The following is a 57,671-nucleotide window of genomic DNA, read 5'->3' as shown; positions in this document are numbered from 1 at the left end:
GAACGTCAGCTGCCAGTCTTTCAGGTATTCAGACATTTCTGAGACTGAGTTTTGGTTGGTGTAATCGCCGCCATGCATAATGAAAAGCGGGCGGATTTTCGCAACCAGCTTGTTCCCTGCACGGCGATTTGTCCAACCTGTTCGGGTATCGCCGCCAGCAATCGCAACAAAAGGTGAATTGTCTGTTGGCGCAGTTCTAAACCACAAACGGTCGCCACAGCCCGCATCGTCACACACACGATAGTAAACAGGGGAATTGGCCGGCAAACTGCTAAGCTGCACAAAACTGTTTTTCAGTGAGCCACCAAACGTGTGGCTAAAGGTGACATTGGCTTTTTTCCACTGTTGCTCATCGGTTGTGAAGCCATATTTCACATGATGGTTTGCACTGGATGTGGGAGTGAACCCAACCGTCGCTTTGGAAGAAGGCGAAGCATCCCACACCAAACGGTGATATTGGCTACCTGCGAAGCTTTGACAAGCCATGGCAGAAAGACCAATCAGAATACTCGTTCTGAGGTAATTCATTTTGATAGTCCTTTATTATTCATTATTTCTTGAAGTGATTGACGATAATGTCATCTGCGAGGTATGCCCCTCGCGGTGCCAGTCAGCGACCAGCACCACAAAGGCAGCATTGCGATAAGGCAAAGGCTGTGCCTTGCCTTCAAATAAATTCACCGCCAGCGCTCCATGCTTTAGGTGTCGGAAATGGCGTTCCAGCGATTGCTGTGCGTTTTGTGTCCAGTAGTCGCTGTTCTTAATGCGAGGGAAAAAGTCCGTTGCGATTTGTGCCTGATGAGGGCGATCGTTGTATTCGAGTAACGCGATAAGCTCTTGCTCTGTCGGTAAGCGCCAGTGGTGAATACCACACAAGCCCGCCTTGTTGGTACGAGTAATCAAAGCATCCGTGTCACAACGTCCATTCTTATAAAAGCAGTCCCCTTTGTTGGCATCCCCAAATTCGCCGTTGTACCAGGAATACGTCCAGTCAGCATCGTGGATGGATTCATCATCCGTTTTGACTTCCCATAACAGGTCTTGCTCGGTATCGGCTACACATGCCCACGGTCCTTGCCATGGTTTGAGAGCGTCTCCAGATTTTGTGATTTTCACGTATCGGGGATGATCGAGCTGAACGGGCAGCGCATTAACAGCAAAGTAACTGTAAACCCCGGCAGCACAGACCATAAGCAGAGTGAAAAACAGGCGAGTTTTCATTTACAGATACTCCAGCTGAAAAGGTCGATGGTGGCGCGTGTGAGCGACCTGAGAGTGGTCAAATGCCGATACCCAGATGCAGGTGCCATTTTCCAGCGCCACGTCATGCTGAGAGCCGGTGTTGTGCTGACGGGACACTTCCAGAGTCCAGTAACCGTCTTTCCATATCCCGCGAGCTCGTACATTGGCTCTGTCGCCTTCAAACTGGTTGGAACGGTATAAGACGGAAGGAAGCTCTGTGCCTTCCGAGTAAGTGTCTAGGCTTGATTTGTAAGGCTGGCTGCCAAACCAGGCCAGAGGCTTGGTGATGTCTGACTCAGCTTTGGGTAATCGCTTTGGCGTGATTTGGTTGGGGGAATACCACTTCCAGTTCATCTTGTATCCGCCACTGTCTTTGCCATCAGGTAAATATCCGGCGGTATATCTACGTTGACCAAACCGAGTGTTGCTGGGTGCACCAAAGAAATTATCGTCTGCCTGAAACATGTCGTTGGTTCTGACTGCCTTCCAGTGCCACAGGTCGCGAATCTTATTGTCCATGCTCGCGTGATAACCCTTGCCATGCCAGTTTTCAGGTTTTCCTTTAATGGGCTTTCTTCCAAGGTAGGCGGTTCCGTCTGCCCCGAATCCACATGTGCTGGAAATCATCACCGCAAACTTATCTTCGTAATAGACGGTTTCGTCAAACTCATGAAAACCGTTCTGGCGAACAACCCATTTTCCATCTTGCTTAAATAATGGAAGGTGAGCGAGGCTCTTAGTTTCGTCTTTCCAGTGAAACAGAAAGTAAGTTTCATACTCGTTTGCGGCGGCTTTGATGGACACAGTGGTTGCGCCATTTTCGAAATTGGCACCGCCTGTAGTTTTTACCGAAACGTAGGGAATGTCGCTCCAGAACACCTCGTCGGGCTTACCGTTGATTTCAATTAAGGTCTCGGAGCTAAGGCGGTGAACCTGCAGTGGCATCTGGCTGCTGGTGGTCATAAATGCCCAGCCAGCTCCGGCGGTTGTCAGTGTCAGTAACAGAGTAAAAGAGAGCCTTGCCTGCTTGAGAGTGCGAAAGGGGAGAACAAGTTTTAAAACAGACGCACCATACTGAATGATATAAACCAGGCTATGCAATATCAGAAAAACCAACATGCCAATCGCCGACCAAAAATGCCATGTCTGTAGGTTCAACCAATCAGATTGCCACCAGTAAAGTCCGCCAGTTATTAACGCCGAGGTTGTCACCCCATAACCAAAATACTGAACCCACAAGTGGTAGGAAGAAGTGGGTTTGGTTGCCCGTTTTTTCCGCAATGCAAGATACACCACATACCCAAATACAGCGGCAAATAAGATCACTCCACTCAGGTAATGAAGATCGTGCATTTGCCCTTCAGGCAGCAGTGGCGATAACCAGTAAAGGGAGCGATTCGAGACAAGATGAATACGAAGCCCGGTGAGCAAGTTCACTAGAGCAGAAATCGAAACGATAAGATGGAGCAACACAAAGTTGAAACGCTGAGGGTTCATGTTTTTGTTCTAAGCAACTAACCAATAAAATTATTAAGGAAAGATGGTAGAAGCTATTGAACCAATTGCTATTTAAGCAATGTTAAAAAACTGTGACTTACAAAAGTGGTTCTATTTTTTTATGCAACGAATTGAGTTTTTCAAAGAATGTATGTCACAGCTAACGAGAAAAAAAGGGTTATGCTCTTTTCCCGCTAATAACAGCTTCAACATTAAGCTTTGTTGTAAGGGTATGTTTTTGTTGCGTTTTAATATCTCGGTCGCAAATTACATGACTTTTACGTTAAACAGGCACCTGCGAAAGGTGCCAACCAACTAGTCACTGATCTTAACTGTAGAAGCCCTCTTAGGTTTACTTTTGTGTTTCCAGTCTTCCCAGTGTCGCCAGTCCGCTTCGAACTTAATGAAAACACGCCCTTTTTTGTCGAATTCGAGACCGGCATTTTCCAGTGTTTTGAAAGGTACAACACCAGTAAACATCCAGGCATTATTTAGTGCTTTCACTTTGCAGGCAGAAACGCGAAGTGTTGGTAATGAAGGGTAACGCTTTACCCATTGTTGCCACGCAAATAAAGATTCATTGTAAAACCACACAAAGGTGCCTTCACGCACACCAACGATGTGTCCGGGTGTTCTGGCTAATCTGGCTTTATCTTTTAGTTTCATCGCATCCTCTTACGGCACATATGACCGAATAACAGCAAGTTAATCTTGATGCCAACTGGATGGAGGAGAGGGTATTTTTTAAGTGCGATTATTTAATGTTTTTCTGAAGTTATCGCTACTTGATACCTATACGTTTTTACGGTTATTAAATCGCATTCGGTTTTGTGAACAATGAAGTTGTTAAATATGAGACTTGGCGTGTATAAACTGGGTAATGGTTCGAACACCGTGTTTTTTGCTGAACACGGCTAAAATGGCGAAAAAATTCAGCCAATTTTCCAAGTTTAGCCAGTGATTACGGAAATATGACAGTGCTACCTTTGTTCCAAATATTGCTTGCTTAAGAGTGAGAGATTTCTGGGTATAAATTTCTAAAAATAAAAGTAATTTAGCCAATCTCACTGTGAAAGTAAGACTCGTCGGTGTAATCAGTAAAAAATGCCACTAATTTTCCCTCTGGAACTGCCTGCAAATCTTGAGTATCAAAATCTGATATCACTCGAAGTTTTTTATGTAATGAACCGAATACGCAAGAATGAAAAGGTGTTCTAAATGTATATATGAGTTCGTTTAACCTAACTGGTTGTTCTGAAAAGCCATTAAGGGTATAGCTGGAGGAGAGAAATCGATTGCTTTGCTGTTGGCTATTCGAAAAAACATGAACAACGTAAGTTGAGCTACAAAAATAATAAAGGCTTAATATGAAAGTGGTGTACAACACTCAGGAAGATCCGGTTCAGGACATTATTTTCACCGATGAACAGGGGTGGTCTTACTCTTCGTTTGATGGCATTACCTTCAAAGGTGTTTATCAACCCATTTTTGACAGACAAAACAACATACATGCCTATGAAGGTCTGGTTCGTATTACCGATCAAAATGGGGATGTGGTGTCCCCCGATGACTATCTGAAACCCATACGAGGCGATTTGAAAAAGCTGATGCTTTTTTTTCTGATTACAGGAAAAATTCATTTTCAGAATTTCTCTCGTTTTTATCTGCCCGAACAGTCCATTTTTATTAACGCTCCACCCTGTGTTTTCAACACGCTGGGTAATTCTCTGGGCGCGATTGAGCAACTGTTGATACGCTTACAGGCTCTTGGTGTACCCAAGGAAAACGTCGTTTACGAAATCATGGAAGACAACAATACCGAGATGTCGTTAATGGCACAGGGTATCGCTAATTTGAAAGAAGTCGATATTCGAGTCGCACTGGACGATTTTGGCTCTATGGGGTGTGACATGGCGCGAGTACGTCGGCATGATGTGAACATTGTGAAAATCGACAAAGCGATGGTTCAGAATTTTGTGTCTACTCGGTCACAGATATGGGAAGTACTTGATTACTGTCAATCCAGAAACATCACGACCATCGCTGAGGGAATAGAGACGCAGGAACAACTCGCGATCATGAAAGAGTGGGGGGTGGACTATTTTCAAGGTTACTTGCTTGGAAAGCCAATTTCTGCACAAAATATACTAGGTGTTCAGAGTCAACAGGGAAGTAATGAATGAAGCCGATTTTGTTTGTACTGAAAATGCCATTTATGGATGAAGGGCAAAGCTGGATATGCTCGCACTGCGCCATGATTGAAGGTGCACTTCAGGCAAATCCTCACTGGGAGCAGCACACGGACGTTCGCAGAATAGCATTTCCCAAGCCCAGGAATGAAGTAATTGAATTAATAGGTGAGAACAATCAGTGGCTACCTGTACTCATTCTGGAAGGTAACAATACCCTTACGCATCCTGTTGAAATTATAAATTATTTGGCAGATGCGTTCGGTGGTGCTAAAGTGCACCCCTAGCCAAAAAATCTTCATTCTGTAACACTTCCTGTTTAACCACTTTGGACTTATGGTTGATCTGCAATTGATAATCATTATCATGTGCTCCATCTTTACTACTATAAGGTGTGGTTATGGCATCTCATACCGAAGGAACCATGGAGTTCTCGCTAGAGGACGCGCAATGGCAAGGTATCACTCTTACTCCCGCTGCGGCTAAGCGAATCCTGCAACTTTCGACGGACGGAAAGGCAATTCATTTGTCTGTTAAAGCGTCGGGTTGTACAGGTTATGCTTACGTCCTTGATCAAATCGAAGCTCCAGAGGAAGGCGATCTGTCTTTCGAATCCAATGGCGCAACAATCTACGTCGCCCTTTCTGCGATGCCATTCCTTGATGGCACCGAAGTGGACTATGTCCGCGAAGGGCTTAATCAGACCTTTACCTATAAAAATCCTAACGTCAAAGCCGAGTGTGGCTGCGGTGAGAGCTTTGGTATTTAGCAAATGACTGCAATTGAAATTCAGCCTGAAGTCCAAGAGGCAATGAATAAGGAAGGATACAAAGAAGGGTTCTACACCCAGCTTGACAACGACACCTTAGAAAAAGGCATTAACGAAGACGTCGTACGTGCGATTTCTGCCAAGAGAAATGAACCGGAATGGATGCTTGAATTCCGGCTTGAAGCTTATCGATTATGGAAAGAGATGGAAGAGCCACACTGGCTCAAAGCGGAATACCCGTCTCTGGATTACCAAGGCTACAGTTACTACTCCGCGCCAAGCTGCGGTAAATGTGAAGGCAATGACCTGGAGTCCGATGGCTCTAATGAATTCCTGACCAAAGAAGTAGAAGATGCGTTTGACCAACTGGGTGTGCCTGTTCGTGAAGGTGCGGAAGTCGCGGTTGATGCGATTTTCGACTCGGTTTCTGTGACAACGACCTATCGTGATGAACTGAAAGAGCAAGGCATTATCTTCTGCTCGTTCAGCGAAGCCATTCATGAATACCCAGACTTGGTACGTAAGTACCTGGGGACTGTGGTTCCACCAAAAGACAATTTCTTTGCTGCGCTTAATGCCGCAGTAGCGTCTGACGGTTCATTTGTATACGTGCCTCCGGGCGTACGTTGTCCGCGCGAATTATCTACCTACTTCCGAATCAACCAGGCAAAAACGGGTCAGTTTGAGCGTACGATTCTGGTTGCCGATGAAGGTGCTTTTGTCAGCTACATTGAAGGGTGTTCTGCACCTGTGCGTGACACATACCAGCTTCACGCTGCTGTGGTTGAAGTGATTGTTCACAAAGATGCCGAAGTGAAGTACTCAACAGTACAGAACTGGTTCTCGGGCGTAGAAGGCTCGAAAGGCGGTATCCTGAACTTTGTAACTAAGCGTGCCGTTTGTGAAGGTGCAAACAGCAAAATGTCCTGGACGCAGTCTGAAACAGGCTCTGCGATTACCTGGAAATACCCAAGTGTAATCCTCAAAGGCGATAACTCTGTCGGTGAGTTCTTCTCGGTTGCTCTGACGAATGGCGATCAGAAAGCCGACACAGGTACCAAGATGATTCACATCGGTAAAAACACCAAGTCGACCATCATTTCTAAAGGTATCTCAGCAGGTAAGAGTGAAAACAGCTACCGTGGCTTAGTAAAAGTTCTGCCAAGTGCCGAAGGTGCCCGTAACTTTACACAGTGTGACTCCATGCTAATTGGTGCAGACTGTGGCGCGCACACCTTCCCTTACGTAGAAGTGAAAAACTCTACAGCTCAGGTAGAGCACGAAGCGACCACTTCCCGAATCGGTGAAGATCAGCTCTTCTATTGTGTGCAGCGAGGCATCAGCGAAGACGACGCTATCTCAATGATCGTTAACGGATTCTGTAAAGACGTATTCTCAGAGCTGCCACTCGAATTTGCGATTGAAGCGCAAAAACTCCTTTCCATCAGTTTAGAACACAGCGTGGGCTAACCCAGTATGCTAGAAATTAAAGATTTAAAAGCCAGTGTTGAGGACAACCAAATCCTTAACGGTATTAACCTTTCCATCAAACCGGGCGAAGTTCACGCCATTATGGGACCAAACGGTTCAGGCAAAAGTACGCTTTCTGCCACACTTGCGGGTAAAGAAGACTACGAAGTGACCGACGGCGAAGTTCTGTTCAAAGGCAAAGACCTTGTTGAACTAGATCCTGATGAAAGAGCGGGCGAAGGCGTATTCCTAGCATTCCAGTACCCGGTAGAAATTCCGGGCGTAAGCAACAAGCTGTTTCTGAAAACCGCGCTGAATGGCATTCGTGAATACCGCGGCGAGCCAGAACTGGATCGTTTTGATTTTGAAGACCTGCTTGAAGAGAAAGCAGACCTTCTGAAAATGCCCGTTGATCTGCTCAATCGTTCTGTGAACGAAGGCTTCTCTGGTGGTGAGAAAAAACGTAACGACATTCTGCAAATGGCAGTTCTGGAGCCGGAACTTTGCATTTTAGATGAAACGGATTCAGGTCTGGATATCGATGCTCTGAAAGCGGTGTCTGACGGTGTGAATGCCCTTCGTGATGGCAACCGTTCATTCATCGTAGTTACGCACTACCAGCGTATTCTGGATTACATTAAGCCTGATTTTGTACACGTACTGTACAAAGGCAAGATCGTGAAATCGGGCGATCACACGTTGGCGAAAGAGTTAGAGGACAAAGGTTATGGTTGGATTATCGGAGAAGAGTAGAGACGTCGCACTGACGCGTCTGCGCTCTCTGGCTGGCCATTCAAGCTGGCAGGAAAACAGCTGGCAATCTTTGGCTCTTTGGGGAATCCCAACGGCTAAGCACGAAGATTGGAAATACACGCCACTGGATGGATTTCTAAGCCTCGATTACCGCGAGCCTAGAAAAAACAACATCGACAGCATTTCATTCGAAAGCATCAGCATGAGCTTTGATTGCTATCGTCTGGTGTTTTTTGATGGAAAGTTCAATCCAGAGCTGTCTGATGACATTCCAAACACCACGGTAACCGAGCTGAACGCGCTGGACGACGTTCAACAGCAGCAACTGGCGCATACCATCAGCCAAGAAGCGTTCTCTGCTCTGACGGACGCTACAGCGACCGCTGGTATTTACATCCACATCGCGAACAACACGCAATTGGATAAGCCTATTTATCTTTTCCACCTGAATTCTGGTGGGGACGGTGAACTGGTTAGCTACCGCCACCATGTAGAATTGAGCCGTCTTGCAGAGTGCCATATTTACGAACACCATGTGTCTCTCAACCAAGGTGGTGGAGTGACTTGTGCGCGTTTGACGGCGAACGTGAGCGACGGTGCAAGCTTTGAACACATCAAATTGATCGAAGAAGGTTCTCTACAGCATCATTTCGGTCACAACGACATCACGCTATACCGTGACAGCCGCGCGACCAGCCATACGTTCCTTCTGGAAGGCAAGCTGATCCGACACAACACCAGTAGCGTACTGAAAGCCGAAGGTGGCGAGATCGAAATGAACAGTCTGAACCTGCCGAAACAGGATCAGGTGTTTGATACCCGTACTTTCCTTCGTCATAAATCCGCACACTGCAATAGCCATCAAACACACAAAGTGATCGGCAAAGACAATGGTGTGGGCGTATTCAACGGCATGATTTACGTCGACAAAGGTGCCATCAAAACAGACGGTCAAATGGACAACCATAACCTTCTTTTGAGCGAAAAAGCGCAGGTTAACAGTAAACCCCAGTTGGAAATTTACGCCGATGACGTAAAATGCAGCCACGGTGCTACAACGGGTCAAATAGACCAGAATCAGGTTTTCTACCTGCAGGCTCGTGGTATTCCGAAAGCTAAGGCAGAAAAAATGATCACCTTTGCGTTTGCAGGTGAGCTGACTGATGCCATTGAACATGAAGAAGTTCGCAAACACATCATTCGTCGTATTGAACAAAAACTGGACCTGTAATGAGCACTGAAATAAACCAAGATACCAACCCATGGCGCAAAGACTTCCCGACACTAAATCAGGAAATCGACGGTAAACCATTGGTGTATCTTGATTCAGCTGCCAGTGCTCAGACTCCGACCAGCGTTATCGACCGCATGACAAGCTTCTACCGCGATGAATACGCCTCGGTGCATCGCGGGGTTCATCAGCTAAGTGCTGCGGCAACCGATAACATGGAGCAGGTTCGTGACAAAGTTTGCACCTTTCTGGGGGCAGACACTCGCGATGAAATCGTATTTACCAAAGGCACCACGGAAGCCATAAACCTGGTTGCCAACGGTTACCTGCGTCCGCTGCTTCAAGAACGAGGCGACAAGCCAAGCGAAATCGTGATCTCTAATCTGGAGCATCACGCTAACATCGTGCCCTGGCAGATGCTGGCGGAGCAGTTCAACCTGACCGTGAAAGTCTGGGAAGCCGACGAAAATGGCGAATTGGATATTCAAGCGCTAGAACCTCTGTTGTCTGAAAAGACGGTACTTGTGGCGGTGGCTCACATCTCCAACGTGCTGGGTGCTCGTACTCCGATTGAATCTGTGACTCAACTGGCGAATGAACGCGGTATTCCTGTGTTGCTGGATGGTGCTCAGGCGGTGATGCACGAAACGGTAGATGTGAAGTCGCTGAACTGCGATTTTTACGTGTTCTCCGCACACAAACTGTACGGTCCAACGGGGATTGGTGTTCTGTATGGTAAGAAGTCTCTCCTAGATGCCATGAGCCCCTGGGAAGGTGGCGGCGCAATGATCGACAAGGTCTGCCTGCCGACCGGCACTACATTCAACCAAGCGCCGTGGAAATTCGAAGCCGGCACACCAAACATTGCTGGAATTCTTGGGTTGGGTGCTGCGATTGATTACGTACAAGAAGCTGGTCTGGATACGATTGCTCAATATGAGAACCAGTTGATGGATTATGCACTGACGCAACTCTCAACTATTGATAATATTGAGGTTTATGGCAAACCAAGCCATCGAGCTGGCGTAATACCATTCAATCTTGGTGAACATCACGCGTATGACGTAGGAACGTTTCTGGACCGATACGGCATTGCGGTTCGCACAGGGCACCACTGCGCGATGCCCCTGATTAGCTCGTTGGATCAATCGGCAGTTTGTCGTGCTTCTATTGCCCTCTATACCACCCGTGAAGACATTGACGCTTTGGTGGCAGGGCTGAAACGAATCAATATGTTGTTAGGATAAAAGATGACACCAGAAAAACTGGTCAAAAACTTCAACCGCTGTCAGGACTGGGAAGAAAAGTATCTATACATTATCGAATTGGGAGAGCGTTTAGCGCCTATCTCCGATGATAAGCGAATCGATGATTACCTAATCAAAGGCTGTCAGAGCCAGGTTTGGTTGGATCAGGTTCAGGATGACCAAGGTGTTTTCCATTTTTCAGGCGACAGTGATGCCGCCATTGTAAAAGGGCTAATCGCAGTAACAGTGATTGCCTTTGACGGGAAAACAGCCAAAGAGATTCTGGATTTCGATATTAACCAATGGTTCGAAGAGCTAGAGCTACATAAACACATCACTCCCACCCGTTCTCAAGGCTTGTCAGCCATGGTGGCAAGCATTCAGAAAACCGCGGAAATTTATTCCTAACCGTTTCCAAGCACAAGAGGTTTCCTTATCCCTCTTGTGCTTGATATTTCGACCTTTCTTCCCAGCCCTTTCTTACAAGCTCCTACCCTATCCTCATCAAAACTGAAGACCTATTTTTTGCGACCTAAAAGCACGTTTATTTCATTAACGGCATTTTTACCGTAATGGTGTCTCATTTTTGATACTGAGTTTTTAATTTATCGACTATTGATAAACAAACTGCATGGCTGAGTTTAATGACCCTAATTGACGCTTTTTTACCCCCCATATACCTTCATGCCCATCAAATTGAATAAGGGCAGAACAGTGAAATTTATTGGTAAAAATACCTTTAAACATATACCTACAGCGCTTCTTGTAGTAGTGGCATTGTCGGGATGTAACGGAGGAGGAGATTCTGGCAATACCTCGTCGAATGTTAAGCCTGCTCCTACGCCGGGTGGCGGCTCGGTGATACCTGACCCCGTTAAGCCGAGCAATGTGCAAAAAGCGTTTACGCATACAACAGCTCTAATGAACAACGGAATGCCATCCAGATTCTCGATTTCCGGATCGAAATTTACTCACCCTCAACCAAATATGGGTAATGGCGCGGCATTCAGACCTGAAGTTGTGGTGTCTGAAAAACCTAATGGTGGGTACGTGGTTGCCTGGCGAGACTACAGTTCTCAAACGGGGGAAGGTGGCGTTGTTTTCACTGAGTTTGATGATGACCACAATGCCATTAGTAACTATCGATTTAGCCCCGAGTTGAAATTTGGTCAATCATACGTTTCCCGTGATTTTCGAATAACTCAGGCGGTTTATGGCTCTCCTCTGAAACCTATGCCCAAAAGGCAGGATGTGGTCACCGATAGAAAGGGACGAACCTGGACAATTCAGGGAGGTGTTTTTGGAGGACGTCATCAGGCGTCGACTCTGACCAGTCGAAACCTTCACTTTTCTGGTTGCTCGCTTTTTTATCATCGAGATGACGTCGCGTCTGCGAAAAAAGCGCTTAATGATCTAAAAAATAAAATAGCATCGGAAAGCAAAGCGACTATCTTGTCCAAACAAAATGCTCTCTACAATACGTTTAAAAATCAGCTTAAAACGCAACATGCACGAGAGGTTTATCAGGATTATTTAAAAGAGCTTGAAACCAAGTCCGAGAGTGAGCTGAAACGTCATTACGAAGCTGAAATCCATCAAGTGATTCAGGGAATAGAAAGCGGAGTCGTGAAAGCGTCGGATCCTAATCGATATGTAGAAGCGCGAGCCCTGCAAATCAAAGGCGGAACATGGGTCACCTACGACACAGAAGGCTATGTAAAATGCGAACAGTATTACGGGCTATTTCAGAAGCGTGAATCTAAATCCATCAAAGGAAAGCTCTCCAAACTGGTTGGGTTTACCGTTTTGGACAATGGCAACTACGCGTTCGCATATTCTTACGGAATTCGGGGTATGGGTGCAGCGTTTTTCAATGACGCACCAAGAGAAAAAACGGTCATTCGCATCATTCAACCAGATGGCACGTTAGTTAGAGAGAAGGTCATCTTTGGCGCGGACAAACCAAGTCAGCACAAAAGTAGATACAACTCGATGGCTTTGAGCACAGCTCGAATGGCGAGTGGTGATGGTTATATTGCACTGCACACTTCAACCCAGTTTAACTACCCAGGGCAGGGGGAGCACCAGTCAGGCTGGGTAGGTATTTTTGACAGTAATCTGAATCAGCTCAATGGCGATCACACCACTACGCTAAGTTTCCATAATATGGATCACCGGATGATTTACGATGCGTCTGAAAAGCAGTTTGTTGCGCTTTGGACATCCGATGGCGGTGGTGGGTTAACTGTCGGTGCTTACAAACCCGGAAAACTGGAAAGCAGCGGTAAGCCTTCAAAAGAAACGCCTGCCACCTCGCTGTTCAAGCCGGAGCAAAAACCTGCGAGTTCGACGACGAATTTCACTTATACCCAGTTAGGGCAGACCGTAGCTATAGGAAGTGGTGAGTATGCGAGTATTTTTACCGCTGCACTTAAAACCAAGACCATCTCGTCCAACTACAACCTCTTTTTCTACAAAGGGAAAATTGACGGAAAGCCAGTACCAGACACGGATTTGGTCCAGTACACGCATTTTACTGATGCAGGAACAGGCAATACAGGGAAAACCATGAATGGTACTAACATTGTAAACCCTAAGATGTTTCCGGTTGGTGAGAACCTTGTGGTTATTTACCAGAAAGTCTTGAAAGACAGACGCGAAGTCGATACCACTTATTCCATGGTCATTGATAAATCCGGTAAGGTGTTGCAGTCCGCTGCTCCATTGATTGACAACAATAATCAGCCTGTCCATATCCCACGAGGTGCTGAACCTCAGGTATTGAAAAATGGAGATATCGTCTGGGCTGTTGGAAGAACATCTTCGGCACCAGAGCTCAATGTTTACGCCATTTCTGGCAGTTATAAATAAGCTAGGTTTCACGGCTAACACAACGTAAATATGGCTGTGAAAGTAATTCCTAACTACCTCGGTCTAATAAATACCTGTTCCTTCTGGGGCAGGTATTTTCTTATCTACATCTTCTCATCAAACCGTTTTAAGACAGTAATCCTCAAAATTCTGAGCACGCTCTGATCGTGTTCCGGGTTTTCTGTCTATAAACAAATCAGATGAGAACCGACAGCGAGGTAAACATCATGTTGAATTGGCAAAGTGTGATTGAGTTCGCCAGCAATGGGAACCTGAAACCTGATCGCGTCATTCACAAATCTGAAGCTGAATGGCGTGCACAACTGAGCGACGAGGAATATCGAATTACTCGCCAGAAAGGCACTGAAAGGGCATTCAGTAGTGACTCGTGCAGCTTGTTTGAGCCGGGTATCTACCATTGCGTGTGTTGTGACACACCGCTGTTTGATGCGGATGTGAAGTTTGAATCTGGATCTGGGTGGCCTTCGTTTACGCAGCCTGTTCGGGCTAATGCGATTGCATACCATATGGATGAATCTCATGGCATGCGCAGGATTGAAACCACCTGTAACACCTGTGAGGCGCATTTAGGGCATGTATTCCCAGATGGGCCACCCCCTAGCGGGCTTCGTTACTGTATGAACGCTGTCGCGCTGAAGAAATCCGAATAGGAGGTCAACATGACTTTATCATTAGCCACAATGGGTGGCGGTTGTTTCTGGTGCACTGAAGCGTTTTTTCAACAGGTGCGTGGTGTTAAGTCTGTGGTCAGTGGTTACAGCGGTGGCCGCACCAAAAATCCAGCCTATCGGGAAGTGTGTAATGGTACGACTGGGCATGCGGAAGTGGTTCAGATTGAATTTGATGACAGCGAGATAAGTTTTGCTGACTTAGTGGAGATTCATCTGACGACGCACAACCCGACAACACCCGACAGGCAGGGCGCGGATCGTGGTACTCAGTATCGGAGCATTATTCTCGGGCACGACGAATCTCAATTGAACGTCGCCAAAGAGGTGATAGAGAAGTTAAAGCCTGAGTTTTCCGATCCCATTGTGACCGAAGTAAAGCCCTTTGAGGTGTTCTATAAAGCAGAAGGGAAGCACCAAAACTATTACCGAGCGAATCCGGAAGGTCGATATTGCCAGATGGTGATTTCGCCTAAGCTGGACAAGTTTCGTGTTACGCATAGCGATAAACTGTCCTGAACTAAGCGCCCAACCTCGGGCGCTTTTTTTGTTTAAAAGTGGATTGTTAGACCTTACGAAACCATTAACGAAAGAAGTTTCTGCATGTTGTCTAAGTCGGCATGCTCGCCCTGTTCTTCCGGAATAAACTCCGCGCCCAGCTTTCTGGCAGTTTCTTCAGCGGCAACGAAGGGCACCATGGTATCCACTTTGCTGTGTTGAAGTGCAATAGGGGCTGTAATGTTTTCAAATTCCTCGCAGGTCATTGATGCCTGGAAATGGATTTCCTGACCAAGTGCAAAACCACCGTGAGCCATGGTGAATTGATACATTTCACTTTCAAGCAATTCCGGTGATACCTCTGGGAACAGCATGTCGTGGAGTTGGTTGCCAACAGAAATACGGTCGCTGTTTCTTGCAAGCTCGTATAACTCTTCCAAAGTCGGTGGGTAAAGTTTCAGTATGTCCGGGTCGCACACTAAGGGCAGCCCGCTAAAAATCCATACTTTAGAAACCCGACCATCCAGTGCCGCCAACTGATAAGCATGGGGCGCGCCCGCAGAAATACCAAACAACTCACACTGAGTTATTTCAAGGTGATCCAGTAACTGCTGATAGAGTTTTGCGATGTCTCGATAGTGTTCAAATTCAACGGAGGAAGCATTACCGTAACCCGGGCGGGTAACGCTGATAAGTCTTCGATTATGAGAGCTAAAAAACTCCCCCAGTTGGTCCAGCTTTGCGCCGCCCAACAATCCATGAAAAGCAACGACTACAGGGTGGGATTTGTCTCCATAGTCGCCATATTCGATGTGGTGGCGACCATCGTAGCAATAAAGTGAAGTACTCATTGTCCTAATCCTTTATTGAGCCAAATCGCTGGTATCAACGCTCGCTTTTCAGTAAGCCATAAATGGCGTGATCAACAATTCGGCCGTTGAGATTTTCATTGCGTCTTATTATGCCTTCCAGCTTCATTCCAAGCCTTTCCGCGACCGCACGGCTTGGTTTGTTTTCTTCAGCCGCATGTAGCTGAACCTTTTCCAGTTGATAGTCGTCGAAGGCGATGTCGATAAGGGTCTGACATACTCGTGTCACGATGCCATTTCCCTGCGCCGATTCGGCGATCCAGTATCCCAGTTTGGCTTTACTCAAGTTGTTATCTATGTTGAAAACAGAGGCGTTTCCGACCAGTTCACCTTGAAATAGAATGGCACAGCTCAGCGACTCACCTTCTGCGTAGCTCTTTAATGAAGAGCGAACGAAGTTGAGGAAATCTTCTTCTGAGTCACAATGTGGTGGCCACGCCAGCCATTTTGAAAGGTACTCCAAGTTTTCATTGCGTAGCCTGAGATAATTAGCCGCAAACGAGGGTTGCACCAGTGCTAGCTGAATGTCCTTATCTATCTCTTTTGTAAACATATACTCAACTCAAAATCCTTCTTTTCAGACAAGGTATCGAATCTTTATAGGAAAGACAATGCACTTCAAATGGTATTAATTTTATTGAGTTTTTCTGAGAGCAAAGGGGAATCAAATTCGAACTCGGTATCGGCAACCGCGCCTTCCAAATCCACTTGAAAGGTTGCACCTGAAAGAGGGAGTTGCTGAAAATCTGACTCGCCCATTTCGTAGCTTGCCGTGGTGACGGCGAGCTTGTCATTACTGATAAAAGTACATCGGGTTGCGTGTTTAACGGGAAGTTGGATTCGCTGGAAAGGCTGACCTGTGTGGCGATAGGTTGAGATAAGACCCGCGTCCCAGTGGCAGATATAGAGCGTGCCATTGGCATCCACTTTTAAACCATCAGGCATGCCGTCTTCATCAGGTAATTTCACGATAATTTTTTTGTTCAGTACTTGTGTCCAGCTTGAATCCATTTGGTACTGATACACTTCGCGCTTAAACATATTACTGACGTAGGCAAGGTGTCGCTTTTTATCGAAAGCGATACCATTGGCGACCGAAAACCCTGTGTCTATTTTGGAAAGGCTTAGCGTCTTCCTGCTGAGGATAAATAGCTCTCCGTCGGGTGACTCCAGCTCTTCGCTGTTCATGGTTCCAACCCACAGATCGCCCGCTGGGCTGGCAACGCCATCGTTAGGTCGCAAAGTTGGAAAGTGCTCTACCGGGTTGGCGATAAATTGATGGAATTGAAAATCCTCATCCATTGCGTAGATGCCGATTTTGGTCACCACTAGCCAACCCGAAGGCTTCAGTTTTGCCAATGCGGTAACGGGCAGATCTACGTGGAATTGTGTGGTCTGTTTACTCTTTAGATTGAATCGATAAATAGAATCGGATTCCGCATCAACCCACAGAATGCATTGGTCAATGCACACAGGTGACTCACCGATGATGCATCGGGTATCGTCCAGAATAGAATAATTCATGGTTAATTATACCTTTAGAAAAAAGGCACCAGAACTCTGGTGCCTAATAGAGAAGGGATGATCAGTTAGAAAGGCGCAGTCGGGCTGCTGCCCAGTCTGCATGGTCGTGACCAATCCCATCACCAGCACCTGTCACTTTTAAGGTGAGTGACGTTGCTGTTGAAGGAATGGCGATGGTTACCTGGTCTGCACTGCCTCCGCCCGTCAGAGTCGAACTCTGGAACATTTGAGTGCCGTCGATTTCTACTTTGAAAATGACCGAGCCCCGATTACCAACTTCATCGTCTACCCCAATGACGGCACTGAATTGGTTATAGGTGCCCGCACTGAACTGATAGGTCACCACAGATTCAGCGTGAACGCCCAGTCCTTTTTCGAAGGTTTGACCATCTATGGTGATGGTGTTGCCATCCGCACTGCCTTGTTCTCCATTGGAGCGGTTTTTCTCAATCGGTCCCCATCCATTGGTTGAAGAGGATTCTGGCAGATCACTCAGGTAAACGTAGCGGGAAGGATTAGTCAGAGCTATTTGAGTTCGGAACAGGCTGCCGTCACCGGGATCTTCCGGATGTTGCCAGTTAGTTCCGCCATCAGGGTCATACGCAAATCCGATTCCTGAGGTTGGTCCGCTGCCTCCTTTACCGTTACTGATGCGCAGCTCGAAGCTATGCCACCCGGGGTTCAGGTTTAGGTTTTCGGTGGAAACGACATCTCTCCAGTGCTCACTTCTCAGCACCAGAACGCCATCTATCCAGAGACGGGTTTTATCGTCGATATGTTCTCTGAAAGAGATATTGCCGTCGGCATCGTAGATGTATCCGGTGTATATTTCGGTTGTATTTCCAGCAATGCTGTCTTCAGTTTCGCTCAAATCGATAGTCATGCTGGTTCTCGGGTTAACATCACTCACGTTGATATTCCCGGAAACCGTGCCGTAGTAGAGACCGATAACAGAAGGTGACTCCACTTTTTCCCGTAACTTAGCGTCTGCCCAGTCAGCATGATCGTGACCCACTCCGTTTCCGCCATCTTTGACCACCAGTTTCAGTTCTCCATGGTTGTCATTGATGGGCAAAATGACAGCTTGAGTTGCGCTGCTTCCGGTGAGTACGCCACTCTGGTAACTCAGCACGTCATCCAGATAAATTTCAAAGGTGACTGAGCCTCGGTTACCCACTTCGTCGTCCACACCTATTGAAGCGGTGAACTGGTCATAATCCTTCTGAGATAAGTCATAGGTAATTTCAGAATGAGCATGGACCCCTAGACCCTTCTGATAGGTTTTCCCGGCAAGACGGATAGTGGAGCCATCTCCTGAACCGGATTCGCCATTACTCTGATCCTTTTCGATTGGTCCCCAACCGTTGTCAGAGCTGGTTTCGGTCAGATCGCTCAGATAGTCGTACTTTGGTGGTGCGGGAGGCTCAGGCACCAGAATAGGCGGACCACCGTATTCAATTTGCTGAAGATAAGCGACAATTTTCGCTCGTTCAGCTGAGTCGGATACCGTGTGCTGGCTTCCAATCTGGAGTGCCTCATCCAGCGTTGCGGCTTGCCCGTTGTGGTAATACGGAGCGGAATCCCAGAGTCCAATCAAGGTTGGCGTTTCAAAGCCCACCCCTGCCAGTGGCTGGGAAATCCCTTGCCCCGAAGATGTCTGAATAGTGCCCACATCATGACGTTGGAAGTCTGTGAGGTAGCCTCCGCTATGACACGAAGCACAACCTTTGTCTTTGAAAAGCTCTCTACCCGCTAGCGCTTCTTTCGTCATACCCCCTCTTTCGGGTCGATATGGACTTTTAGGGAATTGATTTAAGCTGGTAACGTAAAAGGACAGGTTATCCAGATCTTCACTCAGACCCATTTTAGGCTGACCGAGTGGATCTTCGACGTCGCTAAACAAGCTGTCATCAATAAATCCTCGACCACCAAAGGCAGAGCGGATGTCATTCTCGAAGTCATGAATTTCATCGAAGTTGGCCGTCCAGTGAACCCGTCCATGCCCCAATCCTGTTCGCCCAACCAAAGGAATGGTGTTGCGCAGCCCTTCTCCGCGATCTGTGAAGTCCCACACTCGTGCATCAGAGTCACCGCCGGTGTGACAACTTGCGCAGGAAAGATAACCATCCTGAGTCATTCTGGCATCGGCGGCGTTGTGGAAAATCTGTTTCCCTGCCAGCACTCTGGGGTGCAGAGATTCGTTGGCGACAGTCGTGGTTTCTGCGACTCGGGTGATGTCGCCCAGATGACTTTCAAAGTTGCTGACATCGTAAACCACCACCGAACGAGACAAGAACCCATGAACAAACAGGTGATTGCCGGATTTAACCAGTCCAACTGGCGCTTTTCCGCTGTCTGCCAGTTCATTGACCCGACTCAGGTTGTACGCGTCACGTATTTCAACGCTGTTTTGCCCTTCAATGACGATGTACGCGTAGTCACCCAAATCACTGAACTGAATCGCTTTAGGCTGCGCTCGGTTATCAATATCGAGCTGAGCGCTGGTTAACTCTTGGTTAGTGTTCAAATCGATCTGAGAAACGATGGCCCGGATTGTGGTTTCGAAGGTCAATGCTTTGTCTTTACTGCCTTCATTGAACTCCCCTCGATCGACGTTGGCTTTGTTTGACGGTATCCAGGCTTTACCCCCATCTGGAGAAATGGTGATGGCATTCAGGTAATTCGGTATCCCCCGGCTGCGGTCTGGTCCGTCGATGGTGCTGGTGTCTTTTGCCAACTGAATCACTTGCCCAACCGACATCCCATTGAGGTTAACTTCTACCACTTCGGCATGGCTCTGCGGAGAGATAAAGCGCGTGATGTAAGCCGTATCGGAGTCGCTGTTGATGGCAATGCCTCTGGCAGAGTGACCCACCACCACTTCATCCTGAACTGCTCCGGTGGATGGGTTGAGTTTGAGCAATTTGCCGCTGGCGAGAAGCGTAACAAAGGCTGCACTTCCGTCAGGCGCAAATGCGACACCATAAGGCTGGGAAGCTCGCGGCAGATCAATGTCCCGCACTTTACTGCCCTGAGCGGTGAGCACAGTGATGGAGTCGTCGCTCTGGTTGGTCACCCAAATGTGCCCATTAGGTGCGATGTCCAGCGTTCTTGGTCTGTCACCGACAGGGGCTTCCCACACTTTGCTAAACGGGCTGTTTGCTGAAATAGCGGTGACGGTGTCGTTATCCTCGTTAACCACATACACCTGATTTCCGGACTGACTGATCGTAGAAGCGGTGACCGGAGGTGTAGACGTTGGTGGATGGTAAGCGGTGACACGCCTGGTGTTAGAGGAGCTGAAGTTAGACTCCCGAACAGTCACAACAGGTTGCCAGTGACCGGGAGAGGTGTAGGTATGGCTAACAGCAGACTGGGTAGAAAATGCCGTTGGTGAACTGCCGTCGCCAAAATCCCAGGAATACTCCAGTGTTCCGTTTCCTATGGCGTTGGCACTGGCGCTTAGGGTAATGCTTTGCCCGACCTCTGTAGACGACGGAGCAGAAATGGTCAGGTTGTGTGACTGAACATTTCCCGTTGAAAACAGGTACTGCTGTTGTGGCATCGCGTTACCTGCAAAGTCTTCAATACCATCAAGGGTGACCACATACGTCTGGTTGGTATCCAGGTTCTGACTCGGGCTAAAGTGAACAAAACCCAGATTGACACTGTATGTACCGCTTAGAGGAGTATTGTCACCGAACTTAGTGACTTTGAATGAGTTGCTGTTGACCGACTCCATCAAAACGCTGTCAGACAGCGATATTCCGATTCGGCTGGTTACAGGTACATGAGACTGTTCGCTGGCGGGCAGGGCACGAGTTAACGTAGGCGGCGTGGTGTCTTTGTCGGATTGCCATGCGATAAGCCCGCTACCGCTACCATGATCGTTACCCACCCAGACCATGTTCCCGAAAGCGAACACTTGTCCGTGGTCTGTGTCAGACCCAGTCGCATTTAGAGACCCCTTACCTAAACTTGAAATGTTATTGATATCAGAGACGTCTAACACCGAGATATCGTCCTGATTTCCCAGCATTAAGCGGTTGTCCTGAAGGTTACAGTAAAGGTTTACAAACCCGCTTTCAGAATCGCTCAACAGCGTGAATGGATTGGTGGTGGTGTCATAGATTCGGAGCTTGTCGCCCGCGCTTCTCGCACCAAAAAAGGCTCGTTTCCCATCCCAGCAAGAGGCGTAATAGGTTTCTGGAAGGCTAGAAAGGGTTTTGGTCAGAACCGGGTTTTCCGGATCATCAATATTCAGAATCGAGAACCCGCTGCGGTTATTCATGCTGGACAGATAAAGCTCATTCCCGAGTGCGAATATCGGTCCCACAGTAAAGCCACCCAGTTGATTGGTTGGCACGGTTTTCACCACGTGTGGGTTATCAACATCCGAAGTATCTACAATGGTTAGCCCTGCGTTCCCTCGCGCGACGTAAAGGTAAGGTGCCTGCCAGAAAAGTTGCCAGGACACATTGTTGTAATCGCCAAAGTTAACGCCGGATATCGCAAGTTTACTTCGCTGAACCGGGTTGTTTACGTTACTCCAGTCCCAGATTTCAATGCCTCGTCCGGTTTGTATCGCGATAAGGTGGTTTTCACTCAATCCAAAAGAGTGAGGTTCACGAAAATCGCGAGTTCTCAGACCATCTCCGGTGCGGTTGGCGTTGGAGGTATCAGGTTCGTAAATTTGCTTTACTAAGCTGATACTGCGTGGATTGGATACATCGAGGGCGATCCATCCCCCCGGCGCCTGACCACTATCAGGGGCGAAAATGCCGACCATATAGCCGTTGAGCATGGTCATCACATTCACACCAAAGTGCTTTCTTCCGGGATAGTCGGGTGGGAGGATATTGGTGGTATCGTCAACAGAAGGGGTGGATACCTGGGTGAAAACTTCACCAGAAGAAAACTGGACGTTTCCAAGCCCCGGTCCTTGTGCGGCCAAAGCCCCTCCTGAAAATAGAAAGAAGGTGCTCAACGCGGCAAAAAGCGCATTGGCACATTTCGTTATAAGCCGTCTGGATTGTGTTTCCCTACGACCAGAACTCGAAGGTTTCATAACTCGAATTCCTCATTCCTGTATTGAATTCAGTGGCTTTTTAACTCGGGTACAGAACCTAGAGTTAAAAACCACGCCAGTGTAAAAAGGTGTAACGACCCACTTTGTTGTTCTGATTTTTATTGTTTTGCAGGTTCTGTTACTGAGTAATGCTAAGGCTCCTTATTGCCTTGTGGAGAGGTACCAAAATGGTTGATCCAATCCGACACTTGCAGATAGCGGTCGTAACGTTTTTTTAGCGTCGCCTGATGAGTAGGTTCAGGCGTAAACACCTGCACCGGGCTTCGCATCGCTTTAACTGCCTCTTCAAAACTTAAAAATTGCCCCGTAGCATGCGCTGCAGCCATAGCCACACCCTTGGCACCTGCTTCGTTGCATTGAGTAATGTGAATATCGATATTGAGTACATCAGCAAATAGCTGGCACCAGAACTGGCTTCTTGCTCCGCCACCGGAAAGCAGAGCTTTGGTAAACCCTATGTTGGCTGTGCGGAGTTTATTTACATGTTCCAGATGCCCGAAAACAATGCCTTCATAGACGGCGTAGAGCAGGTGGGTTTTTTTATGCCAGCCAGCCAGATCAAAGAAATTGCCTCGGGCTGCTCCGCTATCGCCAGAACCGTATAGATAGGGGTGAAACAAGGGAAGGGTTTCGCTGATTTCGACGCTTTCCACAAGCTGATTGCAAAGCTCAAAAATGCTTTCACCAGCGCTTAGCTGCGCCTTCTCAAACTGGAAAAATTCCTGCACAAACCACTCCAGATTTGAAGCTGAGGTGGCGCTGCTCTCAATCGCCAGATATCGGTTGTCTGGAAACAGACAGGTCATAAAGAGCCGTTTATCCGGGATTTTGTTGGTGACAACCTGATTGATGCTCCAGGTGCCGGTCACAATAGACGCATCATTTTCATCCCAGACACCTGCGCCCAGCGCACTGGCGATAACATCTATCATGCCTGCAATAACCGGTGTTCCAGCATCCAATCCCGATTCTTCTGCCGCCTGAGTAGACAGCTTTCCGATGATCTCGTCACTGTGGACTGGTGTAGGGATGGCTTCGGTGATTTCCTGGATATCCAAGAGCGTTAGGAGCTCTTTGCTCACCTGATGGCGAGGAAAATCAAACAGTCCAGATGCACTGAGGTCGCTGTAATCTGTGTACCTCTCTCCTGTCAGGCAGAAGTTGAGGTAGTCTTTGCAGAAAAACACAGTGCCAGTCTGGTGATAGGTTTCAGGCTGGTTTTGCTTGAGCCAGCTCAGCAACGTTGCGGTTTGCGATGCCCACACACCCTGTCGGTTTAACTCTCGGATTTCTGCTATTTTGTCGCCCGACTGAATGTCTGCCACCAGATCCGTTGCCCGGCTGTCGAGGGATTGAATACCAAGCAACGGCTGGTGGCGTTTATCCAGTAAATAAGCGCCATTACCGTGACCACTAACGCCTATTGCGATGATTTGGTCGCCACTGATTCTTGTTTCCTTGAGTACCTGCCATATAACCTCACAGCACTGCTGCCATAGCCTGCTCATATCCAGCTCGGTATGTCCGGGATGAGGGAAAAGCGTTTCGATAGTGCTGGCATGTGAAGCCAGCTCGACCCCTTCCATATCCAGAAGCGCGGCTTTTATGGCGGTGTTTCCGCAATCTAATCCAAGGATGTAGCGACCCATATTTTGTTCCTGCTAGCGTTGATAAATGGCCAGAGCGTCATTAACCGAAGCGTTATCGTGGATCATCGCCATTAATGCTTCGACCACCTTTGCAGGGTTGGGGTGTTGGTAGATGTTGCGTCCGTAAACCATGCCAAGCGCTCCCTGATCCAGCAGCGCACGGGCTTTGGAAAAGACGCTCTCAATGTCTTCTTTGCCACCGCCGCGAACCAGAACCGGGCATCGGGCCGCCTCGACCACTTTGTAGAAGTCGTTCGCATCGCTGGTGGGGTCGGCTTTGATGATGTCTGCGCCCAGCTCTCTTGCTACCCGAACCAGAGTCACAATTTTCTCGCAGTCGCCGTCCACCATGTATCCGCCATTGCCCGAGTTAGGCTGCATCACCAAAGGTTCAATCATCAATGGCATGCCGTATTTTTCGCAGTCGAGCTTGACCTTACTGATGTTTTCAATGCACTGGCGAAACAGGTCTGGTTCATCTGGCAACATGAATAAGTTGACTACGACACATGCCGCGTCCATCTGAACGGCCTGCAATACAGGATCCTGATGGTTTTGCAGCAGTGCCCACATCACACGGTGACGTTCGGCATTGTAGGGGTTGCCAAGATCTATCCTCATCACCAGCGCTGGCTTGTCTTTACCCTCGATGTTCTGAAGCAGGTCTGACTGTCCATAAGTCATCTGAATGGCGTCTGGTCTGGCATCGGCGAGCTGTTTTACAACCGAAGCCATGTCTTCAAGACCGTCCAGAAAGGTTGGTTCATTACAGACTCCGTGATCGATGGCCACGTCCAGACATCGACCGTGGTTCATCAATCGTTTCAGTCTTACTTTTTTGCTCATATACATAATGCGTTCCTTGCAAGTTGAGGATAAGTGTCGGTTAACGCCTTAGCTGGCGTTAGCTGTAATCCGTTGTAAAAGTTGAGGCTGTCTATTGTAGCTTGATGCATCTGCATCTTGGTCTGGTCATCCCAGTCCAGCGTGTCTGCCATCAAGGTGATGATCTCGCAAAGAGATACATCTGAAATAAGCCCTTCGATAGCGATGGAAGTGCGCCTCTGAATTAAATCGAGTGGGTGGTGAACGTATTCGTTCTCTATTAAGTAGATCAGCTCTTGTTCTGTGTACTGAGGCAGAGTCGATAGCGCCTTTTCCGGCGATGTCATGGTGCTTAACATGGCTTCGCATTCTGTGCCATAGCGTGTAAGAAGACGTTCCACCATAGGTCGAGAGGTAAACGGCTGCGCGCTTAATCGGTCAAGATAATCAGAGTGTTCCTGCGCACTTTCAGGAAAGTTTTTTCCGCCGCCGATGCGAAGCGACTGAGTGGAGCGAAGGCGCGGCTTTCCTAAGCTTTCTAGCACCTTATCTGTGACCTGTTCTGCAAATGCCCGAAAGGTCGTCCACTTCCCTCCCACCAGTGAGTAGCTGGTGAGTTTGCCATCAACGAGCTTATCTTCTCGTATCTGGTGGCTTCGGGGGATTTGCCCTGCGGTTGCCTTGCTTGCAGTCCCCAAAGGGCGTATGCCGCTGAACTGATACAAAATATCCGAAGGCTCAATTGAGATGCTGGGGAAGATAAAAGAGACCGACTCGATAATGTAAGCCACTTCCTCTGGCGTGCAGTAGATACTGTCTGGCTCCGAAACCGGTATGTCGGTTGACCCGATCAACACTTTTCCGAGATATGGAAACATGATGCAAACCCGGTTTTCCTGATTCTCGTAATAGACCATGTCTCCTTTGAGCGCTGCCAATAGCTCTGGGTGGTCAACAATAATGTGTGACCCTTTGGTATTACTCAGGTAGGAGGTAGGGTGACCTCCCTGCTGGTTCACCTTGTCTATCCACGCCCCTGTGGCGTTAATAAGTTGGGTGGTGGTCACGCAAATCTGGTGACTGCTGATGGTGTCCGTTAACTGAATTTCGCCGTCTGGCAAAAGTTGGGCATGAACGTAATTCAATGCATGGGTGTTGCCTTGTAGAGCATTGGCTTCTTTGACCAGCTCTATGGCAAGCCGCTCTGGAGCGCTAATCCAGGCATCGTAATAATTGGCGCAGTATTTCACTTCTTGGGAAAACTGTGGCCAGCGAATTTCCGTAGCTTTATGGCTTAACATGCGATGAGGTGGCAACACCTGATCGTGGCTAGTAAACAGGTCATAAAGCCCCAAACCTAACTTCACAATCAGTGCTCCACGTTCTGAAGTAGGGCGCTCGAGCCCTAAAAATCGCAACGCCGCCGAGGTAATGCCTTTGAAAATGGAGGTTAACGGAATATGAGTTCTCAGCGGATGAACACAGTGCGGAGCGTTCTCCAGCAGCCGATTGCGCTCATACAAAGACTCTTTGACCAAATCGAATTCCGCATTTTCCAGATAGCGAAGCCCACCGTGAATCATTCTTGAAGGCGCGGCGCTGGCTTTACTGCAAAAATCGTCTTTTTCGACCAACAGAACCTTGAGCCCCTGCAAAGCAAGATCCCGATAGGTAGCGATGCCGTTGATACCGCCGCCTATGACTACGGCATCAAAGTGCGCTTTGTTCTCAATAGATTCCAGTGGGCGACGGTTTACCTTCATGCTCCCCCCTACGCGCTCTGATGGATGTCAGACAGGTGACGATTCACCGCAGAAGCAATCAGTGAAATGACGCCTTCAGAGAGTGTCAGTTCTCCGGCTCTGGCGTTTTCCTGCGCTTGTTTCGGGTTGCGTGCGCCGCAGAGGGCGTAGGTAATCCCGGGCTGGGACAAAGTCCATGCAATCACCAACTGAGCAACAGAAACACCATGGTCATCGGCAACGGGACCAATTTGCTGGCAGAAGTTTTGAACAAGCTGGCGGTTTTCCTGTGAAAACCAAGGATCCGATATCCTTTGATCATCACCACTGAACTGTGTCTGGGCAGAGACTTTTCCAGAAAGCAGCCCTAATGCGAGAGATGAATAGCTAAGGCAGGAAACCTGAGAGTTTCGAGCATGCGGCAGTAAGCTCTGCTCCAGTGAACGATCGATCATGTTATAGCGTTCCTGAATGGCGTCGACCGGACCGTATTTTTGGTATTCCTGAAGCTGTTCAAGAGAAGCGTTGCTGATCCCGATAGCGCCAATACGCCCCTCTTTTTTGAGCGCTAGTAGCGTGCTCATGGTTTCCTCAATGGCGGTGGTATCGTCCTGCCAGTGGGTTATGTAGAGATCGATGTAATCGGTTTTTAGCCGGCGCAGGCTTTGCTCAAGCTCGTAGCGAATAGATTCTGCACCTAAATAGCGGTGAACCTGCTGTCCTTCCTCTTCAAAAAAGTGGTTGCCCTGTTGAGTGTGCCAGACTAAGCCGCATTTGGTGGCGAGCACCACTTCTTCGCGTCTGCCTGAAATGGCTTCTCCAACCAGTTCCTCTGAGCGACCCAATCCATAAGCAGGAGCGGTATCAATCAGAGTGACACCGGCATCCAGTGCCGCGCGTATAGCATCAACCGACTGCTTTTCATCGGTGCCTCCCCACATCCAGCCACCCATGGCCCAGGTACCCAACCCGATCACTGATGTGTCGATGTCGGTTGTTCCGAGTGTTCTTGTCTGCATTTTTTAATCCTTTAAATCATGTGTTCCAGCACTTGTTTGGCGGTGTTTTCATCGGAGATTAATGTATTGATGAAATTGCCATTCAGTGCGGCGAGAATCGGCACAACCTTGCTTTCACTGGCTGCAATACCAATTCTCATCGGGACATTTCTTAGCTCTTCCAGAGTGAGCCCAACCAGCTTTTCGTTCAGCCTGTCCATGCATGACGCGCCCTTAACATTGATAAGGTGAGCCAGCATTTCGCCTTCACACAGGTTTGCCCGTATCTGGGCGCACTCCTCTTCCGACATGTTTCTTCTGAGGTCGAAGTAGCTTTCAGAACCGGTCGCCAGTGCACCAACACCAACCAATGCAATGTCGGCGTTTCTGGCCAGGTCGAGCACTTCCTTGCAGGTTTGCATTCCCATCAGTACATCCCGATCTTCTCTGGTATCGGCAAAAAGAGGGGCGTGAAGCTGGTAAGATTTTCCTCCCAGCTTTTCTGCCAGCGAGTAAGCGAGGTGATTCACATCGGTGAAATACTTCCCCTGAACCCCTCCGGTGGCGGGCACAACCGTGACCTTGTAGCTGCGAGTTGGCTTAATGACTTCCACCAGTGTGGATATGGCTTTACCCCCACTGACGCAAATCACGTCGCCATCGCGCAGGCGGTTGAGCAGAAGTTCGGCAGCCGTTTCTGCCACAAACTTGAAATTCACACTTGGGTCGGTACTCACCGAGGCACTGAGTGTGGCGTCCAGCAGGTTGGTTTTTTCCACCAACTGGCGCTCGTATTCTGCGACATCGGCGTGTTCGATGTTCAGGTTGATTTCCACCAAGCCATCTTCCCGTGCGCTGCGGATAATGCGGTTGACCTTCGCAGCAGACAGAGAAAGGTATTTCGAGATGTCTGCCTGACTTTTGTTTTCAAGGTAATGGAGTATCAAAACCTTACGCACCAGCCAGTCCGCTTCGCGTTTAGCCTGTACCGATTTGATGTTTGAGACGCTAGCCATCTGTTCCTCCTTAGCTCGGTTTCTTGTTAAGGATGTGGTCGACGGCAACGGCAAACAGCAGGATCAAGCCTTTGATGAAGTCCTGCCAGTAGACAGAAACATTTAGCAGAATCAGAGAGCTTGAGACCACGCTGAGCAGCGCGATGCCGAGAATGGCCCCCAGTACCGAACCCTGACCGCCGTTAAAGCTGGCTCCACCAATGACAGCTGCCGCGATGATGTTCAGTTCCAGCCCGACTCCGAAGTTAGGGGTTGCCGCACCAAACTTAGACATGTAGATGATGCCTCCAAGCCCGCAAAGTGCAGAGCAGAGCACGGTAACCCAAAGCTTGACCTTGTTGGTGCGAATGCCCGAATACTCTGCCGCTTTTTCATTGCTTCCGGTGTAGAAGACTTTGCGAAACGCCGTTGCATTGCGGAGCAGGTAATCGGATATGGCGACCACGACTAAAAAGATAATGATTGAGAAGGGAACCCCATACAGCGTGCCCTGACCAATGAACTTAAACTCAGGGGGAAGGGTAAACAGCGAAATGGGGGTGCCCTGTGTAATGATCATGCTGGCACCACGCGCAAGCCCCATGAATGCGAGGGTGACAATAAAGTGGTGTAACCCGATTCGGGTCACGCATAGCCCCATCAGATAACCGATTCCCCCCGACATCACTATCGACGTCAGGCTGGCTAACCAAGGGTTAACGCCGAGAATAAAAAGCTTGGCTGCAAACACCATTGCCAGGCACATAACCGCACCTACCGACAAGTCAATGCCTCCGACAATGATCAACATGGTCATACCCACAACCACTATGCCCTCAACTGAGAACGACAGCAGCATGGCTTTCATGTTGGCCCAAGTTAGAAAATAAGGTGATGCAAAGCTCATGGTGACAAACAGCGCCACGATGATCAGAATTAAGGTAAATTCGCGCATGTTCTTTGTTCGTGAGAACAGGTTTCTGACTGCGCTTTTTGATTGAGATTCCATGCCTTTATTGGCTGTTAAATTGTTGTCCATACTTTTTCTCCGCACCTGGGCGGGCCTCATATTAGCAAGCAGCAACGTGCTGTTGAGTAACGCCCGATGCCAGACGCATGATGTTCTCTTCTGAAATTTGACTGGCGGTAAGCACACCCGCGTTTCGCGATTCGCACATCACCATGATGCGGTCGCTAAGACCAATGACTTCAGGGAGTTCTGAAGAGATGACAATGATGGCGACCCCTTCATTGGCGAGTCTGCGAATCATCTTGTGGATTTCGGACTTAGCGCCAACATCGATGCCACGGGTCGGTTCATCCATAATGATGACCTTGGGTTTCACCGACAGGCTTTTGGCAATCGCGACTTTCTGCTGGTTGCCACCACTGAGCGAGGAAACCGGCGCTGACATACCACTGGATTTGAGATTCAGTTCGTTGGTCAGCCGCGTGGCCTGTTCGTCTTCAAGGTGATGCTGGATAAAACCGCGTCGTGAGACCTGATCAGGGTTAAGGGCTGAAACGTTGGATGCGATTGAAAGCTCCAGAAAGACGCCGTTTTCTTTGCGATCTTCCGAAAGATAGACAATGCCCGCTTCGATGCCGTCCTGATAACAACGGATGTCCAGCGTTTTGCCTTTGTAAGCTACATCACCACTCTGCTTCGCCTGCAATCCACAAATGGCTTTGACCATTTCAGATCGCCCGGAGCCTATCAGCCCTGAGATGCCAAAGATCTCTCCCTGATGCACACGAAAGTGGATGTCTCTGAAATATCGATTGTCCGACAGGTTTTTCACCGAAAGCAGAGTGGGATTATGTTCAACATCCTCTGCGCATTTTTCGGGGTAGAGATTGGTTAGCTCGCGTCCCACCAAATCGTTGACCACCTGCTCTGGGGTGGTGTCGCTGGTGGGGTAGCTCACCACCAGATTGCCGTCTCGGAACACTGTGACCTGATCGCAATGTTCAAAGATCTCCGCCATACGATGGCTGATGTAAATAATGCTGATCCCTTTTTCTTTTAGCTGATGCATGATCTCAAACAGGATCTTCGATTCGTTCTCGGTCAGTGCTGCTGTCGGCTCGTCCAGGATGAGGATATGGCAGTCGAGCGTCAGGGCTTTGGCAATTTCGACCAGTTGTTGATTCGAGATACTGAGCTCGCTCAACAACGCATTTGGATCGATGTCTGCCAGTTGCGAAATTGCCGCTTTTGCCTGCTCTTTCAGCGCTTTGTAGTCCATAAACCACTTTTTCGATGCGCTGGTTTTTGCCATTAAGATGTTTTCAGCAACGGAAACGTCCGGGCAAAGGGCAATCTCCTGATGGACAAAACCGATGCCTTTGCGCTGCGCTTCCAGTGGATCGGCGATGCGTGTTTTCTTTCCGTTCAGATAAATGTCGCCTGAATCTGGCTGATAGATTCCATCAATAATCTTCATCAGGGTAGACTTTCCGGCGCCGTTTTCTCCCGCCAGAGCGTGGATCTGACCGGGCATCAGGGTAAAACTGACGTCCTCCAGAGCAACGGTTTTCCCGAAGGTCTTACGTACGTTTCTGATTTCCAATACCGGTGTAACTGATGTAGCTGACATAGGTATCTCCTGTGTAGGCTGGGTACTTTTGTTTTTGCCCGAACAGATCACGACTCCTTTTGCTGATCTGTTCGGGAGGGCGACTTATGCTGTTATTCGTTGATGCCTTTTGTACCGCGTTTTTGTAGATACTTATCCCAGTAGAAATCGTCTGCGTTCTCTTTGGTCACAATGGCGAACCCATTGTCGACAAAAGGTACTCCCATTGGGTTGTAACCAGAGCGTTGGTAGTCGTTCATCGGGTCGATGAGGTTTGAGTGCGCCGCAAGATAGAGCAGCATCATGCCCATGTAACCCTGCATACCCTGATTAGGGTTGACCGCACCGAAGACTTCACCCGATTTGATCATGTCCAGAATTTTGGCATTCACATCCGCATTCATAACCCGGATTTTTCCGCCCAGTTCTTTTGCAGCTTGCGCAGCGCCCAATGCAGAGGTGGCTTCTGGCATGAATACCGCACCCAAGTTAGGGTTTGCCTGTGCCATCGTCATTACGGCGTTGTATGCCTTGGTGACGTCGGTGTTACTGGCGGCGCGGGATACCAGTTTCATGTCTGGCCATTTTTCTTCCATGCGAGTGATAAAGGCGGCGATGCGGCGGTCATGGTTGTCCTGCCCCGGGTTTTCTAATACCGCGTATTCACCTTTTCCGCCCATAGACTCCGCAATGGTGTCGGCTGCGTGGCGACCTTCTGCATAGTTGTCGGACGTAATAAAGGAGACACGTTCACTGTTTGGTGAGTCAGCGGCGAATGTCACAACCGGAATCCCCATCTCTTTTGCGCGATTGATAGGTTCAATAAACGGATCAGGATTCATTGGGTGCAACAAAATTCCTGCGGGCTTTTTAGCTAAAACCTGCTCAAATGAAGCTAACTGCTTGTTCACATCGTATTCTGGTGTGCCTGTGTAGACGGTTTTGCATCCCATCGACTTAGCCGCTTGTTTCATCATCTCGTACACGGGGAACCAATACTCAACACCGCTAACCATAACGTTCATGTAGTACGTTTCTCCGGGCTTACATCTGAATGGTTCAGAAGCAACAGCCTGAGTGCTCATTCCTGTCATGGCGACAATTGAGACCGTCGCTACACCAAGTAACTTCTTCATGTTTAAAGAGAATGGGTTGAACCTTTTCATTTAACACTCCTTGTTTTGGGCAATGGATGCCCATCATCGATAAGGTCATGGGGATAAAATTTCTGGCTGAACGAAATTTCAGAAAAGTGAAATATCTTTCAACTGCGTCAAGAATAATCACCCTGCCTGAAGAGTGTCAAAGCTATTTTGATACTAAAAATCTCATTTAATGTTGTTTTTGGTGGTGCTTGTTAACAAAAATAAAACAAGTTGGAAAGGGTAATACCTTGTAAATTTAAAGGTTTTTGAATGGTGAAAGGGGAAGCATCAAGTGAATTTTACAGGGTATTAACGAATCGTCTGAAGTGTGATCGATTTCTAATTATTAAGTCATTTGTCACTTATTATTTTATTATAACGATACAAAAAGTCTCATTATTATATTTACAATTACATCAAGTAGAGATTAGTATTGAAAACGATACATTATGTTTCGTTTTTGTTTGCTGGTTGTTTTGCGGTCTGTTTGCACTGTATGACCCGTTTAGTATCGGGCTCCGGCATGTTTAAAGTAGAAAAAAGGACTTTTGGAATGGTTAATGAAGTTCAACTGCCAAGGATTTTGAAAATAGGAGCGGGGGCGACCCAACAGACAGCGACATTGCTTAACGATCTTGGATGTCGTTCGCCACTGCTTATTACCGACAAAGTGATGGTCTCGCTGGGATACCCCAATCAAATAAAAGAGATACTCAAAGAAGAAGGGATCTCATGCACCGTTTTTGCCGATACGGTGCCTGAGCCAACGGTGTCTTCTATCGAACAGGGTGTCGAGGTTTTTCGAAGTGGCGATTTTGATGCGATTATTGCGTTGGGCGGCGGCAGCCCCATCGATTCTGCCAAAGCGATCAATATTCTTGGAACGCATGGCGGCCGAATGCGCGATTACAAGTTTCCGAGGATTGTCACCGAATCGGGTGTCCCGCTAATCGCTATTCCTACAACCGCGGGAACCGGGTCTGAAGTCACGCGTTTTACCATCATTACTGACGATGAAGTGGATGAAAAAATGCTGTGCGTGGGGCTGGGTTTCATGCCTGATGCGGCGCTGGTGGATTATAAACTCACGGAGTCTGTACCGCCTCGGGTTACCGCAGACACCGGAATTGATGCCCTGACTCACGCTATCGAAGCCTATGTAAGCCAGAAAGCCAACATGTTCAGCGATGCTCAGGCGACTGCCGCGATGAAGCTGATAGCACCAAATCTGCGTAAGGCTTATCACCAGCCAGATAATGCTCAGGCGAGAGAAGCCATGATGCTGGGTTCCACACTGGCCGGAATGGCGTTTTCTGCCGCGTCAGTCGCGCTTGTTCACGGCATGAGCCGCCCAATCGGCGCATTTTTCCATGTTCCGCATGGCTTATCTAACGCCATGTTGCTTCCTACTCTTACTCAATTCTCCATACCGTCCGCCAAAGAGCGTTACGCCAACTGCGCGCGATTTATGGGTATTGCATCGGAAGAGAGCAGCGATGATGCCGCATGCAATGCATTGGTTCAGGAATTAGTTGATATCAACAAAGAGCTTTCTGTTCCTACCATGTCGGAATTTGGTATCAACAAAGACGAATATTTTTCACTCAGCGAAACCATGGCAGAACAGGCGTTGGCATCCGGCTCACCCGGAAACAACCCACGAGTGCCAGTAAAACAAGAAATCGTTGAGCTTTACCACCAACTATGGGCATAAGGAGACCCCAATGGAACGTGTAGGACACTTTATCAATAACACTATTACTGGAACCCAGGATTCAGATTTTGCCGATGTCTACAACCCGGCAACCGGTGAGAAGATTCTCAATGTGGCGCTGGCTTCTGCCAAAACGACGGAGCAAGCCGTTGAAACCGCTGCGGCTGCCTTTCCTGGCTGGTCGAAAACCCCTTCTATGGTACGTGCCCGTGTGCTGTTTAAGTTCAAAGCACTAGTAGAGAAGTACCGTGATGAACTGGCAGAGATCATCACGGAGCAGCACGGAAAAGTATTGAGCGACGCTCAGGGCGAGATCACCCGAGGTTTGGAGGTGGTGGAATTTGCCTGCGGTATTCCCCACGCTCAGAAAGGGGAGCATTCTCTCAATGTGGGAAGACAGGTCGATTCACATTCTATGATGCAGCCATTGGGCGTCTGTGCAGGAATCACACCATTCAACTTCCCGGTTATGGTTCCAATGTGGATGTTCCCCATTGCCATTGCGTGCGGGAATACTTTTGTTCTGAAACCGTCTGAAAAGAACCCGACGCCGTCAATGTTTCTTGCAGAGTTGCTCAAACAGGCCGGATTGCCAGATGGCGTGTTTAATGTGGTGAATGGTGATAAAACAGCGGTGGATGTACTGCTGACGCATCCGGCAGTTCAGGCGGTTAGCTTTGTTGGCTCGACCCCCATTGCGGAATACATTTACTCCACGGCTTCTGCACATGGCAAACGTTGTCAGGCATTGGGCGGAGCTAAAAACCACATGGTGGTGATGCCAGATGTCGACACCTCTCAAGTTACCAACGCGCTAATGGGAGCGGCGTATGGTTCGGCTGGAGAGCGTTGTATGGCGATTTCCGTTGCAGTTTGTGTTGGTGAAGAAGCTGCAAAAAATACGGTGGAATCTCTGTTACTGGCGATATCCAAATTGAAAGTGGGTGCTGGTAATGACAAAGACGAGCCGGATATGGGACCACTGATCTGTGCCGCTCATCGCGACAAAGTACTGGGGTACATTAATCAGGGAATTGAGGAAGGCGCGAAGCTCTTGGTGGATGGCAGAAACTATCAGGTTCCGGGAGCGGAAAATGGCTTCTTTGTAGGACCGACTCTGTTCGATAAGGTCACTAAAGAGATGACCATCTATCAGGAAGAGATATTCGGACCGGTGCTTTCCGTGGTGCATGTTGAGACACTTGAAGAAGCGATTCAACTCATCAATGACCATGAGTACGGAAACGGCACGTCTATCTTTACCGAAAGTGGAAGAGCAGCACGTTTATTCCAGGAAAACGTACTGGTAGGGATGATTGGCGTGAATGTGCCTATTCCGGTTCCAATGGCATTTCACTGTTTTGGTGGCTGGAAACGTTCGATATTCGGACCACTCAATATGCATGGTCCTGATGGTGTGCGCTTCTTCACTCGAATGAAAACCGTCACCACCCGATGGCCTGAATCGGAAGGTATGCGAGCCGAGTTTTCCATGCCAACCATGAAGTAGTGGGGCTTATGTGCCTCAGAGTCGTGGACCTGAGGCACATTCTGATGTGGAAATGAGGCCACGTCGGTAGGTACATCGGCACCATGGGTATATACTGCCTACATAAGCGAAAGACATAACAGGACATTATGACAGCCAGCAGTAAACGTGAAAAAGGTTCCACGATCCTTAGAGTGCTAGAAATATTGCAAGAAGTGGCTTCCAGCGAGCAACCGCTCTCACCCACGGAAGTCGGAGTCAGGTTAGACATTCCCAAGCCAACCTCTCATCGTATTGTCAACACATTGCTCAAAGAAGGCTGGCTGTATACCGACCTTAAAGGTCAACTGGTTCCCGGTGACCATTTCCACAATATTGCCCTGAATGTGCTTCACACCAGCATTCATAAAACCCATTGGCGCGCCATCCTTGAACGGGTTGCTAAAGAGATGGATGAAACCTGCGGTATTGCCATTCCGGATGGCACCGAGATGATTTATTTCGACCGGGTGGAATGCGACTACCCTCTTAGGGTACACATTCCAGTAGGCACTCGCGTTCCCGCTTGGTGTTCTTCTAGTGGCAAGCTGTATCTGAGTAGTTTGCCGGACTCCCGACGTCGCGCCATGTTTAAGCAGTTTGATCTTAAGCCTATGGGCAAAAACTCCATTGTTGGTCCTCAGGCTTTAGAGCAGTCTCTTTTAGGTATTCGACAAACCCAGATTGGCGTCGACAATGAAGAATTTATGGACGGAATGAACGCCATTTCCGTGCCTATCAAAAGACCGGATGGTCGGCTGATCGCTTGCCTGTTCTGCCATGCTCCAATCGCAAGGAAAACCATCGACCATCTTGTGTCTTCGGTGGATAAACTTCGCCAAGCTGCTCAAGAAATCGAATCCGTACTCGCCGCGTTGGAAGAAGAGTAGATTCAGTTAAGAGTTGGCATAGAAAAGAATCGATAGGGTATTTCGCTGTTTTTCTTGAAGTGAGTAATGAGACTGACCGATGAGAAAAGTGTTGTTTTAATTGATTCTTTTATTAATTTAGTGCCAAAAGGTGCAGGTGTAACATTTTCATAGCATCCGATGCAATATAATGATTCCGGCTTTCTTTTGCTCGAAAATCGATCATATCTTGCTGATCGCGCCTTTCGTCAAGCATGCTGTAGCAGCCTACTATTCCTCGTAGCCGGGCTCCTATTCTTCTTTTCCTGATGCTCGGTTACTCTGCTAACAGGAGCTGGAAATTATGCCCAACCAAACCATTAACTCACAGTTGTACCTGGGTGGACTGGCTGAAACCCTGATCAAAGATTTGGGTATCAATCCTTATACCACCGAGATTCACTCCTTTGCCGAATATCTGGACGATTACTCATCAGATGAACTTGAAACCTATGAAGTATTGAGTGGATTTGGTGAGATCAACAAAGGTCTTTACTCGATGAAGACCTCTAACGAGTATTTTTTCGATGATAACCAACAACCAATAGAAAAAACGGTTGTCGACGTAAGTGCCTTCAAATGGAATGCATTTGGTGTGAAGGAGGCACTACTCATTACCGAAGCAGACATCGCCAACGTGAAAAACATTGTAGATGTGAATGTTCAAATGCTGTCGGATGAGGGTGTTTCCGTGAAAGTTGAACATGCCAAACGAGGGACAATAACTATGGGCGAGGGAGATGATACGGTTTTCATTTACCCTAAGTCTAATAGCTCACAATGGAGCAACGAGTTCAAAGTCGACCTAAATGGTGGCAACGACTTTCTTGAAATTACCTCTAGAGATGGTGATAACGGGAGGGATCGGGGACCTCACTCTGTGTTTACAGAATGGGAGGTCGATATGGGGACGGGTAATGATACTGTTGACGCCAGTGGTATTGTGGACCCGGTAAGAACCGGACTGAAAAGGCAATTTGAAGGTGGTGAGGGTATTGATGCTATCCATTTACCGGGAGGTCCCTCAGCTATTCCAATATCAGGTGGCAGTGGTAACCCCTATGATACTTTCCCTAAAACGCAGTTTTCAGGTTTTGAAGTCGTCGTTGGTACCAACCATTTTAGCTATCATCATTACAGACCAAATGCCACTTTTCTGAAGCTAGATGAGGATATATTGGAAGCTAACAAAAGCGGCTGGGGGGTAGGCGCAGATGGGAAAGTATACACAATGCTTTTCCATAAAGTGAATCTAGTCTGGCTTGACGCTTTTACTCATCAAGATACTGACGGTGATGATGATGACTGGGAAATCGACCCTGGTATTATTGCAAAAGTTGAAGCAGAGACGGACTTTTCTGCGTCCGACATTTCAGCAATAGAACTTCATACTGACGACGCCGATTATGTCATTCTAACTGCTGATGTCACATTTGATGATTTTTGGGCTTATTAGGGTCTGTTGACCTTTCGAGATGATTTTTGCAGCAATTTGTGGGTTCTTTATACAAGGCAGCGCTTATTCGGTGTAGTCGCTCTACATCAATAAGCGGTAACACAGTAGAAAGGAGCCACAAATGCTGCCCAAAGGGTTCGGTTCTATGCGCTTTACTCTTTGTTGCAAGGTATTTGCTTAGAATGACTAAGCTAAAGACCTTGCGCCGCGATTAAACTACATAGAACTCGAACAAAATTTAACCGCGAAAGGTCAACAGACCCTAGATCAACAGATCATCAAATCTACGGTGTTCTACCGATAACAGGTCATTGGCACAAATCGGATGCCATTGACCTGTTGCTCTGAATCCGTGGCGATAAAGCCGAATTTTTCATAAAAAGCGGCTGCATTAACTGATGAGCGTAAGCAAACTTCATTCTTATCCGTTGAAGAGAGCAGCGCCTCAAGCAATTGTTTTCCTAATCCCTTAGACTGTTTCTTCTTACTCACGAAAATATGGGTGATGTAATTCTTATCTCTCATCGCGCCATAACCCACAATTTCCCCATCCATCGTTAACTTTAAACAGAGGTACTGATCATTAGTCATGGTCTTTTCAACATCGGGAATCACACTGGCAGTGAAGGTTGTTTTACCTTGTTCATCAAAGTGAGGAAGAATGTCTACCCTTGTCACTTCTGCCACTAAATTTACGATGTCTTGAAAATCCGATGGTTCAACGGGTGAAATATCCATAAAGCCCTCCTTTGCTCTCTCAAGAAAACTACAAATCAGTCGTCGAATCAAGTAGTTAAATTATTTTCTTTCTGGCTCAAGCTTACGGATGCCGAATCGAGAGCATAAATACGGATAACATGATTGATTCTAATGACTGAAAAATGCAAAAAGGATGGCAAATCGAATCAGGGTCACTTTAATAATTACTGACTCATCAATTAATTACGTAAGTTTGCGAGTCATTTATAAAATGTAGATCGGCGAGATTGTGACCTCTTTGACTGGTTGATAGCTTGGGGAAAGAAGTAATCAATTCCAGTCAATTTAGAGGTACAAAACCTATGCAAAGTTTCAAATTAAGACCTTTGTTTGTTTCCACCTTGCTGGCAACAATGACGATCTCTACAGCACATGCGGCGAACTCGGCGTCAACGACGTGGCCCGGTCAGGAAGTAGGCGTACTTACCTACCAACTGAGCGCGGATAAACTTATTAAAACGGGTCCGATTCGCCTTGGACAAATGGACTTCAATATATCCGAAGCAGAACTTGATCAAATTCGGGCAAGTGCCCCTGATCAGGCAACAGCGGATAAATGGGTTGAGATAGCGATACTGAAGAGAAAGGTATGGCGCGCGCCGTATTCCTTTGTGATTCCAAATGAACGACCGCATTGGGCGATGGCGATGGCACACGCAGCCCAACTGTTCAAGAACGTGACTGGAATTGATGACCCGTTCCACAGCGCCAACTTATACGCAGCCAAAACGCTTCAGGAAAGCGCAGTAGGTGCCGACTATGACGCGAAAACTTTCACTTACCCAACACCACCTAAATACAAAGATCAGGATCCAAACCACTCGAATTATGGCATCTGGAGCACCTTGCACAATGGTCGAACCAAACACGACGGTTTCTTCCAGTTAGAGGGTCACATGTATTCCGCGTATGGCGAAATGATGCGCATGTTCCCGAACCGATTCTACAAAGGTATAAAGCCAGACTCCGTCTACAAAGCGGTCGCACCTTATGAGATGACATCGCCTATTTACAATGCTGTGTTCAAGCCTGAGCCGGGAAAAAATAGCTTTGTTCCGAGTGCCATTGGTGCGTCTTACTACAACATTTTCGCTTACTACATTCTGGCGCGATCTTCTGATGACTTTGGCAATTTTGTAGTCGAATCTAAAGACCCACTGGCGCTGACCAAGCTGATCTCTGTGGGTTACAACCGTGGATTAAGTCCAAACAGCATGGCGCTCAACCCGCTTAAACCTGAGGTAAGAGCCTACTGTGCTTCTCTGGACGTCATTGATGAGTGTTTCGACCCAGAAAACCAAGGTGGATTTGGTACCAGCTATCTCTATCAGGTGCCGTACAAAACGGCTGAGCTGAATGACGTAGCGGAAAATAATGGTCCCGGTTACCCCGGTTACTACACCAGCCAGATTGACTGGCCAACGGTCAGCACATATTTAGATGCGCTTGCTCCGCTATACACTCCGGAAGAAATTACTGCAGCTAAAGCGTCGGCTAAAGTCGCATTTGATGCCATTGCGAAGCAAGGCAGCATAGATTTTGCCAACCAGTTTGGCGCGGTTCTTGATGCGATTCTGCTGTCGCTACCTGTCGATACGCCGTGGACTCAGCTATGTAAAGCCGACGGCGGTGCTTACGATGCGTTTAACCGTGACGGAACCTTCAAAGGCGTAGAGCACAGCTACCGATGCAAGCCTGAACACATCAGTAAGCCTCTGATTTTGGGTACGCGTGTTGGCGACAGAGCACCAGTAGCGAGAGCTGGGGAAGATCAGGTGGTCAGCCACGTTAAAACGGTCACACTGGACGGAAGCCGCTCGTTTGACCCGGACGGAGACGCGATCACTTACGCATGGAAACAAGTTAGCGGAACGCCAATCGCTTTGACTACGCAGGGTTCTCAAGCGAGTTTTGATGCGCCATTGGTGGGTGCGGAAAGTGTTCACACATTCCAACTTGCTGTGACGGCAAATGGCAAAACAGGTACGGATAACGTTATCGTGACTCTGCGCCCGAATCAGGCACCAGTCATTAGCTATAAACCAGTGACCGATATATTTGTCGGCGATACTGTCACGATTGACGCGAGCAAAACCCTCGACCCAGATGGCGATGTGATCAGCTATCGTTGGTCTGGGCTGCCAGACGGGTCGGTTGTCAACACCACCACGCCAACCATTAGCTTCAAAGTACCTGCTGCGACGACTTACAACATTGAGTTGGCTGCAAGTGACTCCTTCAGCAATACGGCAGTAGCGACGATCCCTGTGCTTGTTGAATTGGTGGATGCAGGTTCGACCTGGGATCCAAACAAGATTTATCAGAAAGGCGATGTGGTTCGTCACCGCAATAAAGAGTACACGGCTCAGTGGCATACGGAGAATGAAGAGCCGGGTGTTGCAGAAGTGTGGTTGCAGACTTACGGTCCTGAAATTACGGAGTGGGATCCGAAACGCATCTATGGCAAAGGTGACCGAGTGCTTTATAACGGAGCAACTTGGGAAGCGAAGTGGTACGCCAACCATGAAAATGTTCCGGGAGTCGATGGCGCTTGGAAAAAGGTATAAGTCTCTGCTTATAGAACTTAACTAAAAACAAAGGGAGCGTGAATCGCTCCCTTTTCTATTTGAATTACGTCAATCCTGCTTGAGCAGATAAGTCAGAATCTCGACCACCTGACTGGGTGATGTCGCCCAAGCTTGCGCCGATGCATCGACTTCTTTTAGCGGATGAATCAGCGCTTCATCATGCAAGGTAATGTACGGCTTGCCATGTGCGGCGCAGTAACCGGCATCAAATGCCGCATTCCACTGGCGATATTTATCGCCAAAACGTATCACCGCCAAATCGCAGTTCTCAATGTGCGTTTTGGTTCGGATGGCATTCACTTTTGCAGACTTATGATCTCGCCAGAACCCGTTTTCTTCCTGACCCAGAACATCGCCTGCTGCATCACTGGCTTCGTGATTCGTCACCGCAGATGTGAAGGTGATATCCAACCCAGCAGCCTTACTTTGCTCAATAATCTGGTCGCGCCAGTCGGTGTGAATTTCACCTGAAAGATAAACGTTAAAACTCATTTTGCACCCCTGTGTTTACTCCACCTGAGAGGCGGGAGTGAGTAGTTGCTTTTTCTGTTGACTTCGAGTGTACGCTTTTCTCCAAATGTATTCCAAAGGACCTTGCTTAAAGAACCTTAAATACAGGTGAGCCAGCACAATCTGAATCGCAGAATAGGCAAGGGCGATATAAACATAATCGATTTGAGTTGAGGTTAAGTGGAATTCCGGGAACATCCACCTCAGTACAATGGCACCAACAATCGATTGGGAGATGTAGAGGCTGAACGCCAGTTTCCCAGGGGCTGCAAACAGATTAATTATGCGGCTGCCATTGGCAACTAGTTTAACCACAATATGCGCGTAAATGAGTGCCACGAAGACCGCAGACACACTGGCAAAAAGTGCGCTGACTTCTGTCGAAGCTGCCGCTAATTGAAGCCTGAGCGCCACATCCAAGCCAGTAAAGATCACTGCTCCAATGATGACTTTAATCAGAGCATTCTGTTCGAAACCTTTTGTGAAGAACTCATTGCGATACAGATACGCCCCCAGCATCATCAACCCTGCAACCTGCCAGAATACCCAGAGAGGGGATGAGACGACGATGATCATGGCAACGGCACTTTGAATGATCATCTGAATGCCGTAAGAGCTGAACCACTCGTTGTACAGTTCCATAAATGCAGTTGAACCTTGAACCAATGGAGGCTCTGAAAAATACAGAATTAATGCGCTCCAGCTCAGGTTCAACACTGCGCCAATCACCAGATAGCGAATGGCTTTCTTTCTCAACTGGTCTTGTGGAAGGTTAAGGGATTTAAGGACAAACCACGCGGTCACACTGTAAAGCAGCAATACATCGCCACCAAAGATGAATACTCCGTGTAAAACCCCAAACAGCATTAGCCATTTGAGACGAGGTTTAATGGCGTCTCGTGGAGAGATGTCTTTTTTCTTGTAAGACTGATACTGAATAGCCAGCCCGACACCAAAAAGAAAGCAAAATAAGCTTCGGAAGCGACCATCAACAAACACACCGTTAAACAGATCGACCAGCGTGTCACTGAGAGGAGCTAAAGCAGGAGAGACATACCCCACAGCAAAGAAGCCGTGGTAATAAACATTCATGAACAGGATCCCCAGTATGGCGATCCCACGCAATATATCGATGGACTGAATACGCACTGTAATAACCCCTTGCTAACTGTTCTGAGGCAAGCGATGCAAAAGCAGATGAATCCGCGGTCGCAGAGCGACAATAATCATAATTCTGCTCTTACATCGATGTGGGTATCAACGTAGCAAGGGGAAGGTTAATGTGCCCTAAAACTGGTATTAAGCGGTATTAAGACTCTGCAAGATCGAGCAGTTCCTGCCCGGTTAAGCGGTAACCGACCCACTCATCGAGCGGCTTGGCTCCGAGCGATTGATAAAAGTCGATGGCTGGCTGGTTCCAGTCGAGTACATTCCACTCGAAGCGACCACAATCTTTTGCAACTGCAATTTGTGCCAGATGTTTCAACAACAACTTTCCTGCGCCAGTGCCTCTTGCATCAGGTGTCACGTACAAATCTTCGAGATAAAGCCCGTATTTGCCAACCCAGGTGGAGTAGTTGAAAAAGTAAACGGCAAAACCAACAGGTTCACCTGCTTTTTCACAAATGATCGCGTAGGCAGTCGCGTCTTCTCCGAAGATGGTTTTTCGGATACTGCTTTCGGTGGCTAAGACCTCATGTTCAGCTTTTTCATAGGTCGCCAGTTCAGTAATGAATCTGAGAATCAGAGCGGAATCGCTTTCGACGGCTTTACGAATGGATAATTCACTCATTGTTTTTCATTCCTTGAGAAAATAAGCAGTGGATTGAATATCTTAAATAGTGTCCAGACCTAACCATTTCAAGGGATAGAGCGAATTTTCTTAGCTAAAGTTAAAATCGGTAGCCCGCACTCAGTAAGAAGTGATTATAAGTTGCCCCACGGTTTATATCGTCGATTTTGGCAAAAGAAATGAACGGCTGATAATCCACACCAAGCGTGAAGTTGTACAACGCGTATTTAAATCCGACTCCGTAGCCAGCTCCCCAGCTGTATTGGTTTGGTCTTTTATTCCACTTTGCCTCAATGTAAGACAGCGTTAACCGTGCTTGCATGGAAAAATTGTCATTGAAGTTAATTTCAGCCAACGGACCAAAATAGTATTCACCGGTTTTTAATTCGTAGGTTTGCCCTTTGTGCTCGATAAAGTTAGCACCCAGATGCCCACCGCCGCTAAGTGCACCGTAAATTTCTGACGTATCGATTAAATCAATGCCGATAGAAGAGCCAGACATTTCATCAGATGTGACCGCATCGGAATAAGAGGGGAGCCCGACTCGAACACTCAGGTTGTGGGCAGCCATTGATTGGGACGCGAATAAGAGAGTGAGAGCCAGAATTTTTTTGGTCATTGAAGGTATCCGACAGGTCGAAATTAGCATTTATTTCAGTGATGGTAGCACCCATTATCATTAGTGATTGTAAGGGTATGTAAGCCTGTGAAAGTGAGGTATTAACGGGGAATACTTGAAGTGCATATGGTGTCTATCAGTACACCGGATTTACACTGTAAAACGAGTGTTTAAGGCTTCTTTTATTTATCCCAATCCATTGCCAAAGAAACTGAATTGCTCTTTTATTCCACGGTGTTTTTTCCTATTGCAACAACAAAGTATAGAGTTTCGAATACCGTATCTTGAGGTAGTTTGGGTATCTCATACATGCGATAATCGACGTCTATTCAGGCGACAATTTTAAGGATAAGAAATGTCTGCAACCTCATATCTTAATGATTTGAACCAACGTTATCTGGCTATTCACCGCACCAAAGAAGATTTCTTCTGGGAAACCTACATGGGAACCAGCGATGATCATGAAGGGTCGTCGAAAGCTCAAACCGAGTGGACTCAATTTCTAAGCCAGGCTTCTCAAATAGAAGCCATCAAGCAGCAGCTTGAAGCGGCTGAAAACATCACAGACGAGCAGGAAAAGCAAAGCACGATTAAGGGGCTGAATGGCTGGCTGGCGACGTTTAAAGCACACGCGATTGAAGGCGAAGACAGCCAGAAGCTGAAAGCCGATTTGATTAAATTCGAGTTTGATCTGTTTGAGCGCAACCAGAACCACGCCATGACGTATGTGAATGAAAATGGCGAAACCGTTGAGGGATCTCTGCCTGTCGTTGGCGCTGCCATTCGTACTAACGAAAAAGAAGAAGTACGACAATCCGCTCACGAAGCTTTGCTCGGTCTGGAGCAGTGGCTGCTGCAAAATGGCTTTATTGAACTGGTTAAACGCCGCAACGCGTTTGCACGCTCTTTGGGTTACAAAACGTTTTTCGATTACTCCATCGTTAAAATGGAGAAAATGACCACTCAGGAACTTTTCAGCATTCTGGATGACTTCGAAGTGCGTACTCGCGACAGTCATCTCAACAGCCTGAAGGCACTAGCTAAGGAGAAAGGCGAACAAGCGCTGAGCGGTCACAACTTTGTTTACTCATTTGCTGGCGATGTCATGCGTGAGCTAGACCCATATGTGCCGTTTTCCAAATCACTACGCCGCTGGGTGGAATCGTTTGGTCGACTGAACATTGATTTTTCTGGTGCCGAGCTGACACTGGATTTGCTGGATCGCAAAGGCAAGTATCCGAACGGCTTCTGCCATGGTCCGATTCCTTCGTTTTACGATCAGGGGACCTGGGTACCAGCGCAGGTTAACTTCACCAGTAATGCCAAACCCGATCAGGTCGGCAGCGGATACGATGGTATCAACACCCTGTTCCACGAAGGCGGGCATGCGGCTCATTTCGCGAACGTAAAACTGAACGCGCCTTGTTTCTCACAGGAATTTGCGCCTACTTCTATGGCTTATGCTGAAACTCAGTCGATGTTCTGCGATAGCCTGCTAACCGATGCCGACTGGCTGAAGCAATACGCGTTGGACGATAACGGAAACCCAGTTACGGATGAAATCATCAAAGCGATGATCGACAGCCGCCAGCCTTTCAAAGCTTATGAAGAACGCAGCATTTTGGTTGTGCCTTACTTTGAACGCGCACTTTATGAACTGAGTGACGATGAACTCACCATTGAGAACATCACCAAACTGGCACGTGATACTGAAAAGCAAATTCTGGGGTTAGAGTGCAGCCCACGTCCGCTGATCGCCATTCCTCATTTGCTTTCAGACGAATCTGCCTGTGCTTATCAGGGATACCTGCTGGCTCACATGGCGGTGTACCAGACGCGCGCTTACTTTACTGAGAAGTTTGGTTACCTGACGGATAACCCCGAAATTGGTCCGTTGATGGCGGAGCATTACTGGTTCGGTGGTAACAGTACTTCGCACAATGACACCATTGTTAGCCTCACAGGCGAAGGGTTCAACGCTAAGTATCTGGCTGACATGTGTAACCTGTCTGTCGAGCAGGCTTGGGATGAAGAGGTGAAGAAAATTGAGGGCTTAGCGACACGTCAGAGAGCGGAAATAGCGTCACTGAATGCTACTATCAAAGTGGTGGATGGCGATAAAGAACTGGCTACAAACTCCAATTCAGACTCCGACATGTGCGATAACTTCGAACGTTTCATTGTCGAAACCTACGGTCGATAAACCTTAAGAGCCAGCCTAAACAGCTGGCTCTTTCTTTTGCTTTGATATCAGGTTAGCGAAACGACGGCTTCCACTTCGGCTTTGAGATCTGGATGAAACAACCCCGCGACCTGAACCAAGGCACTAGCTGGATATTTTTCACCGTAAACCTCAAACAACGCATCCCGAGCCTCGGGGATATCTGCCACATCGGTAATGTAGACAGTCACCTTGATGATTGAGTCGAGCGTTGTCTGGTGATGTTCTGCAATTGCAGATAACTGGCTGTAAATGGCTTTGAGCTGCGGTCCTATCCCAAGATGTTGAGCATCGGTACCAAAAGCGGTGAACCCGGAAGTGTAAAGCGTTCTGTTATGTTCAGTCGCATGAACATAAGGTCCTACGGCATCGCCTAAGCTGGGGTAGTGATGTCTTTTCAGTTCAGAGTCAGGCATGGTGCTCTCCATGAAGTTTGAACGCGACCAACTGGGCAGTCAGCTTTTGTACGCGAGGACCTAAAGCGATTGAAATGGCAGCGGCAGCAGGCCATGCCAGCAAAAAAGCTTTGATCCAGGACGAGAAAAAAACGTCGCTAAACCCTAGGTTTAACCAGGTCACCCATAGTGTCATCATGCTCGAAAGCACCAGTGACATAAGCAACCCAAAAATGATTCTGTGCTTCATACTGCCTCCTCATTCCGACAGTGAGTACAGCTTCTCGATGTATTCCACTTTAGTCAGATTTTGCGCAAGGAACGTCTTGGTGTGGGGCTGTTCAAAATGATTGTTCAAATCTTCTTCACTGTCCCAGCGCTCCCATAACGTGAATTTTGTCGGGTCATCCTGGCGTTCCAGCAGCTCAAAGTGCTGACACCCCGGTTCTTTCACGGTTTCTGCCACAAGTTTGCGCGCTTCCTCTAAAACGTATTCTCTGGGTGCATCGCTGGAAAGCGATAACCCCGCACTGATGCATAGTGTTTTCATGCTGTTTCCCTTGCTGGTTTTGAACACGAATAAAAGAGTAGATAATTCCAAAAAAGAAGAATATGGTTAAAAAATGAATTGCTAATTCCAATTATGAAATCATGTTTGATGATATCGCCTTATTTATTCATATTGTGCAGGCTCAGGGGCTCGCAGGAGCGTCTAAGGTACTGAACATTCCCCCTGCTACAGTAACCAGACGGCTAAAGAAACTGGAAGAGAAGTTGGGGTGTCAGCTAATTCATCGCTCGGCACGTCAGTTCCGCCTGACGGCAGAAGGGGAAGTGTATTACCAGTCGTTCTCCGACTTAGTGACAGAATTTGAAGCCAAAACTCGCGGACTAAGCCACGAGATGGAAACCCTTAACGGCTCGCTGACGGTACTGGCTCCGACCAATATATCAATTGGGTTTGCCCAGCCAATGTGGACAGAGTTCATCAGGCAATATCCTGACATTCAGCTCAGCTTAAAGCTTAACAACGAAAACAAAGACATCATTGAAGAACAGGCGGATATTGCGCTTCGAGCAGGTCCTCAAAAAGACTCCCGTTTGTATCAACTCAAAGTCGGTTCTGTTTCTACCTTCTTGGTAGCATCGCCAGATTACTTATCTCAATCTTCTCCTCTTCATGACTTAGAAGATCTGTATCATCATCGCTGTATCACGGTCGCGCATTTGCCCGTGTGGAAATTTCAGAACCGGAGAACGGGCGACAAGGCGACCATCCGCCAGCGAAGTGCTCTGAAAGTCGATGACATCAATATTGCCAGCCAGTTTGCAAGAGACGGTTTAGGGCTGGCTTTATTACCCGCGACGGAAGTTTATGAACAGTTGAAGTCGGGGGAGCTGGTGACCCCGCTGGACGACTGGTTTGGTCCGCAACGGGATCTGTATCTGATTTGGCCAAGTGGTCGGCTACTCGGTGCTAAAGCCCGGGTATTTAAAGAGCACGCGCAGCAATATCTGGAAAATGCCTTAGAAAGGCTAGGGTCTTTTAAGTAATACAAAAGTTAATTTTTGCTCCATTGCGCAGAGACGAAAGATGTCTCTGACTACTATACTGATTCTGAGGAGAATAAATTTATTAACGGAATTCATTTCAGGAGTAAATATGTGCCGATGGCTCGCCTATCAGGGAAAAGAAACGTATCTGTCTGACCTAATTTTCGCGCCGGAATATTCGCTGGTTCAGCAAAGCATGAGTGCCAGAAAATCGGTGACAGCCATCAATGCAGATGGATTCGGAGTGGGATGGTACGGGGTAAAAGACGATCCCGGTCTGTATCGGGAAGTCTTGCCAGCTTGGAGTGACTGCAACTTAAAAAGCTTGTCTGAACACATTGTTTCTCCTCTGTTTTTTGCCCATGTTCGAGCTTCGACGGGCACCCAGACCGCTCGCACTAATTGCCATCCGTTTCGCTATAAAAACTGGTTGTTCATGCACAATGGTCAAATCGGCGGGTACGCGGAACTGCGCTGGCATATAGAACGCCTGATCCCTAAATCTCTTTACGGTTGTCGTTTAGGGCAAACCGACAGTGAACTGCTTTTCCTACTGCTGATTGCCAATGGACTAATGGAAGGCGAAATACAGTCAGCCATCAGAAAAACTCTGGCGTCGATCGAGTCATTAATGAAAGAAGAAGAGGTGGATGAACCGCTTCGAATCAGCGCCAGTTGGTCGGACGGTGATACCATCTGGGCATTTCGTTACGCATCCGACGATCATGCCCCCACCTTGTTTTATAAACACATGGATGATGGCATTGTGGTGGCATCCGAACCTCTGGACAGTGAACGAAAAGCCTGGCACGCCGTAGAGCAATCTTGTCTGATGACGGTAAGCGCACAAAAAGTCGATATTGAAGATCTGAACCCGGCATCTTGAGGTTATTTGGGAGCAGGTCAATAAAGCATGACAATTTTAAGGTACACTGGCAGCCAAATTTCTTGTGAGCTCTACCATGTCAAAAAAGTTACTTCCTATCCCTCTGATTTTACTGATTCCGATCCTTTTGCTGGTTGTAGTGATTGTCGCTGCAGTTTATCGATTTAACATGACGGATGAAGAAATCCATGCCAAGCAGGGGTTCTCTCATAAGAAGGAACAAATAGCAGGCGATGACCCTGTCATGCTTAAGTTGTTTGCACTTCACGATGCGCAGCCTTGGCGAGTGCAGGTACCCAACAGTATTTCTAACGCTCAGCTCAGCCAATTTATCGGTGAAGCACCTTATCAGCAGGTAAAAGGGTTTTACACGGTTGATGGTCAGCGCGGAGAAGTGGTTCTGGACTACATCGGTATCCAGCCTCTGAATTTTGGTGATCCCGAATCGGAAATGGTGTTTGTAGTTCCTTACGCCATCAATAAGCAAGGTGGGAATAGTCTGCATTATTTAGGGCTATTTAGATTGCTCCACAAAGAAAAGAAAGTAGAACATCTCGACTATGTATTTATCGGAGATAATCTCAAAGAACTGAAGGCAGAGGTGGACCATCCATTCGATGTCAGCGAAGCTGTGCTGGCAAAATACATAGCGGGTGACGCGAATTCCGAAGTCATCGAAAAACAAATAAAAGTGAAACCCACTCGCTTCGTGAAAGAGTAGATTTTTAGTTGAAAAAAACCTCCCGGTTGGGAGGTTTTTTCTTTTTCTATTCGGCTAACAATACGTCGATACTTCTGCTTGTATCACTATTCAAAGAATGCCCGTTTCAGACCCATTTCTAAGCCCCTTACTTCTGCCAGTCCTTTTAAACGACCAATGGCAGAATAGCCGGGATTAACCTTCTTTTTGAGATCGTCTAACATCTGATGACCGTGATCCGGGCGCATCGGAATTAAACGGTGATCGCCTTGTTGGGCTCGGCGATATTCTTCTCCCAGAATGGCCTTCACCACGTTGTACATGTCCACGTCACCACCGAGATGTGCTGACTCATGAAACGTTTGTGGGTTACTTTCCTCTCGCTGCGTTGAGCGCAAATGAGTAAAGAAGATTCGGCTACCGTGCTTTTTGATCATCTTCACCAAATCATTATCACCTCGCACACCATAAGATCCGGTACACATGGTCAACCCGTTCATCTTGCTTGGAATTTCATTCACCAGCCAGTCGATGTCCTCCAGAGTGGACACGATTCTTGGTAAACCAAGAATGGGGCGCGGGGGATCATCAGGGTGAATCGCCAGCTTCAAGCCGTGAGTCTCACACACAGGGATCACCTGTGAGAGGAAGTAAGCCAGGTGCTCGCGCAACTTGTCTTTGCTGATTCCCTCATAACGGTCTAACTTAGCCTGCAAGTCAGTAAGTGTGTACCCTTCTTCTGTTCCGGGTAACCCTGCAATGATGTTGTTGGTTAGCTTCTGAATCTCGGCTTCAGTCATTTGATTAAAATAACCGAGTGCCTGCGCCTGTTCATTGCTGGTGTATTCTTCTGCAGCGCCTGAACGCTTGAGGATGTGAAGCTCGAAAGCGGCAAATGCTATCTGGTCGAAGCGCAGAGCTTTTGAACCATCAGGCATTTCATATTCAAGATCGGTCCTTGTCCAGTCTAGTACTGGCATAAAGTTGTAGCAGACGGTGTCGATACCACACTCCACAAGATTGCGTAACGTTTGTTTGTAGTTATCAATCCACAATTGGAAATCTCCGGTCTGAGTTTTGATTTCTTCGTGGACGGGCACGCTTTCAACCACTGACCAGGTAAGACCTTTTCCTTCGATGATCGCTTTACGTTTTAATATCTCCTCTTTGGACCATATTTCTCCATTCGGGATGTGGTGCAGGGCATTCACTATCCCTGTCGCTCCCGCCTGACGAATATCGTCCAGTGACACAGGGTCGTTAGGCCCGTACCACCGCCAAGTTTGTTCCATGGAATTAACCTCTTATGCTCACGTAGCTTTTAATCCTTTTTCTACCTGGTGAAAAAATGCGTTTTACAACGCGATATCGTTTTGATTGGGATCTTGGGCTTCCCCTCAATCTTTCTTTGTGTTCAGTGATATAACCGGATTGGAACTGAACAAGTAGCCATCAAAATCAGGGTCATCAATGTCGGACAGCTCTAACAGGCGATGTTTGACATTTTCAAGGTGTTGCCACATGGCACTTTTGGCAGCAATAGGATCTTTACGCTGTAATGTCGCGAGGATTTTGGCGTGATCGTCTAACCACTCTTGTCGGTAGTCTTGACCTACGATGTGAGAATGAAGTTTCTTCCACATCGGGCTGTTTTCACGTCGTTCCCAAGATTGTTTCAGCATATCCACCAACACAGAGTTTTGAGTGGCTTCTGCTATGCACATATGAAACTTTTCATCACCACTGTGTTCCTTCGCACCAGCTGCCAGCTCCTCTCGTTCCAGTTCGAGAGCTGCTCGCATTTTTACGATGTCATTAGGGGTAACTTGTGTTGCTGCAAACTCGGCAATATTACTTTCCAGCAATTGACGAGCCTGGAGCATTTCGAATGGACCAGCGTCATCGCTGATCGCATTCTCTCGGGAGCTTGGCTGAGATGGAATATCGATAACGTATACACCAGAGCCTTTTTTCACCTCAACCAGATTTTCCAGCTCGAGCATGATGATCGCTTCACGTACAACGGTACGGCTGACGTCGAGACGTTCTGCAATATCGCGTTCAGGTGGTAACCGGTCTCCTACTTTGTAGTGACCTTCGATCAGTTCTTGTCTTAAGACTAAACCAGTTTCTTGATACGGTCTTTTCGGTTCAAAAAGCATCATGATGATATTATCGCTATATTCCAACTCACTTATTTCGCCATCATAACGACCAATGAAAATTGGTCAACCTCTTCGTGCCAGAATGTGGCAACCCTTGTTTTTATGGCTATTAACCCTGTGAATTACTGCACTGCTTTGATTTGCTCAACCAGTTTATGTAATTCAGGATTGTTCTTTTCTATGTCTGTGTACATGGATTGAACGGCTGCAACAAATGGGGCTTTGTCTGGCTCTACAAACGTAACGCCAATCTTATTCGCTTTTGCCAGCTCTTTCGCTTCAGATTCTGCCCATAGCTTCTTCATATATTCAGAAGAGATGGCGGCTGCATCAGCCAGTGCCTTTTGTTGCTCTGGCGTCAGTTTATCCAGACTTTTGGTAGAGATAACCAACACGTCTGGCACCATGGTGTGTTCGTCCAGGCTGTAGTACTTAGCCACTTCACTGTGGCGGCTCAGGCTAAATGACGGGATGTTGTTTTCCGCGGCGTCGACAACACCTTGCTGCAATGCCGTATACAGTTCACCGTATGCAAGAGGTGTTGGGTTACCACCCAGTGCTTTAACCATCGCAATCGCTGACGGGCTTGGCTGCACGCGTACCTTAAGACCTTTTAGATCGGCAGGTGTATTGATTGGTTTGTTGGTGTAGAAGCTGCGTGCACCTGCATCGTAGTAGGTGACACCAACGAAGCCACTATCCGCAGAAGAGTTTAGAATTTCTCGCCCTACCGCGCCGTCGGTGACTTTGTAGTAGTGATTTTTGTCTCGGAATAGATAAGGCATATTGAAGGCTGAGTAAGCGGGAGAGAACGCTTCCAACTCAGCAGCGTTACTCTTCACCATATCCAGAGCCCCATTCTGCATTAGCTCCATTGATTCGCGTTGTGTACCTAACTGCGCATCTGGGTATATACGAATGCGTACTTCCCCATCTGTCATTTCCCGAACTTCTTTCGCCATAAGATCCATTGCTTTATGTACAGCATGGTCACGGGGGTGATTATGGCTTAGTTTCAAAGTGGTCGCAGCGTAAGCAGAGAAAGCTGTACCAAAAGCGACGACAGCACCTGCTGCTGTGCTTAAAAGGATCTTATGTTTCATCATTTTCATACTCCATTGACTGGTTGCCCAATATGTAGGGGGAATCTGTTTTTGGGCAACATTTCCTGTTCCGAAATCATTATTGGTGCTTAAAAAGCGACCTGTCAAAGCAAAATATCACATTGGTTGACCAATATCACAATTGGTAGGGTTTTATTGGTCAACCAATATTTTTGTGAATCGACGCACGTGACAACCGTATTGTCTAAATTATAATCTACTCGGAAAAGGCATTGTCGTTGACTACCCTTGTGTATAAGCAGGTGATAGTTATTGGTACACCAATTTCTGTAGGATACAGTCATTCACTAGAAGGAAAGCAAAATGAATAAATTGGTCAAATGCATCAACAGAGGACTGGGTATCTTTACCATTTCCCTGTCGACTTTCCTCGTCTTTTGCGTTGTCTGGCAAGTACTGTCCCGATACGTAATTGGCAAACCAAGCACCATAACGGATGAACTTGCCCGTTACCTTTTTATGTGGGTCGCACTCATTGGCGCGGCATACACCACAGGTCTTAAACGCCATCTGGCTATCGACTTACTGACGATGAAGCTGCAAGGAAAACGAAAGCTGATTAATGAAATCGTTATTCAGATTGCCATTGCGCTTTTCTCTTACGTGGTCCTGGTGCATGGAGGGCTTCAACTGGCATTGAAAACTCTGGCGACTGGTCAGGTGACGCCAGCGCTTGGTTTAAAAATGGGTTACATCTACTTCTGCCTGCCTATTAGCGGCGTCCTAATGATCTTCTATTCGGTCGTGTTTGCTTCTGATCGCATCAGACAATTGAAGTCTGGCGAAGTACTACTTACTGACAACCAAACGGATTAACAAGGAGGTCTCAATGGAATGGCAAGTAATTCTTACCTTATTTGGTAGCTTCGCAGTTCTTTTGGCGATTGGTGTGCCAATTTCTTTCGCTATCGGTTTATCTTCATTAGCCACCATTTTAATGAGCCTACCGCTAGAACCGGCTATCGCAGTGGTGGCACAACGCATGGCCGCAGGCTTAGATAACTTTGCTCTGTTAGCCATCCCGTTCTTTATCCTGGCGGGAAACATCATGAACCAAGGCGGCATTGCTCTGCGCCTGATAAATTTTGCGAAGGTGTTAGGTGGTCGCCTGCCTGGTTCTCTTGCACACGTAAACGTGATGGCGAACATGATGTTTGGTTCGATTTCAGGTTCAGCGGTGGCTTCGGCCGCAGCAGTGGGCGGTACTATGTCTCCGCTGCAGAAAAAAGATGGCTATGATGAGAACTTCTCGGCAGCAGTCAATATCACCTCGTGTCCTTCGGGCTTGTTAATCCCGCCAAGTAACACCTTAATTGTATTTTCATTAGTGTCAGGCGGTACATCTATCGCCGCTCTGTTTCTGGCCGGTTACATCCCCGGTATTCTGATGGGGCTTAGCATTATGGTGGTGGCGGGTATTATCGCGAAGCGCCGCGGCTACCCTCTTTCGCAGCGACCGTCACTGGCGATAATTTGGGATACGTTCTTAAAAGCCGCTCCTTCTCTGGCACTTATCATGATCATCATGGGCGGGATCATAGGCGGTATTTTCACTGCAACGGAAGCATCCGCTATCGCGGTGGTCTATACATTCATTCTTGCCGTATTGATCTATCGTGAAGTCAGGTGGCGCGATATTCCTGGGATCATACTGGAATCCGCGGTGACGACCTCTATCGTGTTGCTACTGGTTGGTGCTTCGATGGGGATGTCGTGGGCGATGGCAAACGCTGATATTCCTTACATGATTGCAGATGCGCTTCTGGCGATTTCAGATAACCCACTCATGATTCTGCTGATCATCAACATCATCTTACTGATAGTTGGGATCTTCATGGACATGACCCCCGCGATTCTAATTTTTACACCCATCTTTTTACCTATCGCGTTGGATATGGGAATCGATCCGGTTCATTTCGGCATCATGATGACCTTTAACCTGGCCATTGGCATCTGTACGCCACCAGTTGGGAGCGCACTCTTTATCGGTTGTTCTGTAGCAAACATTTCCATCGATAAGATTATCAAGCCGTTGCTTCCTTTCTACGTTGCGTTAGTGGCAGCGCTAATGGCAGTCACCTTTGTTCCTGAGTTAAGCCTGTTTCTACCTAGGCTGATTCTTAACTATTAATTCTTAACGACCAATTTTTAATGAGATAAACACCCGTAGGTTTACCTTCGGTAAAAGGAATACATCAATGAAGACGATTTCCAATTCAACTCTCAAAGAGCACGTTCAGGTGCCAGATTATGACCGCTCTGCTCTCAAAAGCCGTATCGTTCATATTGGTTTCGGTGCGTTTCATCGAGCGCATCAGGCACTTTATACCGACGAAATGCTCAGTAAATCGGGTTCGGATTGGGGCATTTGTGCCGTTAAGCTCTTTAGCGGCGCAGAGTTTACGCAAGCGTTACGCGAGCAGGACCACCTATTCACCGTACAGGAAAAAGGAGCACAGACGACAGAAGTGAAAGTCATTAAGTCTGTGACGGAATCTCTTCACCCCAAGCTGGATGGTATTCAGGCGGTGATAGACAAAATGTGTGAGCCCCAAGTGGCGATCGTTTCATTGACCATTACAGAGAAGGGGTATTGTGTGGACCCGGCGACGGGCACTCTGGACAGAAACAACCCTGCGGTGTTAGAAGATCTCGCCAGCCCCTCAACTCCCAAATCGGCGATTGGCTACATTGTTCAGGCATTGAGTATCCGACGCGAAAAAGGGCTGGGACCGTTTACTGTGTTGTCTTGCGACAACATGCAGGAAAATGGGCGGGTCGCTAAGGCGGCAATTCTTGAATTTGCCCGGTTACTCGATCCGGAGCTGAGCGACTGGATTCGAGAGAATGTCTCGTTCCCCTGTACCATGGTCGATCGGATAGTTCCTGCTGCGACAGAAGATACTCTGGCAGAAATAACCGAACAATTGGGTTGCAATGACCCCTGTGCCATTGCCTGTGAACCTTTCCGGCAGTGGGTGATTGAAGATGATTTCGTGGCTGGAAGACCAGACTGGGATCTGGCTGGCGCAGAGTTTGTTGAAGATGTATTGCCTTACGAAGAGATGAAACTGCGTATGCTCAACGGCAGCCATTCGTTTCTGGCGTATTTGGGGTATCTGTCCGGTTATAAGTACATCTCGGATGCGATAGCAGATTCAAATTTCCGGCAGGTGGTGTTCGAGTTAATGATGCTCGCGCAGTCTCCTTCACTGAACATGCCGGAAGGCACAGATATAGAGGGTTACGCTAATCGTCTGATTGAGCGTTTTTCCAATCCAAACCTCAAACACCAGACCTGGCAAATCGCGATGGATGGAAGCCAGAAAATTCCGCAGCGCTGGGGTGGCAGTTTGCAGTTTCATTTAAATCAAGGATCAAACTTCTCTTGGCTGGCAACCGCGATTGCGGGCTGGATGCGATATGTGTCTGGTGTGGATGAGCAGGGACGTTTCATAGATGTGAAGGACCCGATGGCAGAAACCCTCAGGCAGATCTGTGATCATCACGGTCTGAATCCGTCAGTGGTGCCTGCTCTGCTCGACATCGACACGATTTTCTCTCCTGACATTGGGAAAAATCCGAAGCTGATTGATGCAGTCAGTTCTTCCTATCAATCTTTGCTGGATAACGGTGCTCGTATGACGGTTCAGGCATTGGTGAGATAAAAGGAAGCCAATATGAAAAATTTTCTATGTGAAGACTTTTTACTTTCGAATGAAACGGCGCGTCGGTTGTATCATGACTACGCTTCTCATCAGCCTATCTACGATTATCACTGCCACCTAAACCCAGCGGATATTGCCGAAAACCGGCAGTTTGGCAATCTTTCCCAAATTTGGCTGGAAGGTGACCATTATAAATGGCGTGCCATGCGCACTGGGGGGATTGAAGAGCATTTTATTACGGGTAAAGCCAGTGATTACGACAAGTATCTGGCGTGGGCAAAAACCGTTCCTAAGACGCTGGGCAACCCTTTGTATCACTGGACACACATAGAATTGCGCCGTCCATTTGGGATAACTGATGTGCTGCTTAGTCCAGAAACTGCGGATGAGATCTGGCAACAGGGCAATTCGCTGTTAAGCGCGCCAGAATTTTCGGCTCGGGGCATTATGAAGCAAATGAAGGTAGAAATGGTGGGGACGACAGACGACCCTGTCGATTCTTTGGAGCACCATTTGGCGATTGCTAAGGACGACACATTCGATATTAAGGTGTTACCAAGCTGGCGACCAGACAGGGCGTTTAAGCTAGAACAGGAAGGATTTTCTGATTATCTGCAAGCGCTGGGAGAAGCATCCGATATTGAAATTCACCGTTTTGATAACTTGCTGAAAGCACTTGATACACGTCTGGCACACTTTGACCAGCACGGTTGCCGAGCTGCGGATCATGGCATTGAATTGGTTCGGTTTGCGGATATTCCGTCGGAGTCCGACTTGGATGCGTTGCTGGCTCGTCGTCTGAATGGCGATATCCCCACCGAGTTAGAGAGTGCTCAGTTTTCTACCGCGGTTCAGGTCTGGCTTGGCAAACGCTATGCCGAGTTAGGTTGGGTAATGCAGATGCACATTGGGGCTCAGCGAAACAATAATACCCGAATGTTTCATTTACTGGGAGCAGATGCAGGGTTTGACTCCATTGGAGACCGTCCGTACGCATTTGAATTGGCTCGCCTGTTGGATGAAATGGATAAATCTGACCAGCTTCCCCGAACTATCCTTTATTGCCTGAACCCACGAGACAATGAAATGGTGGCGACCATGATTGGCAATTTTCAAGGAGGAGGCATCGCGGGAAAAGTGCAATTTGGATCGGGCTGGTGGTTCAACGACCAGAAAGACGGTATGCAGCGCCAGCTTGAACAGCTTTCTCAAC

General features: G+C 47.7%; 51 protein-coding genes (2 of these 51 only partly in view). 24 read left to right on the top strand and 27 right to left on the bottom strand.

Annotated elements, in window-relative coordinates:
- The 4 genes from QMG91_RS27885 to QMG91_RS27870 form a co-directional block, all read right to left on the bottom strand.
- A protein-coding gene (locus QMG91_RS27885; protein ID WP_281831309.1) for a cellulose-binding domain-containing protein crosses the window boundary here: on the bottom strand, positions 1–528 show its start. Its footprint begins 1,344 nt before the window's first position; only the first 528 of its 1,872 coding nucleotides appear in the window; it begins with the start codon at positions 526–528; its stop codon lies off the left edge, out of view.
- A 15-nt stretch (positions 529–543) separates the two neighbouring features.
- Positions 544–1,221: an Lcl C-terminal domain-containing protein gene (locus QMG91_RS27880; RefSeq protein WP_281831308.1), complete on the bottom strand. Its 678-nt coding sequence runs from the start codon at positions 1,219–1,221 to the stop codon at positions 544–546.
- Positions 1,222–2,739: an ethylbenzene dehydrogenase-related protein gene (locus QMG91_RS27875; protein WP_281831306.1), complete on the bottom strand. Its 1,518-nt coding sequence runs from the start codon at positions 2,737–2,739 to the stop codon at positions 1,222–1,224.
- A gap of 315 nt (positions 2,740–3,054) precedes the next feature.
- Positions 3,055–3,405 (bottom strand): hypothetical protein, encoded by a 351-nt coding sequence (locus QMG91_RS27870; RefSeq protein WP_004404106.1) that lies wholly within the window; start codon positions 3,403–3,405, stop codon positions 3,055–3,057.
- A gap of 701 nt (positions 3,406–4,106) precedes the next feature.
- Here QMG91_RS27870 and QMG91_RS27865 point away from each other — a divergent pair.
- The 11 genes from QMG91_RS27865 to msrA all read left to right on the top strand — a co-directional run bounded on the left by QMG91_RS27865 (position 4,107) and on the right by msrA (position 14,477).
- Positions 4,107–4,922 (top strand): EAL domain-containing protein, encoded by an 816-nt coding sequence (locus QMG91_RS27865; RefSeq protein ID WP_281831304.1) that lies wholly within the window; start codon positions 4,107–4,109, stop codon positions 4,920–4,922.
- The gene (locus QMG91_RS27860) at positions 4,919–5,215 is read left to right on the top strand and encodes a DUF3088 family protein (protein WP_022562181.1); all 297 of its coding nucleotides are present in this window, start codon (positions 4,919–4,921) and stop codon (positions 5,213–5,215) included. The genes QMG91_RS27865 and QMG91_RS27860 overlap by 4 nt, the downstream gene beginning before the upstream one ends.
- 113 nt (positions 5,216–5,328) lie before the next feature.
- Positions 5,329–5,697 carry an iron-sulfur cluster assembly accessory protein gene (locus QMG91_RS27855; RefSeq protein ID WP_004404109.1) on the top strand — a complete coding sequence of 123 codons (369 nt, stop codon included), beginning with the start codon at positions 5,329–5,331 and terminating at the stop codon, positions 5,695–5,697.
- Positions 5,698–5,700: 3 nt separating this feature from the next.
- On the top strand, positions 5,701–7,167 hold the full coding sequence (gene sufB, locus QMG91_RS27850) for a Fe-S cluster assembly protein SufB (protein ID WP_004404111.1): 1,467 nt from the start codon (positions 5,701–5,703) through the stop codon (positions 7,165–7,167).
- A gap of 6 nt (positions 7,168–7,173) precedes the next feature.
- Entirely contained in the window at positions 7,174–7,920 is a 747-nt protein-coding gene (gene sufC / locus QMG91_RS27845) for a Fe-S cluster assembly ATPase SufC (protein ID WP_004404112.1), read from the top strand.
- Positions 7,895–9,151, top strand: a complete 1,257-nt coding sequence (sufD, locus tag QMG91_RS27840) for a Fe-S cluster assembly protein SufD (protein ID WP_004404113.1) — start codon at positions 7,895–7,897, stop codon at positions 9,149–9,151. Before sufC ends, sufD begins: the two co-directional genes overlap by 26 nt.
- Positions 9,151–10,398 (top strand): SufS family cysteine desulfurase, encoded by a 1,248-nt coding sequence (locus tag QMG91_RS27835; RefSeq protein WP_281831301.1) that lies wholly within the window; start codon positions 9,151–9,153, stop codon positions 10,396–10,398. Before sufD ends, QMG91_RS27835 begins: the two co-directional genes overlap by 1 nt.
- A gap of 3 nt (positions 10,399–10,401) precedes the next feature.
- Complete coding sequence (gene sufE / locus QMG91_RS27830; protein ID WP_281831300.1) at positions 10,402–10,806, top strand: cysteine desulfuration protein SufE; 405 nt, start codon at positions 10,402–10,404, stop codon at positions 10,804–10,806.
- A 306-nt stretch (positions 10,807–11,112) separates the two neighbouring features.
- The gene (locus QMG91_RS27825) at positions 11,113–13,269 is read left to right on the top strand and encodes a hypothetical protein (RefSeq protein ID WP_281831290.1); all 2,157 of its coding nucleotides are present in this window, start codon (positions 11,113–11,115) and stop codon (positions 13,267–13,269) included.
- A 227-nt stretch (positions 13,270–13,496) separates the two neighbouring features.
- Positions 13,497–13,940 (top strand): peptide-methionine (R)-S-oxide reductase MsrB, encoded by a 444-nt coding sequence (gene msrB, locus QMG91_RS27820; RefSeq protein ID WP_004404117.1) that lies wholly within the window; start codon positions 13,497–13,499, stop codon positions 13,938–13,940.
- Between the two features lie 9 nt (positions 13,941–13,949).
- Positions 13,950–14,477 carry a peptide-methionine (S)-S-oxide reductase MsrA gene (gene msrA, locus QMG91_RS27815; protein WP_281831287.1) on the top strand — a complete coding sequence of 176 codons (528 nt, stop codon included), beginning with the start codon at positions 13,950–13,952 and terminating at the stop codon, positions 14,475–14,477.
- 53 nt (positions 14,478–14,530) lie between these two features.
- On the opposite strand, the gene QMG91_RS27810 is transcribed toward msrA, so the two are convergent.
- The 12 genes from QMG91_RS27810 to QMG91_RS27755 form a co-directional block, all read right to left on the bottom strand.
- Positions 14,531–15,307, bottom strand: coding sequence for an alpha/beta fold hydrolase (locus QMG91_RS27810; protein ID WP_281831285.1), 777 nt, complete (start codon positions 15,305–15,307; stop codon positions 14,531–14,533).
- A gap of 34 nt (positions 15,308–15,341) precedes the next feature.
- Positions 15,342–15,878 carry a GNAT family N-acetyltransferase gene (locus QMG91_RS27805; RefSeq protein ID WP_281831283.1) on the bottom strand — a complete coding sequence of 179 codons (537 nt, stop codon included), beginning with the start codon at positions 15,876–15,878 and terminating at the stop codon, positions 15,342–15,344.
- A 65-nt stretch (positions 15,879–15,943) separates the two neighbouring features.
- Positions 15,944–16,849, bottom strand: coding sequence for an SMP-30/gluconolactonase/LRE family protein (locus tag QMG91_RS27800; RefSeq protein ID WP_281831281.1), 906 nt, complete (start codon positions 16,847–16,849; stop codon positions 15,944–15,946).
- A gap of 61 nt (positions 16,850–16,910) precedes the next feature.
- On the bottom strand, positions 16,911–21,917 hold the full coding sequence (locus QMG91_RS27795) for an NPCBM/NEW2 domain-containing protein (protein ID WP_281831279.1): 5,007 nt from the start codon (positions 21,915–21,917) through the stop codon (positions 16,911–16,913).
- Between the two features lie 152 nt (positions 21,918–22,069).
- Positions 22,070–23,587 carry an FGGY-family carbohydrate kinase gene (locus QMG91_RS27790; protein ID WP_281831278.1) on the bottom strand — a complete coding sequence of 506 codons (1,518 nt, stop codon included), beginning with the start codon at positions 23,585–23,587 and terminating at the stop codon, positions 22,070–22,072.
- Between the two features lie 12 nt (positions 23,588–23,599).
- Positions 23,600–24,439, bottom strand: a complete 840-nt coding sequence (locus tag QMG91_RS27785; protein ID WP_281831277.1) for a class I fructose-bisphosphate aldolase — start codon at positions 24,437–24,439, stop codon at positions 23,600–23,602.
- Positions 24,430–26,175, bottom strand: a complete 1,746-nt coding sequence (locus tag QMG91_RS27780; RefSeq protein ID WP_281831275.1) for a glycerol-3-phosphate dehydrogenase/oxidase — start codon at positions 26,173–26,175, stop codon at positions 24,430–24,432. Before QMG91_RS27780 ends, QMG91_RS27785 begins: the two co-directional genes overlap by 10 nt.
- A gap of 8 nt (positions 26,176–26,183) precedes the next feature.
- On the bottom strand, positions 26,184–27,173 hold the full coding sequence (locus QMG91_RS27775; protein WP_281831273.1) for an aldo/keto reductase: 990 nt from the start codon (positions 27,171–27,173) through the stop codon (positions 26,184–26,186).
- A gap of 11 nt (positions 27,174–27,184) precedes the next feature.
- Positions 27,185–28,168, bottom strand: coding sequence for a sugar-binding transcriptional regulator (locus tag QMG91_RS27770; RefSeq protein WP_004404129.1), 984 nt, complete (start codon positions 28,166–28,168; stop codon positions 27,185–27,187).
- A 10-nt stretch (positions 28,169–28,178) separates the two neighbouring features.
- Positions 28,179–29,186, bottom strand: a complete 1,008-nt coding sequence (locus tag QMG91_RS27765) for an ABC transporter permease (protein ID WP_004404130.1) — start codon at positions 29,184–29,186, stop codon at positions 28,179–28,181.
- 31 nt (positions 29,187–29,217) lie between these two features.
- On the bottom strand, positions 29,218–30,747 hold the full coding sequence (locus QMG91_RS27760; protein WP_281831271.1) for a sugar ABC transporter ATP-binding protein: 1,530 nt from the start codon (positions 30,745–30,747) through the stop codon (positions 29,218–29,220).
- Positions 30,748–30,839: 92 nt separating this feature from the next.
- Positions 30,840–31,892, bottom strand: coding sequence for a substrate-binding domain-containing protein (locus QMG91_RS27755; RefSeq protein WP_281831270.1), 1,053 nt, complete (start codon positions 31,890–31,892; stop codon positions 30,840–30,842).
- A 532-nt stretch (positions 31,893–32,424) separates the two neighbouring features.
- On the opposite strand from QMG91_RS27755, the gene QMG91_RS27750 reads away from it, so the two are divergent.
- From QMG91_RS27750 to QMG91_RS27735, 4 genes are all read left to right on the top strand, one after another.
- Positions 32,425–33,585: an iron-containing alcohol dehydrogenase gene (locus tag QMG91_RS27750; protein ID WP_281831269.1), complete on the top strand. Its 1,161-nt coding sequence runs from the start codon at positions 32,425–32,427 to the stop codon at positions 33,583–33,585.
- Between the two features lie 10 nt (positions 33,586–33,595).
- The gene (locus tag QMG91_RS27745; RefSeq protein WP_281831268.1) at positions 33,596–35,095 is read left to right on the top strand and encodes a CoA-acylating methylmalonate-semialdehyde dehydrogenase; all 1,500 of its coding nucleotides are present in this window, start codon (positions 33,596–33,598) and stop codon (positions 35,093–35,095) included.
- Positions 35,096–35,223: 128 nt separating this feature from the next.
- Positions 35,224–36,003, top strand: coding sequence for an IclR family transcriptional regulator (locus QMG91_RS27740; protein ID WP_022562166.1), 780 nt, complete (start codon positions 35,224–35,226; stop codon positions 36,001–36,003).
- Between the two features lie 322 nt (positions 36,004–36,325).
- Complete coding sequence (locus QMG91_RS27735) at positions 36,326–37,477, top strand: hypothetical protein (RefSeq protein WP_281831266.1); 1,152 nt, start codon at positions 36,326–36,328, stop codon at positions 37,475–37,477.
- A 294-nt stretch (positions 37,478–37,771) separates the two neighbouring features.
- Here the strand turns inward: QMG91_RS27735 and QMG91_RS27730 are convergent, their stop codons facing one another.
- Complete coding sequence (locus tag QMG91_RS27730) at positions 37,772–38,215, bottom strand: GNAT family N-acetyltransferase (RefSeq protein WP_281831264.1); 444 nt, start codon at positions 38,213–38,215, stop codon at positions 37,772–37,774.
- Positions 38,216–38,538: 323 nt separating this feature from the next.
- Between QMG91_RS27730 and QMG91_RS27725 the strand changes: the two genes are divergently transcribed.
- Positions 38,539–40,803, top strand: coding sequence for a PKD domain-containing protein (locus tag QMG91_RS27725; RefSeq protein ID WP_022593952.1), 2,265 nt, complete (start codon positions 38,539–38,541; stop codon positions 40,801–40,803).
- A gap of 69 nt (positions 40,804–40,872) precedes the next feature.
- Here QMG91_RS27725 and QMG91_RS27720 read toward each other — a convergent pair whose 3' ends face one another.
- The 4 genes from QMG91_RS27720 to QMG91_RS27705 form a co-directional block, all read right to left on the bottom strand.
- Positions 40,873–41,316: a YtoQ family protein gene (locus QMG91_RS27720; protein WP_281831262.1), complete on the bottom strand. Its 444-nt coding sequence runs from the start codon at positions 41,314–41,316 to the stop codon at positions 40,873–40,875.
- Positions 41,317–41,331: 15 nt separating this feature from the next.
- Positions 41,332–42,483, bottom strand: coding sequence for a DUF418 domain-containing protein (locus QMG91_RS27715; protein ID WP_281831260.1), 1,152 nt, complete (start codon positions 42,481–42,483; stop codon positions 41,332–41,334).
- 160 nt (positions 42,484–42,643) lie between these two features.
- On the bottom strand, positions 42,644–43,126 hold the full coding sequence (locus QMG91_RS27710) for a GNAT family N-acetyltransferase (protein WP_004404151.1): 483 nt from the start codon (positions 43,124–43,126) through the stop codon (positions 42,644–42,646).
- Positions 43,127–43,226: 100 nt separating this feature from the next.
- Positions 43,227–43,745: an outer membrane beta-barrel protein gene (locus tag QMG91_RS27705; RefSeq protein WP_281831257.1), complete on the bottom strand. Its 519-nt coding sequence runs from the start codon at positions 43,743–43,745 to the stop codon at positions 43,227–43,229.
- Positions 43,746–44,100: 355 nt separating this feature from the next.
- Here QMG91_RS27705 and QMG91_RS27700 point away from each other — a divergent pair, with 355 nt between their 5' ends.
- The gene (locus QMG91_RS27700; RefSeq protein ID WP_281831255.1) at positions 44,101–45,948 is read left to right on the top strand and encodes a M3 family metallopeptidase; all 1,848 of its coding nucleotides are present in this window, start codon (positions 44,101–44,103) and stop codon (positions 45,946–45,948) included.
- A gap of 47 nt (positions 45,949–45,995) precedes the next feature.
- On the opposite strand, the gene QMG91_RS27695 is transcribed toward QMG91_RS27700, so the two are convergent.
- From QMG91_RS27695 to QMG91_RS27685, 3 genes are read right to left on the bottom strand one after another with little or no spacing between them, the layout of a single operon-like run.
- Positions 45,996–46,382, bottom strand: a complete 387-nt coding sequence (locus tag QMG91_RS27695; protein WP_281831253.1) for a RidA family protein — start codon at positions 46,380–46,382, stop codon at positions 45,996–45,998.
- Positions 46,375–46,611 carry a DUF2798 domain-containing protein gene (locus tag QMG91_RS27690; protein ID WP_200768061.1) on the bottom strand — a complete coding sequence of 79 codons (237 nt, stop codon included), beginning with the start codon at positions 46,609–46,611 and terminating at the stop codon, positions 46,375–46,377. Before QMG91_RS27690 ends, QMG91_RS27695 begins: the two co-directional genes overlap by 8 nt.
- Positions 46,612–46,620: 9 nt before the next feature.
- Entirely contained in the window at positions 46,621–46,911 is a 291-nt protein-coding gene (locus tag QMG91_RS27685) for a putative quinol monooxygenase (RefSeq protein ID WP_022612296.1), read from the bottom strand.
- A 101-nt stretch (positions 46,912–47,012) separates the two neighbouring features.
- On the opposite strand from QMG91_RS27685, the gene QMG91_RS27680 reads away from it, so the two are divergent.
- The 3 genes from QMG91_RS27680 to QMG91_RS27670 all read left to right on the top strand — a co-directional run bounded on the left by QMG91_RS27680 (position 47,013) and on the right by QMG91_RS27670 (position 49,522).
- A complete protein-coding gene (locus QMG91_RS27680; RefSeq protein WP_281831250.1) occupies positions 47,013–47,915 on the top strand; it encodes a LysR family transcriptional regulator in 903 nt (300 codons plus the stop codon).
- 109 nt (positions 47,916–48,024) lie between these two features.
- Positions 48,025–48,801: a class II glutamine amidotransferase gene (locus tag QMG91_RS27675; protein ID WP_022608040.1), complete on the top strand. Its 777-nt coding sequence runs from the start codon at positions 48,025–48,027 to the stop codon at positions 48,799–48,801.
- Positions 48,802–48,877: 76 nt separating this feature from the next.
- The gene (locus tag QMG91_RS27670) at positions 48,878–49,522 is read left to right on the top strand and encodes a hypothetical protein (RefSeq protein WP_281831248.1); all 645 of its coding nucleotides are present in this window, start codon (positions 48,878–48,880) and stop codon (positions 49,520–49,522) included.
- 86 nt (positions 49,523–49,608) lie between these two features.
- Here QMG91_RS27670 and uxuA read toward each other — a convergent pair whose 3' ends face one another.
- The 3 genes from uxuA to QMG91_RS27655 form a co-directional block, all read right to left on the bottom strand.
- On the bottom strand, positions 49,609–50,793 hold the full coding sequence (gene uxuA, locus QMG91_RS27665) for a mannonate dehydratase (RefSeq protein ID WP_281831246.1): 1,185 nt from the start codon (positions 50,791–50,793) through the stop codon (positions 49,609–49,611).
- A gap of 105 nt (positions 50,794–50,898) precedes the next feature.
- Positions 50,899–51,690 carry an FCD domain-containing protein gene (locus QMG91_RS27660; RefSeq protein ID WP_038199745.1) on the bottom strand — a complete coding sequence of 264 codons (792 nt, stop codon included), beginning with the start codon at positions 51,688–51,690 and terminating at the stop codon, positions 50,899–50,901.
- Between the two features lie 98 nt (positions 51,691–51,788).
- Positions 51,789–52,772, bottom strand: a complete 984-nt coding sequence (locus QMG91_RS27655) for a TRAP transporter substrate-binding protein (RefSeq protein ID WP_004404195.1) — start codon at positions 52,770–52,772, stop codon at positions 51,789–51,791.
- A 321-nt stretch (positions 52,773–53,093) separates the two neighbouring features.
- Between QMG91_RS27655 and QMG91_RS27650 the strand changes: the two genes are divergently transcribed.
- From QMG91_RS27650 to uxaC, 4 genes are all read left to right on the top strand, one after another.
- Positions 53,094–53,606, top strand: a complete 513-nt coding sequence (locus QMG91_RS27650) for a TRAP transporter small permease (RefSeq protein WP_004404196.1) — start codon at positions 53,094–53,096, stop codon at positions 53,604–53,606.
- A gap of 13 nt (positions 53,607–53,619) precedes the next feature.
- Entirely contained in the window at positions 53,620–54,921 is a 1,302-nt protein-coding gene (locus QMG91_RS27645) for a TRAP transporter large permease (RefSeq protein ID WP_004404200.1), read from the top strand.
- A gap of 67 nt (positions 54,922–54,988) precedes the next feature.
- Positions 54,989–56,458, top strand: coding sequence for a mannitol dehydrogenase family protein (locus QMG91_RS27640; protein WP_281831242.1), 1,470 nt, complete (start codon positions 54,989–54,991; stop codon positions 56,456–56,458).
- Between the two features lie 12 nt (positions 56,459–56,470).
- Positions 56,471–57,671, top strand: the 5' portion of a protein-coding gene (uxaC, locus tag QMG91_RS27635) for a glucuronate isomerase (RefSeq protein ID WP_281831240.1). 212 nt of this gene lie beyond the right edge of the window; 1,201 of the gene's 1,413 nt are visible here — the first part of the coding sequence; its start codon is at positions 56,471–56,473; its stop codon lies off the right edge, out of view.

Origin of the sequence: Vibrio nigripulchritudo, assembly GCF_027924785.1 — a bacterium.
GTDB classification, from domain to species: domain Bacteria; phylum Pseudomonadota; class Gammaproteobacteria; order Enterobacterales; family Vibrionaceae; genus Vibrio; species Vibrio nigripulchritudo.
The sequence above is the reverse complement of the archived record's forward strand: the minus strand, read 5'-3'. Positions and strand labels throughout refer to the sequence as shown.

Coding starts and splice junctions, on each gene's coding strand:
- QMG91_RS27725 (WP_022593952.1), top strand. CDS start 38,539: ATGCAAAGTTTCAAATTAAGACCTTTGTTTGTTTCCACCTTGCTGGCA.
- QMG91_RS27800 (WP_281831281.1), bottom strand. CDS start 16,849: ATGAATTATTCTATTCTGGACGATACCCGATGCATCATCGGTGAGTCA.
- QMG91_RS27855 (WP_004404109.1), top strand. CDS start 5,329: ATGGCATCTCATACCGAAGGAACCATGGAGTTCTCGCTAGAGGACGCG.
- QMG91_RS27690 (WP_200768061.1), bottom strand. CDS start 46,611: ATGAAGCACAGAATCATTTTTGGGTTGCTTATGTCACTGGTGCTTTCG.
- QMG91_RS27710 (WP_004404151.1), bottom strand. CDS start 43,126: ATGAGTGAATTATCCATTCGTAAAGCCGTCGAAAGCGATTCCGCTCTG.
- QMG91_RS27640 (WP_281831242.1), top strand. CDS start 54,989: ATGAAGACGATTTCCAATTCAACTCTCAAAGAGCACGTTCAGGTGCCA.
- msrB (WP_004404117.1), top strand. CDS start 13,497: ATGTTGAATTGGCAAAGTGTGATTGAGTTCGCCAGCAATGGGAACCTG.
- QMG91_RS27740 (WP_022562166.1), top strand. CDS start 35,224: ATGACAGCCAGCAGTAAACGTGAAAAAGGTTCCACGATCCTTAGAGTG.
- sufB (WP_004404111.1), top strand. CDS start 5,701: ATGACTGCAATTGAAATTCAGCCTGAAGTCCAAGAGGCAATGAATAAG.
- QMG91_RS27720 (WP_281831262.1), bottom strand. CDS start 41,316: ATGAGTTTTAACGTTTATCTTTCAGGTGAAATTCACACCGACTGGCGC.
- msrA (WP_281831287.1), top strand. CDS start 13,950: ATGACTTTATCATTAGCCACAATGGGTGGCGGTTGTTTCTGGTGCACT.
- QMG91_RS27770 (WP_004404129.1), bottom strand. CDS start 28,168: ATGGCTAGCGTCTCAAACATCAAATCGGTACAGGCTAAACGCGAAGCG.
- QMG91_RS27755 (WP_281831270.1), bottom strand. CDS start 31,892: ATGAAAAGGTTCAACCCATTCTCTTTAAACATGAAGAAGTTACTTGGT.
- QMG91_RS27750 (WP_281831269.1), top strand. CDS start 32,425: ATGGTTAATGAAGTTCAACTGCCAAGGATTTTGAAAATAGGAGCGGGG.
- QMG91_RS27780 (WP_281831275.1), bottom strand. CDS start 26,175: ATGAAGGTAAACCGTCGCCCACTGGAATCTATTGAGAACAAAGCGCAC.
- sufE (WP_281831300.1), top strand. CDS start 10,402: ATGACACCAGAAAAACTGGTCAAAAACTTCAACCGCTGTCAGGACTGG.
- QMG91_RS27875 (WP_281831306.1), bottom strand. CDS start 2,739: ATGAACCCTCAGCGTTTCAACTTTGTGTTGCTCCATCTTATCGTTTCG.
- QMG91_RS27835 (WP_281831301.1), top strand. CDS start 9,151: ATGAGCACTGAAATAAACCAAGATACCAACCCATGGCGCAAAGACTTC.
- QMG91_RS27675 (WP_022608040.1), top strand. CDS start 48,025: ATGTGCCGATGGCTCGCCTATCAGGGAAAAGAAACGTATCTGTCTGAC.
- QMG91_RS27645 (WP_004404200.1), top strand. CDS start 53,620: ATGGAATGGCAAGTAATTCTTACCTTATTTGGTAGCTTCGCAGTTCTT.
- QMG91_RS27805 (WP_281831283.1), bottom strand. CDS start 15,878: ATGTTTACAAAAGAGATAGATAAGGACATTCAGCTAGCACTGGTGCAA.
- QMG91_RS27685 (WP_022612296.1), bottom strand. CDS start 46,911: ATGAAAACACTATGCATCAGTGCGGGGTTATCGCTTTCCAGCGATGCA.
- QMG91_RS27765 (WP_004404130.1), bottom strand. CDS start 29,186: ATGGACAACAATTTAACAGCCAATAAAGGCATGGAATCTCAATCAAAA.
- QMG91_RS27810 (WP_281831285.1), bottom strand. CDS start 15,307: ATGAGTACTTCACTTTATTGCTACGATGGTCGCCACCACATCGAATAT.
- QMG91_RS27655 (WP_004404195.1), bottom strand. CDS start 52,772: ATGATGAAACATAAGATCCTTTTAAGCACAGCAGCAGGTGCTGTCGTC.
- QMG91_RS27860 (WP_022562181.1), top strand. CDS start 4,919: ATGAAGCCGATTTTGTTTGTACTGAAAATGCCATTTATGGATGAAGGG.
- QMG91_RS27775 (WP_281831273.1), bottom strand. CDS start 27,173: ATGCAGACAAGAACACTCGGAACAACCGACATCGACACATCAGTGATC.
- QMG91_RS27745 (WP_281831268.1), top strand. CDS start 33,596: ATGGAACGTGTAGGACACTTTATCAATAACACTATTACTGGAACCCAG.
- QMG91_RS27880 (WP_281831308.1), bottom strand. CDS start 1,221: ATGAAAACTCGCCTGTTTTTCACTCTGCTTATGGTCTGTGCTGCCGGG.
- QMG91_RS27680 (WP_281831250.1), top strand. CDS start 47,013: ATGTTTGATGATATCGCCTTATTTATTCATATTGTGCAGGCTCAGGGG.
- QMG91_RS27730 (WP_281831264.1), bottom strand. CDS start 38,215: ATGGATATTTCACCCGTTGAACCATCGGATTTTCAAGACATCGTAAAT.
- uxuA (WP_281831246.1), bottom strand. CDS start 50,793: ATGGAACAAACTTGGCGGTGGTACGGGCCTAACGACCCTGTGTCACTG.
- QMG91_RS27795 (WP_281831279.1), bottom strand. CDS start 21,917: ATGAAACCTTCGAGTTCTGGTCGTAGGGAAACACAATCCAGACGGCTT.
- QMG91_RS27670 (WP_281831248.1), top strand. CDS start 48,878: ATGTCAAAAAAGTTACTTCCTATCCCTCTGATTTTACTGATTCCGATC.
- QMG91_RS27760 (WP_281831271.1), bottom strand. CDS start 30,747: ATGTCAGCTACATCAGTTACACCGGTATTGGAAATCAGAAACGTACGT.
- QMG91_RS27700 (WP_281831255.1), top strand. CDS start 44,101: ATGTCTGCAACCTCATATCTTAATGATTTGAACCAACGTTATCTGGCT.
- QMG91_RS27785 (WP_281831277.1), bottom strand. CDS start 24,439: ATGTATATGAGCAAAAAAGTAAGACTGAAACGATTGATGAACCACGGT.
- QMG91_RS27705 (WP_281831257.1), bottom strand. CDS start 43,745: ATGACCAAAAAAATTCTGGCTCTCACTCTCTTATTCGCGTCCCAATCA.
- QMG91_RS27790 (WP_281831278.1), bottom strand. CDS start 23,587: ATGGGTCGCTACATCCTTGGATTAGATTGCGGAAACACCGCCATAAAA.
- QMG91_RS27695 (WP_281831253.1), bottom strand. CDS start 46,382: ATGCCTGACTCTGAACTGAAAAGACATCACTACCCCAGCTTAGGCGAT.
- QMG91_RS27865 (WP_281831304.1), top strand. CDS start 4,107: ATGAAAGTGGTGTACAACACTCAGGAAGATCCGGTTCAGGACATTATT.
- sufC (WP_004404112.1), top strand. CDS start 7,174: ATGCTAGAAATTAAAGATTTAAAAGCCAGTGTTGAGGACAACCAAATC.
- sufD (WP_004404113.1), top strand. CDS start 7,895: ATGGTTGGATTATCGGAGAAGAGTAGAGACGTCGCACTGACGCGTCTG.
- QMG91_RS27870 (WP_004404106.1), bottom strand. CDS start 3,405: ATGAAACTAAAAGATAAAGCCAGATTAGCCAGAACACCCGGACACATC.
- QMG91_RS27735 (WP_281831266.1), top strand. CDS start 36,326: ATGCCCAACCAAACCATTAACTCACAGTTGTACCTGGGTGGACTGGCT.
- QMG91_RS27650 (WP_004404196.1), top strand. CDS start 53,094: ATGAATAAATTGGTCAAATGCATCAACAGAGGACTGGGTATCTTTACC.